Source organism: Desulfospira joergensenii DSM 10085 (assembly GCF_000420085.1).
GTDB lineage: Bacteria > Desulfobacterota > Desulfobacteria > Desulfobacterales > Desulfobacteraceae > Desulfospira > Desulfospira joergensenii.
On sequence record NZ_ATUG01000002.1, the window covers coordinates 1 to 54,984 of the forward strand.

Consider the following 54,984-nt stretch of genomic DNA (forward strand, 5'->3'; position numbering starts at 1 on the left):
CGCCCCCCGTGTTACCGCGGCTGCTGGCACGGAGTTAGCCGGCGCTTCCTCCACAAGTACCGTCAATAAGATCATCTATTAAACAATCTTAACTTCTTCCTTGTTGACAGAGCTTTACGACCCAAAGGCCTTCTTCACTCACGCGGCGTTGCTGCGTCAGGGTTGCCCCCATTGCGCAAAATTCCTCACTGCTGCCTCCCGTAGGAGTCTGGACCGTGTTCCAGTTCCAGTGTGACTGATCATCCTCTCAGACCAGCTAACCATCGCAGCCTTGGTGGGCCTTTACCCCACCAACAAGCTAATGGTCCGCAAACTCATCCACAAACAATTGCTTTCAGGAAGAGGCAATCTTTCATTTGTCTACTTGTGTAAACAAACTTCATCCGGTATTAGCTATCCTTTCGAATAGTTATTCCGGGCTTGTGGGTAGATTATCTACGTGTTACTCACCCGTGCGCCACTCTACTCAGGATTGCAAGCAATCCCTTTCTCGTTCGACTTGCATGTGTTAAGCACGCCGCCAGCGTTCATTCTGAGCCAGGATCAAACTCTCCAGTTATAATCCTTTAACTAAAACTTTAAGGTCTTTTCAAGACCCGCTTCAAAACTTCTTCACTGACCAATTTTCAAAGATCAAAAAAAAACTTCCAGGGCTGAACAACTTTTGTTGGCCCCGAAAGACCGGCGTAATATGCATGAAAACCAAATCAATGTCAAACGTTTTTTTTAGATTTTATTTTCTTTTTTCTATCCTCTTGATTTGGTTGATAAATTTTTTCCATATTTTCAAACTTCTCCCCTGGTTTTTCGGATATGGGAAAAAGTTCATTCCCCTGAATACAAGAGTTATGGTATTCCTGAATCTGTTTTATATCAGGCGAACCCGAATATTTTATCCAAAAGGACAACCGAATGCAACCCGATGTTTTCACGGACGCCTCCTCAGCCATTCTCCTGTTTAAGGCCGGATTGATTTCCCCTTTTTTACAAAATTTCAATATGGTGCTGGCCCGGTCTGTTTTCCAGGAACTCACCCGGAAGGGATATCCAGGATCTGAATCCTTTCTGGGCCAGGAGGAGCGGGTAAGGGATCCGGCAGGAACGGTTCGCTCTTTTGCCTGGGCACAGCAGGCCAATGGCCTGGACAGGGGGGAAAAAGAGACTATCTTGCTTTATGCTGAATCCGGACAGATTCAATCCCCGGACAGGGCCGGGGGGTTTATCCTTGTGGATGACGGCCGGGCTGCCCGTTTCTGCAGGGCCCAGGGCTTTGAGTTTATCAATGCCCTTCTGGTTCCCAAGGTCCTGCACTTTTCCGGGGTGATGAGGAATACGGACTGTGATGAGTCCATGGACCGGCTCAGGCGGCTTGGACGGTATTCAGACCGGATTATTTCCCGGGCCTATGCGTTCACCCGTGCAGACCTGGACTATTTTATAAAGGAAAACTCTGATGACTGATCTCTCCAATGGTTTTCACATATCTGACCCGGACACCTGGCGGAGAAAGGCCACGGCCTTTGTGACCCGGACCCATCAGCATTTGTGGGGAAAGAACAACGAAGATCCCATGGTCTTTCTCTTCCGCCGGGGACTGACCCACGATTTTATCCGGGCCATGCACCTGGGATGGAACAAATTCGGACAGAAAAGAAGCCCGGCCAGCTGGGGAATCCAGCACCGTTCTGCTTCTGAAGAGGACAAGCTCTTTCTTCCGGCCGGAATCGTGGTTCCTCATATTGTGGAAAAAGAATTGAAGGCCGTCTTTATCCTTTCCATGGACCAAGAGAACCGCTGCTGGCTGGTGCCGGGCAGCCCCGAGAACCGACTGGTCCTGGGAACCCCCGGAGACAGGCCTGAAACCAGCAATGATCTGGCCATCGGCCTGAAAAAATGGCAGGATTCCGGTCAAACCGGGGGAATCGTGATTGAGCCCCGGATCAATCCGTTTTAGGAACCCGGTGCCGGAACGGATTGTGGGATAAAAACATTGTAAAAAAATTTTCATGGGCAGAGCATAACATCAAGAAAAATAAGGTATTGATCTTTAGATTGACATTGCCTAAGATTCCCGGATTAAAAGCGGTATCATTTAAATGAATTTTAATTGAACTAGCTGGGGGAAAACCCGCAAAAGGATACAGACAAATGGATATCAAGGTTGAAGACAAAGATCATGTAACCCTTGTCGATATTTCAGGAAGGCTGGATGCGTCCACCGCATCAAAGCTGGAAGCTGCCCTGGACCAGGTGGCAGAAAATCCGCCGGGCCAGACCGTCATCTCGCTACAAGAGCTGATCTATATCAGCAGTGCAGGCTTAAGGGTTCTTCTCTCCTTTGCGAAAAAACTGCAGCCCAAGGGAGCCGGACTCTCCTTTGCCGGGCTGGAGGGCAGTGTAAAAGGGGTGTTTGAAATTTCAGGCTTTTATTCCCTTTTCAAGGTGTATCCCACCGTCGACGAAGCGGTTTCCGCGGCCGGATAAATCCTGGAATCCGGCTTTCCCGGCCGGCTGCCGGGGGATGATTTCATCCGGATATCTGAAAATCCCCAATTCCTTTGAAAGGATCTTGATCCATGCTTTCCAAATCCTGGCCGGCAGACCTTTCATCCCTTGAGCGGCTCCAAGCCTTTATTGAAGAATGGGGCTCCGGGGAAGGCTTGTCTTCTGAAACAAAAAACCAGCTCAACCTGCTGCTGGAAGAAATCGTTGTCAATATCGTCAACTACGCTTATCAGGATCCTTCCGGACAGGTTTTCAACATTGATATCAAAACCACACCCGAGGAAATCCAAATCTGCATATCGGATTCCGGCCTTCCTTTCAATCCCCTGGAGGCAGAAGATCCGGATCTTTCGTCCGGGGTGGAGGACCGTCCTGTGGGCGGCCTCGGCATCTTTTTTGTCAAGCAGTTTACCACCCATGCCGCCTATGAACGGCGGGACAATAAAAATTATCTGACCCTGACGGTGGCCAAAGGAAAGTAACCATGTTCTCTTCCATGAAGTTCAAGATTCTCTTTTTTATTTCCATTGTGATGATTGCCACAGCCGGGTTCAATATTTATTTTTCCGGTGCCCGGGTGGGCGATGCCATGGTTGAGACCCAAAAAGCCTCCATGGCAAAAATCCTGGAGTTTGTCGGCCTCAACACCAAGGCGGAGTACCGGCGGCTCCTATCTGAAAAAACCCAAATGACCCTTCACAAGAAAAGACGGCTCAAAGAAACGGCCCAGGTGATCCTGTCGGTATTTGAATCCTACCAGAGCATCTCCCGGCAGGTGACGGCCTCCAAAAAACGGGTATCCGGCTGGATCGAAAAATGGGTATCCTTGGCGGCTTTTGATACCTTTGACTACCTGGTTCTCGATAAGCAGGCCCAGGTGATCTATTCATCCACTCCGGATTTTACCCAGGAACATATCGATACCTTAACAGATATCAAAGGCCGGGAGCTGTCCACCCTGCTGCAGTTCCAGAACCTTTCCAAAGAAGGGGAATATGCACTGATTAATCCCGGCGGGCAGGGACGGCTGATTTTTTTACTCCCCTATCCCGACTGGGAGATCACCATCGCGACCACCATTGATACCAGTGACATTGAGTCCGAGGCCCAGGAAAAACTGGACAATATTGTCGTGGCGTTGAACGGCATCTCAAAAAACCTGGTTGAATTCAAGGACGGCTTTTCCTTTATGTTTGACCAGGACCGCCAATTCCTGATCTCGCCCGGTCAGGAGCGGGAGAAGCGTCTGGGGCAAAGCATCAACCTGATCACCGGGAACCCGGTGATGGAGGATATGATGGCCGCAGCCAAATCCGATGATCCCAAATTGCTCTACATTGACTCAAAGGATGTGAAAAAAAGAGAAATCTCCATCAATGTAAGTTACTTCAAGAATCTGGACTGGTATATCGGGGTGGCCGTACCCCTGGATGAAATCAAACGTCCGGCAAGGGAACTTGTTTTCCAGCAGAGCCTGATCATTTTTGCCATTCTTCTGGTTACCCTGATGGTGATCCGGTTCATTGTGGGAAAAATTGCCTCCCCGTTAAAGCGGCTGACCCTTCATGCCAAACAGCTTCCCAGCCAGGATTTTACCCGGGCCTCAGAGGAGGACAGTCCCATCCGGGATCTTCCGGAAAAATACCGCGACGAAATCGGGGAACTGGCCTCCTCATTCATTTTTATGGAAAAAGAACTCAAGGCCAATATTTCCAATTTGATCCGGGCCACCGAGGCCAGACAGAAGATCCAGAGCGAACTGAACGTGGCCCAGGAAATCCAGATGGGAATCCTACCCAAAACCTTTCCCACCTTTCCCGAATTCAAAGAATTTGACCTTCACGCCACCCTGAAACCGGCCAGGGAAGTGGGGGGCGATCTGTATGACTTTTTTCAAATCGACAATGACCATATCTGCTTCACCCTGGGCGATGTTTCCGATAAAGGGGTTCCGGCCGCCCTTTTCATGGTCATCACCCGGACCCTGATCAAAACGACTTCAGAACAGGAAGCCTCTCCTGGGGCCATCATGACCCGAGTGAATGCCATCCTGGCGGCAGATAACCCGCGATCCATGTTTGTGACCCTGATCATCGGCATTTTCAATTTCAGGACTGGCAAAATTGTCTATGCCAACGGCGGCCACAATCCCCCGGTGCTGATCCCAAAAAACGGACCGGCTGTTTATGAGGAAGGCAAAAAAGAACCCATTGTCGGGGTGATGGAGATGGGGTCCTATACCGATATCGAACTGGATCTGGAAGCCGGGGACTGCATTCTCCTGTACACGGACGGTGTCACCGAAGCCATGAACCGGGATAATGTCTGCTTTTCAGAGGAAACACTGCTTCGCTCTGCCGAAGCCGGCAAGGGCAGCGGCACGGAAACCCTGATCAAGCGGGTCATGGCCGATGTGGAATCCCATGCCGGTGGAGCGCCCCAGTCCGATGACATCGCCATGCTGGGCATCCTTTATAATGGATAGGGGTTATCCCGGATATGTCACGAAAGAAAAAAGTCGAATTTCAGGTTAGACCCTGAGAGCGTAATCCGGCAAGGCCTGGTCCTGCCATTTGTTCCCGGTTTCATCCGGCAAGGGGGAGGAAAGCTGTTTCTTTAAGGCCACTGCCGCCTGTAAATAATTTTCCGTCAGGTTTCCAAACCCCAGGTGGTCGCACTGGGAAAAAGGATAGACCAGCACATAGGAGAGAACCCCTGGATTGGGCCCGATATTTACGCTTCCCCCCAGGGTTTCCTGCTGGAAATAGTTCAGAGCCATGGCCTTTTTCATCAATTGATGGTCAAAGGCGGGATTTCCGCTCAGACTGGCAAGAACCGCCTGAAGCACAAAATGATCCGGCTGCTTCTCCGAAACCATGATCGAAAATGGAATCTCCTCCTTTAAAACAAGAGTGCAGACCCCCTGGTCGTCAAACTCGGGGGTAAATTCCGATCCGGCTGCCATATGATTGAGCCAGTTGTATAACAATTCCTGAGTCATCTCATCCTTCCTTTATTTAAAAAATGCTTGAATGATCCGGGCTGAGTTCCGGGATTTCCTTCATGGACCGTTCTGCAAATTTGTTCCAGATATCGTGCGCATGGTTGTGAATCTTCATGGTCTGGTCGCTTTTTTTACCGATGCCGCCAAGTTTTCCCAACCCCATTACATTGAGGACCACATGGATCCCCTTTCCTTTGTATTGGTAGCCGGCAGACTCTTCGTTGATCCGGTACCCGGATCCGATAATATGGGATGTGTTTTTCCCGGTCAGGTATTCAAACCCTTTGGCCATTCCCCGGGAAAACCGACTGTTATCCGTAAGCCAATCGCCTTTGACGCTTAAATGGGTGATCCGGTCCTTAGTCACGGCCTTGTGCATGGCTTCAACCCCCAGATCCTTCTGCAGCTGGGGAGACAGGGGAGCGGTATGGGTTGTGGTGACCCTCAGATCATTTTTAATGCCGATATAGGTGGCCAGAGCCCCGCCCATGGAGTGTCCTTTGCACTCGATATTGAAATCTTCCCCGAATTTTTCCTTAAACAGGGCGGCGATTTCACTACCCTGTTTAAAGTTCGGAGGCATGCCATAGGTCAGACCGCTCATGGCCAGATCCGTGGAAAAGTGTTCAGCGCCGACCCAAGGCCCTTCCTGGTCTGTTCCCGATCCAGTGCCGAGAAACTGAAGATGAATGGTCGGCTTACCCCCCTCTCCCGGAAAGGCGTTCACGGCAAACATCATGGCCAGCCCGGTGTTTTTGTCGATAAACATGCCGTCATGGGACTTGATGTTGGACTTCAGCTTCAGGGGCAGGTTGTCTGAAATGGACTTGGCCATTTTATATGAGTCCTGCTGCTGGATAAAATCGGTGAAATCCTGGGCCTTTTTGGCATGGCCCCCCTTATAGTGTTTATACATGGCGGACAGCTGCTCCTCTTTGGGCATCGCGGAAGGATCCGGGCATTTGCTCCGGACATCCTTGACATACTCTTCAAAGGAGAGAGGGTCTCCCGGATCTTTTTTCACAAACTGATCAAAGGCCTCTGTCTTTTTGACGTGATCTTTTGCATAATCCTTATAATATTGCGCCACGGATTCATCACTGAAAAGCAGTCTCCCGTTCGGAGATTTACTTTTCATATCTTGGATATACTCTTCCTTGCTGAGAAGCGGTCCCGGATCTTCCGGGAGATCAACTCCCAGGTGAACGCCGGTGCCGGCCAGTCCGCCGCCGCATATTTCCGACTCTCTGGCCAGGGTCTGCAATTTAACAAGGCCTTCTCCGGTGTTGAGAAGTTCCCGGGCATCTTTGAACGGCGGTGATAATTCCTTCCGGGCAGACGCTTCTGCCAAGTTGAAGATGTGCTTGATCAGGGAGCCCACCGGATCCATGGCCAGTTTGGCCAGGGACTGAAAGGGCTTTGTCAGCCGGTCGACCAGATTATGTACGTTCTTACCAAACCCGAGGCACTGTTGAAGGGCATTGCCCCGATAATTATCCAGACCCAGGATCTGGCCGAGCCCCTTGTCACGGACGTCTGTCGGGTTGATATCGCCGTTCTGGACAAATTGCTTTTGCGGGATGACGGAAGATGGATCTATGGGCATTTTTCCCTCCTTGATCAAGATGGCCGGTTATGCCATTCCTATGGTTCCTAAAACGGTTTTTGTCCCTTCGCAGATATCGAAAAAGTGCAGGAAGGTATGGACGAAACGGTTGGCGTCATAGCTGTCCACCGGCCGTCCAAAGGTCAGCAGCACGGACCGGTTGTCCTCTGACAGGCAGAAACTGCCCTGGAGAGTCTCTGCCTGCTCCAGGTTGAGGCGAAGAAGATGATGCATCATCTGCAGCTGGACTGCCGGATTTTCGGGAAAAGGACAGATCACCGAATACATGTAAAATCCCCGGGTCTCCGGGTTTACTGCCATCTCCAAGGTGATATTGTCCTTAAATTCCACTGCACAGGATGCATCCTCATTCATGACCAGTTCTTTTCCAAGGACATTACTGAGTTGATGAAGCCAGTTTACATAGGTTTCGAGAATCTGAGCCATGGGCTTTTCCTCCGGGTTAGAATCGTTCAAAGGGAAAACATGTTTCCGGGTTGGTCCTGTAACAACTCCTTTATTTTTCAATATGACTCGTTTGCAACAATCGCGCCAGAACAAAAATAAGGATTTATATCCGGAATCCGAATAGAGCCGCAAACTAAGTTGGCAGCCTTTCCAGGCCTTGGGCAAAGATGCCAATTTTCTTGCCGGCTGAATCGACTCCATGCCGGAATCCATTTCCCAGATGCGGGCTCGGGGTCACGGCCGGCGGAAAAACCGCTTTTGCCGGACCGGGCAGCGGCCGGATTTTCAAAGGATCTGCCTGGACAAATGCACCGCTGGAGCGGCCGGCGACATCCAAACGAACCAATCCTTGTCATCCGAGTAAAAGTTCGGTATGGTCCTTGCATTCTTGCAACAGAGTAAACCACAGCCGGAAAGATCGGGTCTGTTCTATAAAAAACTTCAGGGCGGGCCGGACCGGATAAACCTTCATCAGGAGTGGATCTATGAACGACAAACAGCAATTTGACCGGATAATGAGTCAGTTGGGCCAGGCCATGGGCATTGAAGAGCTTGGCCTGAATGAGGAAAACGGCTGCACCTTGCGCTTTGATGACCAGGTCATCAACCTGCAGTTTGAACCGGATGACTGCAGTTTTATCCTGTTCAGCGATCTGGGCCAGGTTGCCCAGGAAAAAAAAGAGTCGCTTTATGAACAATTTTTGTCTGCCAATTTTTACAGAAAGCAGATGGTAAACAGCAGCATCAGCTATTGCGAACCCACCCGGAGTATCGTGCTGATCCTGCACCAAAGCACCCACGGCCTGGATTTTGTCCAATTTGAAAGCATCCTCCAGTCATTTATCGATCTGGCCGAGGCCTGGTCGAAAAAAATCGCAGAAACAGATCTTCCCCGGGATGCCGGAAATGATACAGAGTCCCAGTCCCTTAATCCCATGACCCATCCGGTACAATTTGTTTAAACCGCGTCGATTGATCTAAGCCGCAGGCGATTGCCGGATCCGCCGCCCACAGGAGGGAACCATGAACGTCAGCACAGAAATGAATCTAAATCAGCTGGGAAGCACGGCCAGCAATGTTACCGATAACACCCGGTTGATCTTGAATGACTCAGGTCAGGTTGTCAAAGGGAAAAGCTACAAGGGGCGCCTTGCCGCAGCCCTGTTAAAAGCCCCGGAAACCAACCGGCAAATCTGGGATCATTTAAAAACAGCACTGGGAACAAAATATAATACCCGGATCGTATCCAAAGTGCTGCCGGAGTCAACCGATACAAGCAAACCCCTGACAGCGCGCACGGCCAAACAGATCTTAAGGAATGCAAGGGATCTTCAAATTTTCAGTGAATTTAACCAGTCTGCCAAGGAAATGGGGAAGATAATAGAGACGGAAGCCAGACTCAAGGATCTGCCGGAATTTAAGCAGCAGCTGGAAACCCTGAAGCAGGAGCATGAATCCGTTACAAAGCAGTTCAATGAAGTGCAGGAGTCCATGGCCAAGAACCAGGATACCAACCTTGATATCCTGGATGTGCTGGTACCCAAAGGAGCCAGGCTGAGCCATGAAATCAAGGCGCTGGAACAAAAAATTGAGGGCCTGGATAGGGAGAAACGGGGCCTGGGAGATAAATCAGCCATTGCCATGAAACAGCAGATATTGGGAATTAAATCTGAAATGCTGAATCTGGCCGGAGCCAAGGCAGGTACCATCAACCGTGAAAAAGTGCTGCAAATAGGCAGTACGCTCGCCAAGATGGCCGATCAGTGTCTTACTGAGGCACGGTCTCTCCATCAGGCCAATGACCTTGAAGGTCTTCAAAAGCTGACAAATACCTACAAAAAGGCTTTTGGAGAACTCAGTTCGTCTTTTAATGATATAAAGAAAAACCTGGTGGGTTCAAAAATGATCAAATCGCCGGCAACCCACGCTTTTTTGACCGCTTTGGGCCAAAGGATCACCCGGTTTAACATGCCCTTGATCGAACTGGGAGGAAAAATTAAAAAAGGCCGGGATCCGCTGCAGGATGACGCGGACAGACAGGGAGCCCTAAAGAAAATTCCCCATGCCATCGATGAGCTGGCCCATCAGGTAAAGGGGACCAGAGTCGGCGGCCCCGGTCAGGTCTGTGTCATGCTGGCCAACCTGGACGATCTTGCAAACAAACAAAAAGAGGGATCGAAAAGATTCACCGCCTTAAAAGAGATAAAAGATGCAGTGGCCTGCCACCGGTTCGAACAGGCACTGGAACAGATGAGTGATTACAATGACAGGTATAAAGACGCCAACCTGGGAAAACAGAATGCCAACCTTGTGAATCTGTGTATGCTCCAAAAGGCAAACCCGGAGATCTTTCCGGATCGGACAACGGATTATCACGGCAGCTATGAACGGAAAGGATCAAAAATCAGTATCGATGGCGAGGACTTTACCATTAAAAAGACACTGGGTACGGGCAGTAAAAGCGAATCCAGGATCATGCTGGTAAAAAGGGACAGGGATGACCAAAGTTTTGTGGTCAGGATCGGCCCTCAAATTTTGGGCAAAGATGGCATTGGTGAAGAAAGCAACCGGGGTGCCAAATTGGAAATGAACGCTTTTCAACGGATCGGGCAGCACAAAAACATTGTGGGTTTTGAACGGTATGGAGTAGATGCCGCCGATGAAAAGGGGCTGGTGATGACCGAGGCCCTTTCAGGCAAAGAACTAAAAAGCGTTTACAATAAAATTAAAGCACCATTATCTGACCAGGATGTCCTGCTGGTTAAAAAATATATCGCCAGGGAGGCGTATAACGGATTAAAGCATATTCAGGACTGCCGCATGGCTTCGGGTGATTTTGACGATACCAACCTGAGGATCACTGATGACGGAGAGATTAAAATATTTGATTTTGATATGGCCAAGGACATCAATACGGATCAAAAATCCAAAAACTTCGATGTAATACGGTTTGTCACAATGCTTCAGAAAAGTCAATTTTTCGCCAAGGATTCCGCATTGAGCCGCTACCAGAAAATCCCGGAGGATGTTAACGAGAAGAGGCAGACTTTTCCCGAATTTTTCTCCCAGCCCAAGTACAAAGACAGTTTTGGCCCTGCAATCAATTTGGGATCAAAAAAGCTGTTGGAAGAAGCGTTTCAGGAAAAGAAAGCCGAATTTTACACCTGGCTGAAAGATAAGGATATCCAGCCGATCCCTTCTAATTTCGGTGACTTGCTGCCCAGAAATCCGGAAGATCCTGGATACCCGGGGCTTAGAGATCTGTTAACCCTTTCCGATACTGAGGCAGATAACGCAAAAACTCTTTTAGGCAGCCTCATGAAAGAAGAGTAAGGTTTTTTATTCCAGGGACTTGACCCACAACAGGACATCGGCCACCTGCCGGACCAGGTCCCCCGGGATATATTCGTTTTCCCGGGCGTCTGCCAGCAGGGCCCGGGCCAGGGGGACGTTCTGCATGATGGGGATGCCCTCTTCCCTGGCTGCGGCCACCATTCTCTGGGCCAGGGCTCCTTCTCCCTTGGCAAGGACCACGGGCAGGGGAGTTTCCCCCTCTTCATAAAAGAGGGCAACGGCGATCCGCGTGGGATTGGTCACAAGAACCGTGGCCTTTCGCGTGGCCTGGGTAGATCCCTCGGCAAGAAGTTCCTGGTGAAGTTGTTTGCGTTTGCTTTTGATCTGGGCGTCGCCTTCCATTTCTTTATACTCCCGTTTGACTTCGTCCTTTGACATCCTCAGTTTTTTGATGTGCTGCCAGTGCTGGAACAGATAGTCCAGGGCGGCCAGGAGCACCATAACCCCGGCCACGCAGGCGGCCAGCTCGAAGAGGATCGTCCCCAGCGAAGAATATACCGCGCCAATGCCGACCCTGGGAATGAGCTGCAGGGACATGATATGTTTTTTAACCACCCAAACGGCCACATACCCGATGACGAGCACCTTGATGGTGCTTTTGATAAACTCCACCAGATTTTTGATGGAAAAGGTTTTCTGGAACCATTGCTTGGGATTCATGTTGGACAATTTGGGCATGGCCGCTTTCATGGAAAATAAAAATCCCACCTGGATGAGGTTGGCAATGGTTCCCAGAAGCATGACCGTCAGGATCACCGGTAAAACGATTTTGGCGATGCAGGCCAGAACGCTGAAGAGGGTGGGATAAAAGACATCCTCAAAGGGCTGGTTCATGACCGACAGGGGCAGGTGAAAGAGTTCGTTGAGTACATTGAAAAAATATCCCCAGCCCAGAAAGATGACGGCAAACAGGGCAATGGTCGTTGCCGTGGCCGGCAGTTCCTGGCTTTTGGCGATCTGGCCCTCTTTTCGGGCATCCCGAAGTTTTTTCGGGGTGGGCTGTTCGGTCTTGTCGCCGCTCATAACGCGTTCCCCAGCATCAGGTGCACCCGGGACAGATCGGCCATGAGATCAATGAAAATATGGCATAGCGGATAGAGGTAAAGAAAGATTAAAAACGCGGTGGCACCGCTTTTCACCCCCATGGACAGAATAAAAACGTTGAGCTGCTGGGCGAAACGGTTGATCAGACCCAGACAGAAATCACTTAAAAAACAGGCAATCACCACAGGGGCGGACAGCAGAAGCATATACAGGGCCAGCCAGGATACCTGCTCGGCAAACAGAATGGGCAGCCGGATCCCCGAGGGCCAGGGGAGCAGCTTTCCCACCGGCCACAGCATGTAACTGGTAAAGCACATGTTCAGAAATCCCATGAACGCGGCACTGGAAAAAAACATATAGACCAGGACCTGAAACAAAAAAGAGCCCAGGGGTGATGTGCTTTCCTGGGAAATGGGATCAGAGGTCTGAGACTGGGAAGAACCCCGCTGGTTGTCTATTAAAAAACCCGCACTCTGAACGGTCCAGAACAGAATACTCACCAGAAACCCCAGGACAAAACCGATGAAAAGCTCCTTGAGCATCAGGGCAAGGATGAACATGGTGGCCTGGGTCGAGTTCATGCCCTGGGTTAAGAGGGCGGAATCCGGCAGGGTGGGATAGATAAAGAGCATCAATGGCAGAACGATGGCCATGCGCAAGGAACCGGTCAAAATCCCTCCGCCGAGAAAAGGCGTGACCGTAAAAACGGCAAACAGCCGGGGCATCCCAAGGGAAAGCGCCAGGATCAGCCGTTCGATTCCCAGTTCTTTGAGCCATTCAAGGGTCTGCATGCCGGCGGCCTAGTTCAGGATCTGGTTGAAATTGACAAAAATCTCTTCCCCATAGGTCAGCAGCATGCCGCCGAGCCACCCGGCCGTGGCCAGGATGGTCAGGGAAACGGCAATCAGCTTGACCCCGAAGCTTAATGTCTGCTCCTGGAGCTGGGTAATGGCCTGGAAAAGACTGAACAAAAGCCCGACAATGGAACCGACGATAATGGGCGGCATGGACAGCAGCAAGACCAAATACATGGCCTTGGATGCGTAACTGATGGCGGCCTGCTCTACCATTTTTTCTCCTTACATTCTGATCCTGCCGATGGGGTGGACCGAGACTTCCGGTGTCAGCTCCTGGTAGGAGACCACGGCGATATCATAGAACTCTTTTTCAAACAGCTTGCGGACATACCGCCGGATATCCATGGAAGTCATCACCACGGGCAGTTGTTTTTTCTTTTTATAGTCTCCCAGGGCCTTTCTCAGTTCCTCCACGATTTTCTTGGCCCCTTCCGGACTCAGGGCCAGAAAAGCCCCGGAGGATGTCTGACGGATGGATTTTCTGATCTCTTCTTCGGTTTCCGGATCGACCAGAACCGCGGCCAGAACATTGAGCCCGCCGGTGTATTTAAAACTGATCTGGCGGCGCAGTGCAGACCGGACGTACTCGGTGAGCTGGACCGTATCCTTTTCCTTGGGCGCCCACTCGACAATGGCTTCAAAAATGGCCCGCAGATTCCGGATGGACACCCTTTCCTGGACCAGCCGCTGGAGCACTTCGCCTACCTTTTGCACCGGCAGCAGCCGGGCGGCCTCTTTGATCAGTTCCGGGAACCGTTCTTCCATTTTATCCATCAGGTATTTGGTTTCCTGCAACCCTAAAAATTCCGAGGCACTTCTGGCCAGGATAATCGATGCATGGTAGGTCAGGATCCGGGCGTGGGTCATATAGCCGAAACCGGCCTGTTCAAGCCTGGAAACGTCTTTTTCGCTGACCCAGGTCGAGGGGTATTCAGGCAGGAAATCCTCTCTTTTTTCCGATTCGATGTTCAGCATCCTCAGGGTGCTTTCCTTTTCCTTGACCAGGACTTTGCCGGGGACCAGGGTACCGGTGGTCACCGGGATTTCGTGGAGCAGAAGCGTATAGGAAAAACTGGGCAGGGCGTCTGTGGGACGGATGGTAATCCCGGGAAACGGGACTCCCAGCTCATAATAAAGGACGCGCCTAAGGGTGATGATTTCATTGTTGAGCGTGTCAAAGGTCAGGGAGGTGCCCAGATCGGCTGAAATGTCCAGGAGCAGAGGAACGGTGGGGGCGAACTCTTCCTTTTGTTTTACCGCTTTTTTCCGCCGGGCTTTTACCGTGGGGGCCAGGGTTTTCTGCAGCTCTTCTCCCTGGTCCAGCAGGACGGGCTGATTCTGGGCCCGGAGCAGGACCAGCCCGATTCCGGAGAGAACCACGGAGATGACAACGATCTGGGGCCAGGGAAATCCGGGGATCCCGGCCGTTAACAACAGGAGCCCTCCGGCCATGAGCAGGGCCTTGGGCCGGTCCAGAATCTGGTCACCCATCTGGCCGCCCAAATGATCCGTGTCTTCATCCGAGGTCCGGGTAATCAGGATGCCGGCGCCGATGGAGATTAAAAGGGAGGGGATCTGGGAGACCAGACCGTCGCCGATGGTCAGGATACCGTACTTCTGGATGGCGGCCCCGGCGCTCAAGTCGTGCTGGAGCGTACCGATGATGATACCGCCCACGATGTTGACCACCGTGATGATCATGCCGGCGATGCTGTCTCCCTTGACAAATTTCATGGCGCCGTCCATGTTCCCGTACATCTGGCTTTCCCTGGTAATCCGGTTCCTCCGGTCCTGGGCGTCTTTCTGGTCAATGGCACCGGCCCGAAGGTCGGCATCAATACTCATCTGTTTGCCGGGCATGGCATCCAGGGTAAACCGGGCCCCGACCTCTGCCACACGCTCCGATCCCTTGGCAATGACCAGGAACTGGACAATGGTCAGGATCAGAAAGACAACCGCACCCACCACAAAGTTGCCCGCCACCACGAAATTGCCAAAGGTATAAACGATCTGGCCGGCATCCCCTTCCAGGAGAATCAGGCGGGTGGTGGTGATGTTCAAGGCCAGGCGGTAAAGGGTCGTGAAAAGCAGGACCGTCGGAAAAACACTGAAATCAAGGGCCGTGGCAACGTACATGGACATCATGAGCACCACAAGGGAGATCCCCAGGTTGAGCCCGATCAGGGTGTCCACCAGGGGGGTGGGCAAAGGAATGATCATCAAACCGATGATGGCCACTAAAAACAGGGCAAGGGTGATATCATTATGGCGGCTGAGCCGGTTGACCGCATTGTTGGCCATCGAGTTTAGGGACATCGGTTTTCTCCCGTCATGATCAGGTATTCGGAAATAATCTGGCGGCTTTCATCTTCCTGGCCCTTCATCCAGAGGCATTTGGCCTGCATCAGCAGCAGGGGGGCATCCAGGCTCTTGATCTCACTTCGATCCAGATAGGGTTTTAACTGCGCAAGGGCTGCATCTGCATCTTCGTTTTCAAGGGCAATGGCGGCCAGGTATTTCCCGGTCCGCAGTTCATCCGGGCATGCCTTTTTCAGGCTTTTCAGAATCACTTTGGCCTCATTGATTTTTCCGATCCGCATGTATAAATAGACCAAAAAGAACAGGGCATCCCTTTCATTCTTTGTCAGTTGATATTTGCTCGTTGTCTGATTCAATGCTCTTTTCCTGTCTTTTCCGGCAAGCGGTCAAGACTGAATGGTTAAAACCGTTATAATAGCAGACTTTTCCCTTTGTTGTCTGATTCAGGCCCAAAAAAGAGAAGCCCGCTGCTAACCGGGGATCACCAGGGAGGTAAACATCCTGACAATCTCGTTATTCTGGGCGATATCCGAGCCCAGGGCCGATACCGGGTTGTCCGAATCCATGGCCCCCAGCTTTTCAAGGGCGCCCTGCACCGTATGCTGAAAAACATGGGGGCTCATCAGGTCCGGGTCATCGGCCCTGGGACAGAGATATCTGTCCACGATGGAGTCCATGTTTTTTTCATTGTAAACCTCAAACCCCTGCTCATTCCCGGACACGGACAGGGCGGGAGAAACGCCCTTCTTGTGCCCGGCAATGGACATGTTTTCCTGCTGGGGTGTGGTGATCTTATTGATTCCCAGGCCCGGATTGAGCATGGATATGCCGCCGTTGGACATAGTTTTTCCCCCTTAAATAATTTTATCCATGGTTTCAAATAGATAGGGCAGGATCTGATCGGTCATCCCTGCGTTGATATGGTGTTTTTCCAGCTTGCAGACCACCACGATGGTGTCGTCCCTGAAAAGACCGACACGAAGCCCCAGCCGGGGTTCGTTTTTCAGGCGGCACAGCTCAAGCCCCCTCTCCAGACAGGGCAGAACATCAATGTCCAGTTTTCTGGCAAAACTGATGGCCATGGTGTCCTGGGAGCGTTCAATAAAAAGCGATCCCTGATCACCGACATTTAAGGATGCGCATCCGTCATCGTTGAGTTTGAGCTGGATTCCCATCTGGTTTCCCAGATTTTCCACGGCTTTAATAATATGCATAGAGCGCTACCTATCCATCCAATTTTTCATTCTTCATACATCTGATCTTCAATATCAATGGCGTCGTCCAATGCCGCCTGGGTGGCCTCAATAATATTGAGCCTTCCCTGGGGCTCGATAAAAAGGTGTTCGCTGAAATCCTGGGCAGCCGCACTTAAGCTCTGCATGAACACAATTTTATCTTCAATCTTTTTGACGCCCACCTTACCGGCCATCTCCTCGATGTCAAAGGGGCCGATAAAATTGGTATTGCCGAGTTTTAAAATTTCCCTGACAAACTGGGTGCTGGTCATCCCGGCTTTACCGGTCAGGTCCTTGACCTGGGTGTTGAGGGTTTTGCACTGGGAATCCAGACTATTGAGCAGTTGAAGGCTGCCCAGGTCGTCATTTAAGGCGTTGAGCAGGGTTTTGTCGGTTTCACTGCTCGTGGCGCTGAGCATGTTGCTCCGGCTTTTTCTTAAAAAGGCAATGGCTTCCTCCAGCCGTTCTTCCCCGTATTCGGTAACAATTCTTTCATAGATATCCATGGGGGAGCCCAGGTTGCCGATGGTTTCCTCAAACAGGTCTGTGAGCTGCTTTGCCTCCCCCAGGGTTCCGTGCTCCATCGCGGCAACCCCTGCGGCAAGCTGGGTTTTGATGGAGTCCCCGGCCAGGTCTTCCAGCTGGTCCATGGCCTCCAGGAAAAGATCCTCCCCAAAGGTGTCGGATAATTTTTTCCTGGCATATCCAAGGGCCGTATAGGCACCGGCATTGTCCTTGAAAAAGGTTAAGGCTTCTTCGGCAGCCGCCCTGGGATCCAGATTCGATTTTTTGGCCAGGGAAGAAACAAAAGACTCCAGATCTTTTTTCTGTCCCTGCCTGTCCATGAGCTCGGTATATTTTTCGACCTGCTCAAGCCGCTGGGTGTTCGGCCCCTTGGGCTTTAGCTTGCGCTCTTCGATCCGGGCCTCTTCCCTTTCCGACATGGCAAAGCTGGCCTCTTCGGCCGAGTTCATAATCAGGGAAGTGGGATCACTCACCGAGATCTTCATACCGGCAAAGCTGCCCTGGGCCTCCGGCCGGGCTGCCTGGGAGTCGATCATCTGCTGGTACTGCTGGGTTATTCCGCCGATATCCATAATTTACTCACTTGTCAGTCGATCCTTTTCAAGTCATTCTTTCCCCATGCTTAGGTATAACTGAGCATCAATCCCTGGCTGATTTTCAGCCACCCGTCCAGGGTCACGAACAGCAAAAGCTTAAAGGGCAGAGAAATGGTCATGGGAGAGACCATCATCATACCCATGGCCAGCAGGATATTGGATATGATCAAATCAATGGCCACAAAGGGCAGATAGAGCAGAAAGCCGATCTGGAAGGCTTTGGTCAGCTCGGAGATGGTAAAGGACGGGATCAGAATCATGAGATTGTTTCCCGATATTTTGTCGTGCTGGCTTTCGGGCCAGATCCGGCGGGCCGTCCTCTCAAACAAGACTTTGATTCTTTTTTCCGAATTATTATCCAAAAAACGGATCAGCGGGCCCGATGAATTTTTCACGATGGTCATCAGTTGAGCGGGGCTGGCATTTTCCTGGATGGTCTGGGCGCCGAGCAGTTCGGTTGTCTGCATCACTGTCGGGGCCATGATAAACAGGCTTAGGACAATGGCAAGCCCGTTCAGAACCGTGGACGGCGGCACCTGTTGAACCCCCAGGGCATTGCGCACAAGGGAAACCACCACTACGATCTTGACGTAGGAGGTGACCATCATCAGGGCAAACGGGGCAATGCCCACGGACACCATTAAAAAAATGAGGGTGGCAGGACTTAAATCAAACATGATTCAATCATTTATCCCCTGCTGTTCTTGTGATCTGCACACCGATTTCCTCTCCGATGGCAACGATTTTTCCCCTGGCGATCTTCTGTCCCATGACCTTGACCTCCACGGGCACTCCCTGATCGATCTTCCTGGACAGGGGGATCACGGCCCCTTCTGCCAGGATCTCGATCTCCTCCACCCTCATCACGGCCTGTCCCACCTCAAAGACCAGTTCAAGATCAAGGTCCCGGGTCTGGGTCAGACTCGGGGTTCCGCTGTCTGACACTTCTCCTGCTTCATTGACTGCATCATCTATATTTTCCATGGCCCTACCCGTTTTAGAAGCTTTTCTTTGTCTGAGCACCGCTGTCATCTCATCCCCGTGATATTCACAAAAATATGCATGGGGGTTCATCCGCATGACAAGCTGTCCCTCTTTTAGATACCAGTTGTCCGGGACAAGGATATCCCCGGTTTCAATCGCTTTAACCTGATGAAGCGGCAGAACAAGGCTGCCGGCCTCGAAAAAAATGATTTTTTCCATATTCCGGGTGATGGAGGATTCCATCTGCCGGGGCCTGCAAGGTTCAACCGCTGCCTTTAGCAGGGACATGGCCCTCTCTTTTAAAGGAAGATAGAGCAGGCCCAGGACTTTTTTCTCAACCTCCCCTTGATCCATAAAGGCCAGCTCAAAATCAAGGGGTGCAGAGGAAAAAATTGGATCGGAAACCGGGGAGACAATGGTTATGGGGGTATTGACCAGGGACTCCATTCTGCCCAGGCTTTCCGATAAAAGGGATTCCACCACAGCCCAGACCACCTCTTCGGGCAGGCTCTCCGGCTGGATTTGCCCAAGCAGCCCCTCTGAATCCACGGTTTCCAAAAAATCAAAAAGAAAGCGTGTCTTTAGAAAACTGACCTGGAACAGCAGATCTTCCGCCTCAAACGCCAGGTGGACGGGAAGGGAAGACTCTTCTGTGTCCCGGTCGGTCTCCTTAGGTTTAAAACCGGCGGTAACCCTGACCGGACGGCTGCCCATCATCATTTCAAACTCGATCTGCTTTGAGCTGACCAGGTTAAAGAATTCCAGTTCAAGGCTGCTGTACTTTTCCGGCATCAACGGCAATGTTTCCTTTTTTTCATTCATGGCGGACCGATTCGCTGCCTCCTTGTGGTGTCAGATGAATAATGTCAATTTCGATTTTCCCCTTGAAATTTTTTTTCAACTGGTCCTCCAGCCGGCCGCTGGCCTCTGTCAGGGTCTGGATAGCATACTTGTCCGAACTGATCAATTTTACCTTCAGGCCATCTTTTTCCCGGCCCAGGTGAACATGGGTATCCTTTAAAATGGACCCATTGATTTTTATCCGGACCTCGCTCTGGGCGGCCGCGTCCATGTACTCCTTGTCCGATACCAGGATCTGTTCCGCCACATCCCGTACCAGATCCTCATCAAAAGGCTCCTCCGGTTCCGGTTCCCTTTTGTTCCCCTCTCTGTCTTCCCTCTTTTTTTCCTGATATCTGGCCAGCCGCTGTTCCAGGTCGTCGGCATCTGCTTTCTTTTGTTCCCCGGTCTGGATCTGTTTGGCCTGGCTGGAAAAGATAGCAGAAAGTCCTTCGCTGCCGGAGGTTTGCTTTAAGTGGCTTTGCAGGGCATGGGCATCTGCCGTGTCAACCGGTTTGGGGCCTGTCTTTTGGGACTGCTTTTCCGGGTCCCCTGCCTCAATTTTAGTGTTTTCAATCATATGCCTGCCTGACCCGGCCTTTATGCGGCCAGCCCCTCATCAAAGAGATCCAGCTTCAGGGGGCTAAAGTCTTCCAGTTCCCGTTCCTCTGTCAACAGTTCTTCCTTTTTTACCTCTTCCAGCCATCTTTCCCTGTGCACTTCGATTTTCATGGTGGCTTTTTGGGCTGCCAGCAGGGCTGCTTTGGCTGCCGTGACATTTTCCTCACAGATCTGCACCCGGTTTTTGGCTTTAAGGATATTTTCCAGGTACATGCTCTCCTGGCTGCGGGCAGCCAGAAGCCCGGCCTTGAAATCATCCACCTCATCAATGGTCATATCCCGGCCCATGATGCTCTCATAACGGCGCTCTTCCTCTTTTTCCAGCCAGACCATGAAATCCATGTGGGTCTGGACGGCCGTTTTTACCCCTTTTCTGGCACTTGCCAGTTCCCGCTCGCATTTCTGCAGTCCATGCATGGCCTTGTCCTGTCGGAAAATACGCAGTTTCAGCAAGGCCGCCAAGGGATATACCTTCATGAAACCACCCCTTTGAGCGCTTCAAGGGTCTGGTCAAAGGTGGCGTACTCGTCCAGGCCCTGGCAGAGAAATTGGTTGATCTGATCGATCCGGCCGAGGGCATCGTCTGCTTCCGCATCCGCGCCTTTTTCATACTCTCCGATCTGGACCAGGATCTCAAGCTCGGCATACTTGGCCAGCACCTTTCGAAGCCGCTGGGCCGCCTCTTTGTGGGCATCGTCCACAATACTGTTCATCACCCGGCTCACCGATGCCTGGACGTCAATGGCCGGATAGTGGTTGGCCGCGGCAAGCTTTCTGGATAAAATGATATGACCGTCCAGGATGGACCGGGTTTCATCGGCAATGGGCTCGGTCATGTCATCCCCTTCCACCAGCACAGTGTAAAGGGCGGTAATGGAGCCCTTGCCGGAATTTCCCGCCCGTTCCATCAGCTTGGGCAGGCTGGAGAAGACCGAGGGGGGAAACCCTCTTCTTGTGGGCGGTTCCCCGGCGGCCAGCCCGATTTCTCTCAATGCCCGGCCAAAACGGGTGACCGAGTCCATCATGAGCAGGACCTGTTTTCCCTGGTCCCTGAAATATTCGGCAACGGCCGTGGCCACATAGGCGGCCTTGAGCCGTTCCATGGAAGGCCGGTCCGAGGTGGAACAGACAATCACCGCTTTTTTCATGCCTTCCTCACCCAGGTCGTTTTCCAAAAACTCCTTGACCTCACGCCCGCGCTCCCCGATGAGGGCCAGCACACAGACATCGGCTTCCGATCCCTTGATCAGGCAGGACAAAAGGGTACTTTTCCCGCCGCCGGCCGCGGCAAAGATCCCCATACGCTGGCCTTCTCCACAGGTTAGAACCCCGTCGATCACCCGAAGCCCCAAAGAGATGGGCTTGTCAATGATCCTTCTTTCCATGGGGTTTGGCGGGTCTGCATAGACCGGATAAAACCCCTTGGGTTTCAGGGCCGGCCCCTTGTCAATGGGCTCGCCAAGCCCGTTCAGAACCCGGCCCAAAAGGTCGTCTCCCACGGGAACGGAATGAATTTCTCCGGTGGGGATCACTTCCGTGGCATGGGAGATGCCCTGCAGGTCTCCCAGCGGGGTCAACAGGGCCACCCGTTTGGCAAACCCCACCACCTCGGCCTTCAGCTCCCAGTCCTCCCAGGGGTTTTGCAAAACACAGAGTTCACCGACTTTCACACCGGGTACAACGGCGTGAATTATGGTGCCCACGACCTTTTCCACCCTTCCGCGGATTTCAATGGTTTTGATGCCCTTGATGGCATCTTCAATGATGTTGACCATGTAATCAAAGGTCATTTGGCTCATATCCTCTTGTCAATGGCCCGTTTAATGGCTTTGAGCTGGGTCTCAATGCCGGCGTCCACAACCCCCAGTTCACTTTCGATCAGGCAGGCCCCTTTTGAGAGGCGGTCATCGGTCACAATATCCAGGATACTGATGCCGGGATAGGCCTGGAGAAATTTGGATATCGATTTTTCCACGGTCTTGGCATCCTCCGCACTGACCCGGACCACCACTTTTTTTTCATTTCTTGCCACGGCCAGACCCGACCGGACGATTTTCAAAATCAGTTCATCATCGTCAACCTCTCCGATGATCCGTTCCAGACACTGAAGAACCAGACCGGCAATGGCTTTTTCCATGGACTCAAAATAATCCACCGTCCGCAGGGCCGTATCCATGATCTTTTCGGCATGCTCCTGCCGTCCCTCTTCCAGTCCGTCTTCATATCCCTGCTTTTTCTTTGCCTCGTAAATCTCATAGGCCTTTGCCATGGTTTCACCGGCCTTTTTATGGGCCTCTTCCAGGACCTGGTTGGCCTGAATCAGGTGGCCGTATTCTTCCTGTTTCAGAATCTGCCGGCCTGCGGGCGGTTCAACATACTGTTTTTTCAGAAAAAGCATGGAGTCCATTCTGGCGCCACCTCCTTGAGTAAAATCTTTTTAAAACTGAACCAGACCGCCCTTGGATGGGAAGGATGGGGCCGGTCCATTTCCGGCTTTCTTTCAAACCAGTCGGGCAAATCGAGTTTTATCTTTTCCGCCTGAAGCTCCCTGAGCGGTTCCGGCCAGTACCTAAGGCAGATTTCATGGGCGCGCATGCTGTGCTTCATGATCAGATCCGGCATTTGTTCGGCTTTTGCGCCTGCCTCGTCCAGCCGGATGATGCCGTCAAAGTCTCCCAGAAAAAACCGTCCGCGCTTCAATGCAAAATCAGTGTATCCCGGTTCCATGTCCCGGTGGAGAATCTCCAGATCCTGTTTTTGGACAAAACGGCAAAGAAGCGGCGCACAAAACGCCGCTCCCCAGGTAAAAAGAAGGGTTTTCAGGGTCTTTGAATCGAGAAGGGCCATCCGCCTGGACTCCTCTTCAAAATCCCAGAACCCCCGGGTAAATTTTCCGTTCAGCCGGGCGGCAGCCCGTTTCGACCCGTTGATCACTGCGTTGACCGCAGAGCCGTCAGCCTCTTTGGAAACAGAATTTTTCCGGTTGACAGAGGCGTTGAACCGGACAACGGCCTTAAACAACTCAGGGTGATCCGCTGCCAGGCTCCGAAGAAAAATGCGGCTTCCATCCGGAAAAGCGACAGCATCATCTGTCATCTTCATCTTCCTTTTCCGCTGCCCTTTTTTTGTACGCATCATATTTCTGATACCCGACGGCACAGCCGGCCCCGGTCAGGACACCGAGGGAGATAAACACCACCAGTGCGGTAATAAAGGTCCGGACGGCATAGGGGGCCATGTCCACCCCGAACAATTGTTTGTATTCGGGGGGCGGCGGCATGATAATGGTATCAGAGGCCGGGAATAGAAAAACATAGGTGTTGTCGTATTTAAGGTTGGGAACCGCGTTGGCCGCCAGATTTCTGATGTGCGGCACGTACTGCTCAACCGAAGAACCGGGCAGGTACCGGAGAAAAACAGAGGTCGTGGCCGGGGTGATCGCTTCGGTGACCGGGTCCTGCTCCTGCAGCACCACGTGGACCCTTGCATTGAGAACCCCGTCCAGTTCCGCACAGGTGCCGGCCAGTTCCTGGGAAATGGCAAAGCCGAGCCGGGCTTCTTCCTCCAGGGGAGAACTCATCATGCCCTCCTTTGGAAAAGTGGAACCCAGGGAGGCAAACTCCTGGGGCGGCAGACTCTGGCGCCGCAATATCTCAAGAGAGCCCACGACCTGGGATTCATCTACGAACAAGGTGAAAAGCCCCTTGCCCTGATCGTCTTTGGTGGCGTAAATTCCCCTTTTCATCAGGGCGGCCATCATTTCATTGGTATCCCGTTCTGAAAGATCCTTGTACAGCTCCTGCTGACATCCGGCCAGCAGGAATAGAACCGCAGCCATCAGGAAGAATATCCATATCCTTCGAAAAGAAATTGGTCTTGTCATTATGATATCCAGATAATTTTAAGTATTTTTCAGCAATGATTTCAGCCCGTCGTCAATGCCCTTTGTCACGTTGCTGTTCCGGGTCACTTCAATATGGGTCAGTTCGGCCAGGACCTGGACCCGGTAAAGGTCTGAGTGGGAAATCGCATCCTTGCCGAGAATATCGGTCACCGAATTGAGCCATTCTTTGGCATAGCCTGGTTCCTGGGGTTCGGGGAGCCTGTCCGGTTCCTGTACCTGCATGGAGGCCTGGGCAGGCTGCTCAACTTCTTTGCCCGGATCGGCCGCAGCTTCAAGGCCTTTGGAATCGGAGGCCATGATCCGGGAAAATTCATCGGCAGCGGCAGGATCGGCCTTGCCCTTGGGAAGCGGCACATTGCCGTCCTGGGGAACTTCAAGGGCCTGGGCCCGGGACAGATTCATCATTGATTGCAGCAAAGTCTCTATACCCATAATTTGGATTTCCCTTTTGGCACTCTCCGGTTTTAAAAATGTTCGGCGACAAGGCTGGAAGCCAGTTGAACCGCTTCAGCATCCTTGTTCTGGGCAATGACTCCATCCAGCCTTTCCCTGGCTTTGGCAGTTTCCCCTTCCAGGATGTCCACCAGTGCCAGGTGGGTGATGCACATGGGATCATGGGCAAACTTGTCTGCGGCCGTTTCCAGAATCTCACGGGCTCTGCCAAAGTCGTTCACCGTGTAAAAGCTCATGGCCCGGCAGATTTCAAGTTCCAGGCTGTCTTCCAGCAGAAGATCCAGCCCATCGATCACCCGCCTGGCAAGGCCGGTCCGGCCCTGCTGGCATCCCACAAAGGCGATGTCAAGCAGTCGTTGTATCTGGTGTTGTTCAAGCATGGGTGTTTTCCTTTGGGCTGTCTTTAACCCGGGTTAAAGACAGCCGTGTGGTTGAAAGATAAAGTCAGCTTTTCCCAAAGAACTTCAGGATCATCCGCCGGCACGCTGGGCCAGTGTTTTTGCGGTATCGGTCAGTCCTTTGGTGACGGAAGACGCGGCCTCGACCATGGCATTGAAGCGGCCCATCTTGAACTGAAGGTCAAGCATCTGCATGGGATCAAGATCTTCACCCTCCAATGCTTTGGTGATGTCTCCCTGAAGATCCTCACCGGCGGAACTCACCTTTCCCTGCAGTTCCTCAAATGCGGTTTTAATGGTTGGTGTGGAAACGCCTGTAGTTGAAGTGGACATGATAAACCTCCTTTTTTTAAGTTGAGCAATCTGTTTTTCTCCGGGATTTCCAGCGGATCAGTTGTATTTGGACTCCCAGATGGTATCAACGGTTTTTTTAGCGGCATCAATTGCCTGGCGGATGACCTCTGCCTTCCTGGCTTCATCCGGGGTGACACCGGCATCCATTTTTCGTTTCAGCAGAGTTTCCATGTCGGTCAGCTCCTGGATCAGGGTTGACCGGCCGGAAGCATTGGCGTCATTCTCCAGAAAATCTGCGGTGAATCGGGTCAGTGATTGTGAAGTTGTGTTCATTATCTCAGCCTTATCTTATAGGTTTTTATGCTCTCGCCTCTTTCGAGCACCAGGCGGTCGGTTCCGATCTTTTTGATAATATAGCCGCTTGGCAGCTTGCCTCCGGTAAAAAATTTCTGCCCATCTTTCATGCTGATGAAGGGGATAGGCTCAAGGGTGATACTGAGAATTTCAAGCCCTCCCAGCGGATCCTCCGGTGCTTCCTGATCTGCCTTATTAGAATCTGCAATCACCGTACCAGACCCAAAAAGTTTTTTGTCGGAATCAAGCAAAGCCTGGTCAAAGTAGGAATCCTGTCCGGTTTCCCGGCCGGCCGCGGATGGCTGCCCATCCTCTTTTGTTTGCGGTGTCAACCGGTCAATGAGAATTTTGTTGGCGTTTTGATCGGGAATGAGATTGCCTTCCTTATCCAAAACGGCTCTTTTTTTCACGCCGGTAATCACCCTCGGAGCAACCGGCTTGCCTCCCCTGTCCCTTAAGACTCTTCCATGTTTGTCAAGGAGCGACGGAACCAGGACGGGATTGCCTTTTTTGTCCCGGACAATGCGGCCTTCGGCATCCCTGGCCACGGTCAGCGGAATGGGAACATTGTCCGCATCTCTTAGGATATTCCCTTGTTCATCCTTTGCCGTGCCCAGGATAATGGGATTGCCCTCACTGTCTGTAAGAAACTTGCCCTCGTCATCACGGGCATAGCGGACCTTTTCTCCATCCGAGCCTCCGGCCTGATCTTCAGCCCCTTTTTCTGTCTGGCCGGCCATGCCGCTTTGTTTCTGAGTCTGAAGCGGTGCCGGCCGTAGCGGTAAGATCTCTGATTTCTGTTCCGGCTCATCCAGGGCTTTTTTTGAAGGAGCAGCCGCTGAAAATGCCGGAAGTCCTTTGGATGTCTGGGAGTCCAGATAGAGCTGGGAGAGCCCTGAATCCGGAGCGTATTTGGAACGCCCCCCCTCATTAAGGCTGGCGTTCCACTCGGCTGAAAATCCCGGGGCCGTCAGCGTATCCCAAAAGGCAATGGGAGAGTTCAGCTCCTCGCAGACTTCGCCTTTGATCGTTTCCAGGACCTGGCGCTGGTCAAAGTCAAGCTCGCCTTCGACCTGGACAAGCCCCGGGTGAAACCGGATGATGACCAGATCTTCCAGGTGGTATTTAATAATCCGGTCCTTTAAGAGCGGCCAGACCTGAAATGCATAAACCATGGAGGATGTAATGTTTTCAACTTGGGTAATATCCTTTTTGATCCAGACTTTGGCGGCGCCTTCGATGAGTTTGTCACGCATGTATCCCGTCATCAGGATATCATTCCCATCCAGTTCTATCTCCGGAAAAAGCCCGCGCACCGACAGGGCGACCTTCACGGCATAGGACCGTTCCTCCCTCACCTTGACATCAATGAAAACCGGGTAATCCACCTTGCCGGCGATTTGCCACAGACTTCTTCTGTCCTTTTGGGTATCCACGGTGCCCAGCACGGTCACTCCGATATTGGTCTGGGTCACGGTCAGGTACTCGAACCCTGCCTTTTCAAGGAGTTTGTGCATGTTTCTGGCCAGCTTGACACTTTTGAAATCAAGGCAGGGTCCAAAGATGAAGAGAAAAATCAAAATCAGCCCCAGGGCCTTTAGCCCCCGGGACAGCCAGACCGGCAGGACAATGGTCTTTTTGGTCTCTTCCTTTGAATCCCCTTTCCCGTCACCTGCCTCTTTGCCCGGCTTTTCCTCCAGCGCCGAAGACTGTAAAAAAGAAGGGCCGTCCAGGATGCCCGTGGCCTGGATATCTTTCCAGGCATCTTCTTCATGCTTCCAGACCAGACAGGTGGTTCCCAGCATAAGGGGAGTCAACGCCGGCCATTCCGAAGTTTCCAATTGCGATGCATCCCTGGGCGCTTCTTTTTCACCGGACCCGGGTTCGATCTCTTGATCCGCTGGCTGGGATACCATGGTAAAGGGGGCGTCAATGCTGTCTATCTTCAGCACCTGCCGTGCTGAGATGTCTTCAGAAACCAGGATGCGGAGATGACGTTCGGCAACGGTGCTGTCCTGTAAGATGATGTCACAGCTGTTGTTGCGGCCGACAGTGGTGGTTCCCGTGTAGAGCACAATTTCAGCGCCCATGTGCGGGCCTGAAAAAATTTTAAGAAGAATATGGGCCGGTTGTGTCATTATGTAAGTCTTATCCCATGCAATTCATTTGGAGGTTGTTGTCCATATTAATCAAAGCCTATGGCTGTGTTTCGGGCAAAGGGGCGCTCCTTCGGGCTGAACAGCCACCCGCCGGTTTCGGTCTCACAGATGTGACACCGCCGGACTCGGTTGAATAGGGTGACCGGAAAAATTTTGTTTCATCGAGATCCAGAGTCTGGGGATCTATCGCCTGGGGTTTGATGATTTTCGGTGTAATCAGCACCATCCTTTCCATTCTCTGCACACTTTTGGTGGCTTTTTTAAACAGGTTTCCAATGCCCGGAAGATCCATTAAAACCGGAACCCCGGAATCTGTCGTGCTGATAGTTTCATAGTAGTACCCGCCGATCAGAAGGCTCTGTCCAGGAGAAATATACCCCTGGGTTTCGATATTGGTTTTTTTTGTCACGGCGGGAATGTCGCTCTCCACAGATCCTGTGGACGGCTCCTGCCCGTCTTCGATACTGACGGTCATTTTGATGGTGGCTGATCCGTCTTCATATTTGATGATGTGGGGCGTCACTGTGAGGTTGGTCCCGGACGAGACCTCTTTGAGCTCCACCACGTTCTCGCCCACAATACGGATATAAAAGGTGGTTGATGTCTCCAGGGAGGCAGAGGTGTTGTCAATGGTCAGGACCGACGGCCGTCCCAGGACCCGGGCATCCCCCTGATCTTCAAGGGCGCTGACCTTGGCCAGAAAATAATCGGACCCCATTTTATAGACCGTGGAAAAATTGAATCCGTCGCCGATAATGGAAGCGCCATTGGAAGCCTGGCCGATAATGTCCTCGGGACTGATAATGCTTGAAATATTGCTTCCGGCCCCCACCCCGGCATTGTCACCGACATTGGAGGCACCTCCGAAATCCACGCCCAGGGTCCGGGTGTAATTGGTGTCCACATCCACAATGGCGGCATGGATCTCGACAAGGTCAAGGGCTTTGTCCAGCTCCTTGATGGCCTTTTCATAGTAGGGCATCCGAAAGGAGGCATCCCGGACAATAACGGAGTTGCTTCGGGAGTCGGCCAGAATTCTGGGCTCAATCACTTGCTTGGGAAGAACCGGCAGGCCCCTGGCCGTGGTATGCATGGGAGAGGCCACTTTCCGGTCCAGTTCCATCTGTTCTTTGGCCTCCTGCCTCAGTTCTTCCAGGGTCACTTCATCGGCATTCCGGTCTATTCCCAGTTCAGGCGGGATGGTCTGCCGGACCGCAGCTCCTATTCCCGTTCCCACAGCCAGCTGACTGCTCTGCTCCCGGGCGGCAAGGACCATGTCCCTTAAAATCGAGGCCACGCCGGGGATGGTCTTTTTGGCTTTGCCCGACCCGATGGAGGTGTCGTCTGCCCAGGCATGTTTTAAAAAGAAGACCTTGATCTCCTGCTCGTTCCGGTAGGCATCTTCATAGGACTGGATGGCAATGGCCACACCGTCGGCATAATCCCCGGGCCCGGAAAAAACAAGTACTTTCTTTGCGTCATTGGCCGTACAGGACAATTGTTCAGAGATGAGGCCTGCCTCGGTTAAAATCTGCTTCATTTCAGAGGGCCGGGATGCGGACAGGTAAACCAGGCGCCGTTCAAGGTCCCGTTTGACATAAAAATGGAGGATATCGTCCAGAGCATACCATTCCACCCCAAAGGCCGTGTAAATCCCGGCCAGAAAATCTTCCGGCGTCATGCCGTTGAACCGGCCGCTGACCTCCCCTTTGACATTCTCCGTAAATGCGGCGCGCATGCCCTGGCTGCGGGCAAAGGTTTCCAAAAGGTTGACCAGGGGTTCTGCTTCCGAATAATGGGAAAACCGATGATGGAAAACATCGGAGATTTTGGGATTATGTTTTCCCATCACCCGATTGGCAAAGGATGCCTCTTCACCCAGGGCGAGACCGTCCATGCTACAGACAAAAAAGATCAGAATAGAGATTAGAATTCCGGAAGGTTTACGCATATGACTGCCACCTGAGTTTTGATAATAGTGATTTGATCTTCCTTATTAATTTTTTCAGCACCTTAACGGACACAGGCTAAAATACCGACAAACCTTTCACAAAGACCTATAAAACGCAAGGTCATTTAAAAAATCTTCCATAACCCCGGGAAACTCCGAAGCCCGCAGGGCTCCCAGCGCGACTACCCTGTGAAGATACAGGGTTTTACTGCCGCTGTCATAGCTTATCGTAGCGCTGTCCTTGAAGGTTCTCGGAACAACGGCACCGGCCGTCTTTTTCAACAGAAAGTCACTGTCGTGGGGCGCCAGGGTTCTGACTTTTGCCTCCAGCACCAGGGTTCGGTCATCCGCTCCCGGGGAGGCATCCACCACCCAGCCCGATTCCAGACGGAACCGGTACCGGCTGTCACGGCTTTTAAAGGGCCGGTCCCAGCCGGCACCGGAGCATACGCTTTCTATCCACTGGTCGATCATGGGCTATACCTTGATGCTGGTCAGGACGCCGTGTTTGGCCTGGGCAATGGTCTGCAGCAGATTGATCATCGTTTTGATCAGTTCTTCCGCCTTGGCCTTGAGCTTGTCTGCCGTGTCCTTATTAATGCTGGCGACCTGACTTTTACCTTCGATTTCGGCAATATCCGCATCAATGAGCCCGGTCCATAAACCGGCGATGGCGTTACACGTGGTTGAGCCGGCCTGCCCCAAAGAGCCGGCACCCTGTCCCAGACCGGCCCAGGATTTGGCTGCCTTCTCACTGACGCCGCCGAGCCCGACCCCGGAGCCTATCATTTGAGAAAGACCACCCAGGGCCTGAGAACCGGCAGCAGCCAGACCAAAGCCAAAATTTACCCAGGCCTTTTCCCTGAGCTTTGCTGCCTTCTCCTTGGCAAGTGCCATGATGGTATCCTTCTGGTCAAAGCCCTCCAAGAGCTGATTGGCCGATTCTTCCCCGGCAATTTCAATCATCAAAAGCACCAGGAGTGCCAAGGTGTTTTGAATCGTGGCCACGGATGCATCCTCATCCGTGGCCACAAAGGAAAACGGGGATACCAGGATCTGGCCGATATCGTCCTGGTTCAGATTGTTTATGCCTGTGAATTCCTGCCAGGCGTTTTTAATATTGGTGACGGCTTCATCCGTACACTCGGAATTCAGGCTTTTTACGGCAGTTTCAAAAATCTCCTCCATGTTGACGGGGGAATCCGGATTTTCAGCTTTGGCCTGGGCAATGGCATCGTCTATGGCCTGGCCCACCTGTTCCGGGGTCGCATCCGGCGCCGCAGCCAGGATCATGTTTTGCAGGGCTTCCAGTTTCTCGTTATCCTGGGCATCGTCCGTAAGGTCCGCATATAAACTCAGGCTGTTAAACGTATTTCCGTCTATGTTCATGTTCATGATTGCTTCCTTTCTCTTTTGATCCGGTTTACCCTTTGAGGTCTGCTGTAAACTGGAGAATATCAATACTCGATTGGGTAGAACTCTGGACATCTCCCCGCATGGCTTCAAAAATTTTCTTGAGCAGGGCGGACAGCAGCTCTTCACTCAATTCCCTTGTATCGGAGATGCTTTCCAGCAGGGCCTGGATTTCCATCAGATCTGCCTGGGTTAAGGAATAATCAAAGTTTATCCCCGCGGTTACCGCCTGCGTCCCGGCCTGGGCCACCTGGATCCCACCGTTGATCACGTTGAGCAGCCTTGAAAAGGACTCCATGGTATCACCCATGGTTTTCAGGCTCATTTTTAAAGCTTGTTTCAGCGCATTGATCATGGCCGTAATCACCGCTTTAATCGCCGCTTTGACCCCTTCCCCGGCGGCCTGGGCCGCGGCTTTGCCAATGGAGGAGATAAGGTTGACAGCCCCGACACCCAGGGTCAAGGCGGCAGCCACCAGCGACAGACCGATTTGAATGACCATGTCAGTGACCATGGCAAAGGTATCTTCATCCAATTCAACCCCGGGAATGAGATTAACCAGTTTTGCCACGCCCACTCCCACAGAAATTTCCTCTCCGCATGCATCGGAGACAGCTGCCACCGTAGCCGCAACCGCAAGCGTCCCCATGATCCCGGCAGCTGTGAACAGGGCGACTGCGGCTGGGACCCCGACCCCGGTTACACAAGCAATACATGCAACAGCGGTAGCAATGGCTGTTCCTATCCAGGCAACGGCAAATCCAGCCCATTTGGCAATTTTGCCCCAGGTTTTTGCCGCAGCAGCTTTTTCTTTTGCTTCGGCCTTTTTTTCTTTGTATTCTTCAAGGTTTTTTTCCTGGATGGCCCTGTTGGTTTCGGAGGTAACGGTTCCCTCCTCTCCAATGGCATCTTCCATTTCTTTCTGAAGCATCTGCCAGAGCAGGATCAGGTACTGCCGGTCACTTTTGTCGATGCCGTCGGAAGAATAATCGGTCAGAATAGAGGCCAGGTTGGATACATCAATATCAAAGTCCTGGGTGATATCTTCCCATTCGCTGATGATCTTGCTGGCTTCCTGGGCGGACAACTCAACATTGAATGTCTGGGAAATGGACTCAAGCATTTTCTGGGTGTCCATTTGACTGATATCCTTATTGTCAAGGGTCCCCAGGTGCTCCCTGACGGCAAGATGCAGTTCCTGTTCGGTCTTGTCCGGAAACGCCTCCTTCAACGCCTCGATCACCTCGCCGTATTCCGAGTACAGCTCAGATTGCCGGGCGGATGACAGATTGTTGCTGACAGATTCAACCATGGTTCCTTCCTTTCCTTAATTGTTAATCAGCGAAAGCATATTTTTTGATTTTTCAATGGCACCGAGGGCTTTCAGATGGAGCTGGGGCAGGTTGTCTTCCGACTCTGCGGCCAGTTCAAACAGGATGGCGGCTTCAGCTTTCTGATCCAGGGCCAGCAGGCATTTTCCCGATCGGAAAAGAAGTTCGGGATCCTGCCCGCCGGAGAGCATGGCCAGTACATACATGTTCAAGGCTGCCTCAAATTTTTCCTGGGCCTCAAACGTGGCGCCCAGGCCCACCTGATAGGCCCGGTCCTGAAAATCCCAGAGCAGCAGGCAGGAAAAAAGGTTTTCCGCCTCCCTGTAGTCTTCCACCTGAAAGGCATCAAAGGCTTTCTGATAAATAATCGTCAGATCCTGTTTTGAGATTCCCAGGATACCCATAAGCTCATTTTTGCCCTTTACTGCCTTGGCAAATGCCTTGCTGTTTTCTTCCCACTGATGGATCAATTTTTCCTTTGTTACATCCTGCACCATTTTCATCTCCTCCGGAAACCGGTTTCCACAATCGCACTTTTCCTTCTGGTTTTATGCGTTCCGCAACACCTTGAGCATTCCCTTTGCCTTCTGGACGTAAACCAACTTTTTGGGATCCTTGACCGTATCCTCGCAATCGGCTGCCAGATCAAACAATTTGACGGCTTCTTCTTTTTTCCCTAGCCGCATCATACAGATACCGGCCCGGAAAGGGGCCACCGGATCAAACAAAGCCATGGCAATCACCAGGGAATAGATGGCTGAAGCGTATTCAAATTTCTCCTGTCCTTCCAGGGCTCCGCCCAGGCCAAGCAATACCCTTACATCCTGATTGCTCAGGGCCAGCAGCACGGTAAACAGTTCTTCCGCCCTTGGAAAATCCTCCATCATCAAGGCGTTCCGGGCCTGGGTAAAACACTTCTCCACATTTTCCGGGGGAACCTTTGCCGCCTTGGCAATGGTGGTCTTTCCCCTTAAGATATCTTCCACATATTTTGCGGAATTCTTAAAAATTTGAGCCACCTGCTCGTCCATGGCCGGTTCTGTCATTTTAACCTCCTGAGGTTTTTCCCTGGGTTGACATCAGATCATTTGCTTTTTTAATAGCATTGGCCGCCATCTCCTGGGCACTGTCGGAATCCTTGACCGCCAGATCCATCTCCGTGGACAGCTTGTTCAGGGTGGTGGATTCCATGTCCTTTTTCTGGTCGATCTGTTCACAAAAGCCTTCCCAGTCTTCCTTGCTATGCAGGTTGTCGTTGCTGCTGTCCACACCGCCGCCCAGCCTGTAACCTAAGTGGACGAGACGGTTGGACCTGTCATCGTCAGAGAGGGTCACGACATTAGAGTTCATGAACTTATTGAAGCTCCGCATATCGTCTTCCTCCTCAATTCCTACATCCGTGTCTGCCTCAGCCGCTTTTAACTTATACTGATGGGCAATGGTGGAATTCTCCAGAACCTCCTGGTAAAACTCATGCTGCTCCTCATATTCCTTCAGCTTGAGTTCCATTGCAAAGGACTGCTGACCGGCAAAAAAAGCGGCCAGCCGGGCAAAGGCGACAATGGGATTGGCCGCATCTGTCAGATCTCCTTCCATGTCTGTCCTGGCGCTTTGTTTCACATTGTAAAACGCGGTGGTGTCATTCCCCTCATCATCGTAGGCGGCTGTGGTGCCGTCCAGCAGGTTTTCCCTTTCAGCGTTGTCTGTCAGTGCGCCTATTTTATATGAGCCTAAAATCGAAGTATCACTCATCTTTGTCTCCCCTGGTTTTTCCCTCTATAATTTGAATCGAACCCTTTTCTTGACCGGCTTTTTTTCCGATGGGATATCAGCGGCTTCTTTCTTCTTTGCCAGCGGCAGGTCTTTCATGAAATCCGGGGGCTTTTGCCCATGCTCTTCCAGAAACTGCTCAAACATGGCAACCCCTTCCGGATGAAAAGTCAGGCTTTGAAACACATCTTTGAGTTCTTCATGGGATGAAATCCCAAGGGATTTCATTAATTTCCGATTATTTTCACTCAGTACACCCGCAGCCTTGCGGAACCGCTCCAGCCGTTTTTCGGTCACGGCCTTTTCCTGCTCGATTTCCTTGATCTTCTGTTGAATGGCGGCCTGTTTGCTTGGATCCATTATCGTTCCGGTCCCTCCTGTTCTGGTGGATTGTCAAAGGCAGCCAAAAGGCTGATATGATGGTCGGTGACGCCCAGGAGATAGGTTTTTTCCCTAAACCGAACAACACAGGCATCCCGTTTCTGGCCCAGGGAGATCCGGTCTTCAAGAACCAGAGTCCTGTTTTGCCGCAGTTGTTTCATTCCCAGGCGGGTGCCGTATTTTTTAATGGCGAAAAGGATGAGAATGAGAAATCCCAGGATGGCAAAAATGGCGGCCAGGGAAGAGTATATGCTGTCCGGTGTCATCATGTCCTGCCCTAAGCCCGGATAAAACCCGAAACTTCCGGGGTGTATGTTTTATGAACTCCTGACAGGATCGGTTTGCCTCCAGGGGATTTTTCAGCCGGGACGCCAATACCTGTTTTTGGGGAGAAAACCGGGTTGTCCAGAAAAAGGGACGTGCCGGAACCGGTTTGAAAGAAACTTTTTCTGCCTTGATCATTCACGATAATCATCCTCAGGTTCTGTTTGCGCTTCTGTAAAATCTGCTTCTATCTTATGATCATGCTGACGACTGATCGCTGTATCTGGTAACAGGTCATGAGCAAATGGTGTGCCAATGTTCAATTTATTGCCAAGATCATTGAAAATCTGCTTCTCCCATCGACCAAAATCCTTTCATATGGCTTTTTTTAAGGTTTTCACCATTTTTGGCCCCCATGGCAGGTTCGTCATTGGTCCAATTCCCTGCGCCGGCCAAATTCTGTTGCGCGCCTGGCAATTCAGCGCCAATTTTTTTGGCAACACTGCAAAAAAAGGTTTCACCAAACCCTCCTACAGATCAGTTTTCCGGACTTTCTTCCCAGCGGATCATTTTTTTTCTCAGCCCTTCCCGGGTGATCCCCAGCATGGCAGCGGCCCTGGTTTTATTGTTTTTGCACCGGGCAAGGGCGGTTTGAACAATGGTTTTTTCCGCATCGGCCAGGGTCAGGCCGCCGGTCAAATCCAGCATGCCGTCCTTTTTTTCCGGAACAGCTCCCCCCTTGTCTTTCCTGTGAAGCCGGCTGACTTTTTCAGACAGATCCGAGACCTCTACCCGATCGGTCAGGGCAAGGGCCGCAGCCCGTTCCATCTCATTGTTCAATTCCCGGACATTGCCGGGCCAGTCATAGGCGGCCAGGCATTTTCTGGCTCTGTCACTTAAAAAGATCGGTGTCCGGCCCAGGTCTGCGCAGTTTTTGGCCAGCAGCTTTTCCGCCAGTATGATGATGTCCTCCTGGCGTTCCTTTAACGGGGGAAGGCAAAGCTCCACCACGTTGAGACGGTAATAGAGATCCTCCCTGAACTTGCCCTGTTCAACCGCTTTTTTTACATCGGCGTTGGTGGCAGTGATGATCTTGACATCAATTTTTACAGGCTTGGTGCCGCCGACCCGCATCACCTCCCGTTCTTCCAGCACCCGCAGCAGCTTGGCCTGGTTGGACAAGCTCATATCCCCGATTTCATCCAGGAAAATCGTGCCGGTGTGGGCCTGTTCAAAAAAACCGGTCCGCTTTGAAACTCCGGTGGCCACACCTTTTTCAATGCCGAACATTTCACTTTCAAAAAGGGTTTCGGCAATGGCGGTACAATTAATGGCCACAAAGGGCTTGTCTGCCCGGGGGGAATTAAAATGAATGATTTTGGCAAAGACTTCCTTGCCGGTTCCGCTGGCGCCCAGAATCAACGTGTTAATGGGGCGGTTGGCGATATTCAGGGCCAGTTCCTTGACTTTTTGCATTTCAGGGCACTGGCCCACGAACCGGGCCGGGCTGTATTTTTCTCTGAGTGAGCCCATAAGGGAACGGTTCTGCTCTCCCAGCCGTTGTTTGGCCAGTTCCAGAGCCTTGTTCTTCTTTTTGAGTTCATTGATCAGCCGGTCCAGTTTCATCTGATGGACATCGATCTTAACCAGCATCAGACCGAAGGATTCGGCCAGGCTTGCAATTTCCCGGGAAGTGGTGCCCTGGTCTGTCAGCGCATAGAGCTTGTCAATGATGGTTTCCTTATCTGCATCGTCCAGGTTTAATTTTTCCTGATCCATGCCATGGGGCAGGGAAAGGCTTTTTCCCGTGCGGGCCTCGGTTTCAAAGGCAATGAGGTGGCACAGCCTGACCATGAGATTAAGAAGTTCGGTATCGACGGTACTTTTTTTCATTGATAACGGATACTCTGTCTTTTGATGTATATTTTATAGTCAATCCGCCTTTGCGTCGCAATAACAAACCAAAAATTTCGCGATCGTTACATTTCTTGAGTAAAAAGACAACAAAAAAGGCAGGTCTTCAGGTATTAAGTCATATATCCGGGCAGTTGCCAAAACCGGTTCCGGTATATTTTTTCCGGCCATCCGAAATAAAGAGAATGGAATCGGGTTGAATTATATTTTTTTGTAAGAACCCAAGAGCTTGCGCCTGGATCCGGGTTCCGGCCTGCCCGGGGTTTCCATCCGGCTCTGGAATACCCCTGGCTTCATGGGGGATTTAACCCAGGGCGAAAATAGAATCTGACTTTTTTTGCCCTTACCCCCTTATAAAAATTGAATCTTGGTATGAATTGTGCTAGCTATAGCTTAACAAATTGAGAAATATCGCCCGGCACTCCGGATGGCAATCGGAAAAAAGGGCATTTTTTCAGGCCTGAATCATTATGAAAGGGATCCGATTATGGAAAAAGAACGATTATCACAGATGCTTGAAACCTTCGGCAATCTGGTCGGCATTACAGGCATTGGTCTGGATGAAGACAATGCCTGTACCATCTCATTTGACGGACAGGTCGTCTTGAACCTGCAATTTGAAGAGGAAAATCACACCCTGCTGATGTTCAGCAACCTGGGAAGAATTGAAAAAGACCGCCAGCTGGAACTGTTTTCGGAAATGCTGGAAGCCGGCTTTTACGAAAGGGCCAGGGGCGGGCCATCCCTGGGATTTATCCGGGAAACCCAGACCGCCATGCTCATCGCCCAGGCAGATACCCGCCAGCTTGACTTCCAGGCCTTTGAAGCCCTGGTTGAGCAGTATGTCAACTGCGCGGAAGCATGGATCGCCCGGATTGGATCTTTATCCGATGACTCCGTCAGTAAAGAGCAGGGGTTGGATAAGGGACTGGACCCTTTATTTTCTTTTGACATGAAAGCCTAAAAAAGGAGAGCTCATGGGAGAGTTCAGCATAGATTCCTTAAAAACAATGGATACAAACTGCCTGGTCCTCTCGGATAACACCCCCCAGACCCAGGAAATCGTGAAAGGCAAGACCGGCTGGAAAGGAAGGGTGGTCTCCTTTTTTAAGGGCAGCTCAGTTAAGGAGGAAAACAAGGCGGTCTGGTCCAAACTCATGGACACCATACAAAACAAATACCAGAAGACCGGATCTGAAATCACCAAAAAGCTGATGGAAAAATATGAAACGGAAAAGCCCCTTTCCAGCCGCCAGGCCCTGCAGATCCTTTACGAAGCCAAAGGTATGGACCGGAAAAATTTCCTGATTTCCCTGGGAGAAGATGAGAAGGTCATGCGGATCGCCCTTAACAAGGTGTTGGGATCGGATGACCCGGTTCTTCTGGGAAAACTGGATGACCCCTTCAGCAGTAAAGATATCGAGACCGACAAGTACAGAAAAGTCTTTCATGAAATGCTCGATTTAAAGGGGTTAAAAGATGCGGGCTTAGGTGATGAACAGGTCGAGCTGGCGGCCAAACTCAACATTTCACCCCAGAAGATCCTGGATGACCTGGAAAATAAAATATCTTTTGAGGAGAGTCTGAACCGGCACGGCGGGGGGATTGGATCCCTGGCCAAAAATATGATGGCAGGGCCCGGCGGCATAAAGCAGAAAACCGCCTATCTTCTGGCCGCCAAAATCAAGACCGGGAGTAACGAGGAAAGCCGGCAGGCGGCCCTGGCGTATTTAAAGGTCACAAGCCGCCAGTGCCGGGAGTTGACCCGGCTTTTAAACGGGGAAATCAAGGACGGCCCAAAAAAAGAGCTGGCCGATACGCTTTTCAAACTTTTGCCGAGAACCCAGGAATTCTCTAAAAAAAACAGCGAAATTTTCAATGATTACAAGGCCATGCTGACGGGAGCCAAAAAACAGGGTCTGATGGACAAAGAAATGATCAAAGGACTGATGGACAAAGGATCATTGTCTCCGGAAGAAACCCTTTGCGCGCTAAAGGCGGGCAATGAAAGCATCCAGACCCGTGACCCGCAAGAGATGGAGCAGCAGAAAAACGACCTGCTTACCCCTTTAAAAGAGAAGTGGAAACAAATCCTGGAAACAGATTCAGATTCCCAGAAAAAGAAAGAGCTGTTTATAAAGGCGCTGGGAGACGGCGAGGATTTTAAAATGCTCAAAGAGCAGCTCCCCGGACTTGACGAAAAACTGATGGACGTTTTTCTGGAAGTTTTTGCCGAAACCCGGACAGACCAGAAAAACCTGATCAGGGAAGTTGGAGAGCAAAATGATCTGCTCAAGCAGGTCAAGGGATCGCTGCTGGAACAGATAAAAGACATTCCCGGACTTGCCAAGGAATTTTCAGCCTATCAGAAGGCACCGGAGAATTTAAAAGATGAAAAGCTCGGGATATTGATCAGAAAATACAGCGACAGTGTAGTTAAAGGACTGCAACAAGATCTGGAAAACAGCAAGCCGGCAAATCCAAAGGATGCGGATTTAAAAAAGCAGTTGCTGAAAAAATATGCAACCCAGGGTCCGGAAAGGATCACGGAAAGAGACCTGGCAAAAATGGGACAGCTTCTGGGCGATACCAAAAAAACGGACCTGAACCGGGCCATCCTGGCTAAATACGCCCTGAAAGAGGGAAATATCCGGATGACCGATTTTGTTTCCCCGGATGACAAGGCAGGGGTCAAACAGGGGCTGGGCGGCAAAATAAACACCCTTGAGGATGTGAAAAAGGTGATCTCCGATGCAACCTACCGGCAGGTGGAGACCCCCGGACAGCTCAGATATCTGAGGGATAAACTAAAAGGAAAGCTTTTTGATCTCCTGCCGGTTTCAGGCAGTGACGCCCGGGTCAATGCCTTGAACAAAGAGATCATCAATGCCCAGAAAAGAAATATCTTCATGGCCCCGGAAAGCCTGGGATATGACATGGTAACCATAAAAAGGAAGATCGGCAAAGGAGGCAGTGATGCGGTCCTTTTTGATGCCGGGACCCGGCTGGAAATGATGGCCAAACTCAGAGTAAAGCTTCAAAAGGGAGATATCAGTGAATCCCGGTACCAGATGCTGACCGCCGAGCTGGGTGAACTGACCCGTAAGATCAACCAGAGCCAGAGCTTTGTGTTCAAGTGTTTTAAGACCGAAAATCTTGGCGATCAGGAAGACAGGAGCGATTTTGAAAAGGAGTATAATGTATCCAGGCAACTGAATCATCCCCATATTGTCAATACCTACGGTGCCTTTTTCGACAAGCCCCGGATCGGGATCTGCATGGATTATTGTCAGAAAGGCGATCTTCTTCATGTCATTCAAGGCAATGAAAAGGATAAATTTGATGCCACCAAAAAAGAAGGGGTAGACAATATTATCGATTATGTTCTCCAGCCGGCATTGGGGCTGGAATATATGCATGGACAAGGCCTTATCCACCGGGACATCAAACCGGAGAATTTCTTTGTTACCCGGGACAACACGGTCAAAATAGGAGATTTCGGAATTTCCAAAAAGAGAAATACCGAGGTTGACGGAATGACCATGAAAGATATGGAAGAAAGCTTTCGCGAAATGGATACGGCACGCGTCGGGACCTCCATTTATATGCCGCCGGAAGTGACCTTGAAAAAATACAAGGCCTCCCCAAAACAGGATGTGTACAGTTTTGGAATGTCGCTGCTGGTGATTGCGCTGGGAGATCCGAAAAAAGTTATAGGAAAGGCTTTCAATTTTGAACTGCTCATGATCGAGCCGGATAAGGCAAAGACAAAAATAGACACCTGGCTCAGCAACCCTGTTTTTCAGAAAGGGGCGCCGGGCGAAGCACTGGCACCGCTGATCCGGCAGTGCCTGTCCTATGAACCCAAGGACCGGCCGACCATGCACGATGTTATTGAACAGATGCGGCAGATCCGCGGTCATTGATAAAAACCGGCAGGTAGAACATCTCGGGATTTCCTTTGCATTACATATTAGGTCAGGATATATTAACCCGGCATTTTTACGGAGGGAAGGAAAGACAATAACCGTTTGAATACAAAAGCAGGCCGATTTTGACGGCAAAACCGGGAAGAACAGATCACAGCCATGGCTCAACTTTTAATAGACACGCATAAACTCAGACACAATATCAAATACGTCCTTGAAATCGCCGATCAGGCGCAGACGGAACTTGTGGGAGTACTCAAAGGGGTGAATTCCTTTCCAACCCTGTTTGAATTGTTCAAGGAAAACGGGATCCGCCGGATCGGGGTGTCCCGCATGGAAACCGCGAGAAAAATCAAAGAAAAGACCGGTATAAAGCCCATCAGCATTGCTCTGCCCCAGATATCCATGGCAGATGAGATCGTGGCCCTTTTCTCGTCCAGCCTGAATTCGGAAATCGATACCATTTTTGCCCTGGGTGAAGCGGCAAGCCGGCAGTCCATTGTCCATGATATCATTCTCATGGTGGATGTGGGGGACCTACGGGAAGGGGTTCTGCCGGATGATGTCCTCAAGACCGTCGGCCAAATCCTTGACCGGAACCACCCGGGACTGGCGTTAAAGGGAATCGGCGCCAACTGGGGGTGCGGGTGCGGTCTCATCCCGGACGGGAAAAATATCCAGGTCCTGGCAGGGCTGGCCAATGATATCGAAAACCGGTTTGGCCTCCCTGCTCAAACTGTATCCATAGGGGGATCCCTTTTGCTGGACTGGATGGAAAACAACCGGCTGCCCCGGCGGATCAACCAGATCCGGGTGGGGGAGGCCATTCTCCTGGGAAACATTCCGACCATCAACAAACCCCATCCCGGGCTTTTTCAGGATGTTTTCAGACTGCGCGGTGAACTTCTTGAAATCAAGGAAAAACCATCCTGCCCTTCGGGCCGGGCCGGTTTCAATGCCCTTGGCAAAAAAACACCCATCAAGGATATCGGGATCCGGCAGCGGGCCATTGTCAATATCGGGGTTACAGACACCGATGTCAGCGAGATCCAGCCGCTCAAACGCGGTGTCCAGGTGGTCTGTTCCAACTCAGACTGTGCCATCCTTGACGTGACCGATGAAATGGCCGGATACAAACCAGGGGATGTTCTCGAATTTTCGCTCAACTACAGCTCTCTAAGCCTCTGCCTGATGTCCCCGTTTATCCGGATCAAACTGACCAATGATCATGTTTAGGAAAAATAAATCCACCCCCATCCGGTCCAAACTGGTCATGGGCGCCCTGCTGCTGATGACCACGGCACTGGCCTTCAATGCCATGCTATCCCTCAACGCCCTTGAAAAGTTGTATGAGGCCTCCATCATATCCAAATATACGGTTGTAGGGACGGATTTAAAGCGGTCCATTGAGCGGTCTTTGCGGTTCGGCAAAGAGCTTGGTACCTATTTCGGAATGGAAGATATCCTCGCCAAGACCCTGGGTGCCCTGGAAAAGGACTCTGAACCCTCTGAACGGGGAACCTTTTTCTGGCGCTACTCCGATCAACTCTCCGTTTCCATTGTTAACAGGGATTTGACCGTGCTCTACACCACGGATGCGGCCTTGGAAAATCAACCGCTGCCGGAGAAATTATTTGCCAAGGCAATGGAAACTCCGGACAAAAATAAAGAAGAAACTTCATCCCTGTATAAAAAGGTCAAGGACCGGTATTTTCTTTTGATTCCCATTTCCCAGGGCCTTTTGGACAAAGAGATTGTCGGCGTGATCTCCATTGTTTTCGGGGAACAAAAGGTCAAGGCCAGCCTGGCAAAGCTGATGGAGCAAAGCACGCTTCTGATTGTGGTCATCCTGGCTGTGGCCTGCCTGCTTTTAATTGCCGTTTTGAACCTGATCCCGTTTTCCGATTCCCCGGAACGTCCCCTGCCCCGCAAAAAAGTCGCCCTGTTCCTGTTTCTCATGATCGTCCTGTCCCAGGCCGTGTTCATCGGTATCCATACGGCCAAGTTCAAGTCCTATTATCTGAAAATCAACAAGGAAAAGATCCGTGTCATTGTGGGGCTGCTCAAAGAGGATATTGAGTTTTTTTTACAAAAAGGCCTGCCCATCAACAAATTAAAGAAAATGGATGTGATGCTGGCCAAGGTAATCGCTTCCTCGCCCGAACTCGACCGGATCGCGATCACCGGAAATACGGGAAGGCCCCTGTATGCAGCCGACCAAAAGGGACGCATCGATTTTCAGGAAAACACGGAACTGGCCCGGTATCATTTGTCCGGACCTGATTTGGACAAGGTTTACGGAACAGGGGTTGTCATTGAAAAAGACGGGGAACCCCAGGGAAAAATCATTGCCAGCCTTTCCAAGCAGGCGTTGAACAAAAAAGTATGGGCCACCCTTGTTGACTCCATCACGGTTCTGATTATTTCCATCCTCTTTTTTGTCGAAATGATGATCCTTTTGTTCCAGTATATCCGGGGTCAGATTTTGAAAGGAGCCCAGAAGCAGATAAAGGCGGTCAGCTACATCGCCATCCGGCCGGTCATGTTTCTCTTTCTTTTCGGGATGGATGCTTCCATCTCTTTTATCCCCCTTCACATGGAAAATCTGTACACTCCCATCCCGGGGTTTTCCAAAGACCTGGTCATGGGGCTTCCCATCAGTGTAAAGTTTTTCTTCACGGCCATCTGTGTGTTTATCGGCGGGATATGGGTCGATAGAAAAGGATGGCATCCGCCTTTCCGGGCAGGCATCGGCCTGGCCGGGACAGGATTTATCTATGCGTTTCTGGTCCCCGGCGCGGTCCACTTTATCACTGCCATGGCCATGGTGGGGGCCGGGTTCGGGTTAACCATGATCTCTTCCCAGGGTTTTGTGGTCAATCATGTGGATTCAAGCAGAAATACCCAGGGGATTTCCCTGCTCTTTGCCGGCGCCTATGCCGGCAATATCTGCGGCAGCGCAACCGGGGCCATTTTGGCGGACCGGCTGGGATTTCCCCCGGTTTTTGCCTTCAGCTGCATGATCATGGTCATTACTTTTTTACTGGCCCTAATCACCCTGAAAGAGTCTGCCGGTTCCCCCGGACCCCAGAACAGGGATGATGTAATCCCCTCCAAGGCATCCCGGGACGGGCAGGACGGTTTAAAAATCAGGCAGACCATCCGGTTTCTCTTTGACAAGGATGTGCTCTGCCTGGTCATTTTCTGCAGTTTCCCGGCTGCCATATCCATTATCGGGTTTATGAATTATCTGTGTCCGATCTATCTGAACCGGATCGGTACCAGCCAGTCGACCATTGGCCGGGTATTCATGATTTACGGATTGTGCCTGGTCTACCTGGCCCCATACATCGGAAAATTTGTGGACAGGTCCGGAAATTCGAAAAAGTATCTTGTGATCAGCGGCCTTTTCGGGGCCGTGGCCTTTTTAATCTATCAATACCTGGGCCATGTGCCGGCCGTGGCCGTGACCATCTTTTTGCTGGGGCTTTCCGCCAGCTACGGGGGGGCACCCAGAAGAAGCTACGTTCTCAAACTGCCGGTTTCAAAGGCCTTGGGTGCGGGAAAAGCCATGGGCATTTTTAACTCCATGACAAGGATCGGCCAGATCCTGGGGCCCTTTGTTTTCGGCTGGCTTATTCTTACCTTTGGAATCGACAAGGGCTTGCCCCTGTTTGGCGGCGGGTATCTGATCATGGTTGTTTTATTCTATTTCATTGCCCGGCAGGATCACAATGCCAAACCATCCGAGGGATAAAAAAGCAGGGTACGGGTCCAGGCAAAAAGGGAAAGGGAAGAAAAAATTATGAAACACAAGGCGTTGGTCATCGGAGAAAGCGTGCAAAGCTTTTTATGCGTGATCCGGTCCCTGGGCCGCAGGGGAATCCGGGTGGATACGGCTTCCAACCGTCTGGACCACCCCGCCCTTTTCTCCCGGTACATTCAAAACCGCTTTATGTTGAACCCTTATTCATCGGGCAGGGATGAATGGGTGAAGAGGCTGAACCTTCTGCTGAAATCCGGGGACTACGACCTTGTGATTCCCTGCCACGATTCAACCATTGTGCCCATGCAGGCCAACCGGGAATCCTTGGCGCATCTCTCCCGGATCACCATCCTGGAACCCGGATGTTTTGACCTGATCTCCAGCAAGCTCAAGACCTGGGAGCTGGCGAAAAACGCCGGGGTGAATGTCCCGGAACAGATGCAGGTATTCTCCATCCAGGATCTGGCAGAGGCAAGGCAGCGGTTTTCACTGCCCCTTGTCCTGAAGCCTGAGACTTCCGTGACCGTTGAGAATATCCACACCCGGCATGTGGTGAGAAAAATTCATTCCAGGGATCAACTGGATGAGGTGGGCCGATCCATGCTGGCCACAGGCCCCTTTCTGGTCCAGAAACCATTTTACGGCACCGGCACCGGCGTGGAGTTCCTGGCCAGGCACGGAAAAATTTTGACGGCGTTTCAACATCTCCGCATCCATGAAAAAATCGGCGGCGGACCCAGCTGCTATCGAAAAAGCATTCCGCTGATGCCCCATCTGCTCCATGCCACCCGGAAAATCATTGAACGACTGGATTATACCGGGGTCGGCATGGCCGAGTTTAAAATCCATCCAGATACCGGGGACTGGGTGTTCCTGGAAATCAACGGACGGTTCTGGGGATCCCTGCCCCTGGCCGTGGCGTCCGGAGCCGACTTTCCCTTTGACCTGTTCCAGATGATGATTCTGGATAAAACCGATTTTTCGAGCCAAACCTATAAAAAAGGCATCTTTTGCCGGAACCTTCTGCTGGACGGAGCATGGTTTGTTGAAAGCTTCCGGCAAAATCATTTCGGAACCCGGTTTAACCATTTTTCCCTCCCGCGCTTTTTAAAGGAGGCTGCCAACATTTTCAAAGGATGCGAGCGGTGGGATGCCATTACCCTGGATGATCCTCTGCCCGGCATCATGCAGATGAAAAATGTCGGGGCGGACCTGATCAAAGGAACCCCCCTGCATATCCCCTGGACCTAAAAAAGGAGAGGTGTAAAATCGAATGGAATGTGAAGTGATCCGCTTTGTCCCGGCCTATCTGGACGAAATTGCATCAATGGACCTGGAAATTTTCGGTAAAAAAGAGGCGTATCCCAGAGCTTTTTTCAGACAGGCCCACGATATCCTGGGCAATCTTTTTTATCTGGCAAAAACAGAAGACGGGAAGATTGCCGGCTACATTCTGGGAGGGGTCAACCCGGAAACCGGCCAAGGCTGGGTCATCGTTTTGGGGGTCTTGCCCGGGCAGCGGAGAAAAGGCCTTGCAAAAAAATTATTGTCTTTCCTGCTGAAGGATTTTGAAAAGAAAAGCATTTCACGAGTCCGGCTCAGCGTCTCTCCTGAAAACAGTGCTGCATGCGGTCTTTACAAAAACACGGGCTTTGACGGCAGCCATATTATTCCCGATTACTTTGGGCCGGGGGAATCGAGGATCATCTATGAAAAATCTCTTTCCCCCTCCCGGTAACCGGTGCCGCCCTAGCCGGGTTATTTTTTCTTTTTTTTGTAAACCTCTATCTTTTCAAAAATCTGGTCAGCCGCGCCAATAACATCCACCGGGGGATCATACCCGATCAATTCCGCGGTCTTCAGATTAATGGCAATGGAGAGCGGTTCTTTAAACACCTGGTTGAGTTCACCTGGTTTGGCGCCGTTAAACACCTTGGCCATGGTCTCGGCGTGGAAATCCCCGATGTACTTCACCCCGGCCTGGGAAATACTCATTAAAAGGCCGTATTTTACAAATTTAATCCCGGGCTGGGAAAAGGAGGGAATGCCCTTGGCAATGAAAACGCCGCTGATGTCTTTGATGGAGCGTTTATTGACCCCGGTCTGGGTCGTCACATACACGGCGTCTACCTGCTCGGACAGTTTTTTATAACAGTCCAGCAGTTTCTGTCCTTCCGCCTCTCTGGCGGCATCTTCGGGAATCAGGCATGTTTTCACTTCAAACCCCATTTCCTTGGCCATTCTTTCAACATCGGCGATGGCGGAGTAGCTGTGTCCGCTGACCGTGTCCCTGAAAGCAACCCCCAGGGTTTTAAACCCGATGATATCGTGAAACACCTTGATCTGCCTCTGGTAGAGTGTGGGATCCACCTTTGCATGAAGATGGGAAAAGCCGGAATCTGCTTCACTTTTTATAATTTCCGCCCGGATGGGATCGCTGGTGGAGCAGACAATGGTCGGGGTGATATGCTGATCATTGGCCAGGTCCTGGCCGGCCCAGGTTCCCATGGCAATGATCAGGTCAATATCCTTCCTGGTTTTCAGCCGGTTGATCACCTTCTGGGTTGTTTTTTTCCTGGCTTCTTTATCGTTTTTATTCCAGTTGGCGGTATAATGGCCGTCTTTTACAAATTCCAGGTAATCGCTTTTCAGATTGTCCCTCATCCACTGCCACAATTTGATCGTGTCCGTGTCTTTGGGCTCGGGGATCTTTGCCTTTTCAATCCAGCCCTTTTTCATCAGGCCGTTGACTGTGCTGACAAGGGTGAGGGGATAATTGACAAACGGGCCGCCTTCATAGTAGGCAATCCGCCATTTTTTTCCGTTGTTCAGCTTCGGTTTGGTGGCAAAATTTTTCTTTTCTGCCGCAAAACCCAGCCCGTAAAGGGCAAAAAAACATAAGAGCAAAATACAACCGGTTCTCTTCAGGACCTTCATCGTTCGTCCTCCAGAATGCTTATTGTGCCTTCTCCTTTGTGCTCATAAAGATCAGAGCCTGGCAGTTATCCTTCAAAATGGCACAAGAAATACCATTTTTTTCAGGCCAGGAAAATGTTTTTATCCATTTGTTTCCATTTAGGGGATCTGGATCAGCGGCGGCGGCTTTCTCTTTCTCAGATTCACCACAATGATCCCGCTCACAATGAAAGCAATGGATCCCAGAAGATGGGGAGTGACCGGCTCATCCAGAATCATTACCCCGAAAAAGACCCCGGCAAGGGGAATGATGAAGAGAAATGAATGCTGGGCCGTGGCTCCGAATTCCCTGAGCATGGCGTTCCATGCCAGAAATCCGAAGGCTGTGGTGACCAGGGACTGAAACACCAGGGCATGGATGACCAGGGGGGTGACAGAGAAAACCATGGGGTCGTCCCAGGCAAGGCCCCCCAGAAAAAAGATGGGAATTCCCATGGCCATGGGGTAGAGGGTCACCTGGATGGCATTGAACTGCCCGATGATCCGCTTGAGATAGATCACGGAAACAGACCAGGCCACCACTGCCCCCAGCATGATCAGATCTCCCAGGTGAAGGTCGGCATTCAGGTCGGGCCGGTCAAAAAAGAGCTGAACCACCCCCAGGAATCCCAGGGCTATTCCCAGGCCTTTTTTCAGGGTGATCCGGTCCCCGGGAATAAAATAATGGGCCAGGATCAAGACCAGGAATGGAACCACATTGACGATGAGGGCTCCGTGGGAGGCGGTTGTCCGTTTCAGCCCCAGGTAAAAGCAGGAAAGCTGCAGGGAAAACAGGCATCCCTGGACCAGGATCAGGCCTAGCTGCTTCCGGGTCAGACCGATGGGAACGTTTTTATATCTGGCCCAGAGGTAAAGGGCCAGGCTGGCCATGGAAAAGCGGACAGCCGCCGCGGTAAAAGGCCCGAGTCCGGTCAGGCTGAACTTTATGGCCACTGCGTTGCCCCCGAAAATGATACATAAAAATACCATGAACAGGGCGGCCTTCAGGGTCATATCTTGGTTTTTCACCATTGCAGGGTCTGTCTCCCTTTTATCTCCAGGATTCTAATCCGAAAGAACCGGATTCCGGGCGGTCTTCTGCCTGAATCCGACAAAGATACAGGAAGGACCGCGCCGGGTAAAGATTTTTTATCGTTTTGGTTTGACCTGTACTGGCCGGCTGATGTATATTCTGAATTCTGCTCCGGGGCAGCCAAATCATAAATTTTATAGATGCGGAAATCATGAGCCTGAAAAGATCGTTCACCCATTCCCTGTTGATTTTGATGCCGGTCCTGCTAATCGGTCTCAACATGGTCTTCCAGGTTCCGGCCCGGTCTCTTCATCGGGTGCATGCCCATCATCATCACGGCTCCCATACCGGGAATCCGGCCTTCCATACCCGGGGCTGTGACTTTCCATCCCATTGCCATATGGAGGCGGACAGGACCTGTTCCATCTGCGATGCCTTTGACCTCTTTCACACGGTCTTTTTTTCCAAAACCCTTCACTTTCCCGGATATTTTACAAAAGCGGTCGGGCCGGCCTGCTTTCATGTTCCCGGATTCATTCAGGCCTTTTATCTCTTCTGTTATGCCAGGGCTCCTCCCGGACGGATCTTTCCGGATCAGACGGTGTAAACCAACAATATCTTACAGGAGAATAAAATGAACGCTTTGATTCGCTTTGCAGCCGGTTTGATTCTGATACTCGGGCTGCCGGGGATGGGTTTTGCCAAATCCCCTTTACAGGTCCATGTCAGTATCCTGCCCCAAAAGTACTTTGTCGAAAGAATTGCCGGAGATCTCGCCCAGGTGGATGTTCTGGTCAAACCCGGGAAAAGCCCGGCCACCTATTCGCCCTCACCCGACCAGATCAAAAAGCTGGCCGGATCTGATGTCTACTTCAGGATCGGGGTGCCCTTTGAAAACGGCTTTCTGCATAAAATAGAGGATATCGCCGGAAACATCCTTGTAAAGGATACCCGCCAGGGGATACGGCTCAGGGACATGGAAGCCGATCACGAGGGAGAAGAACATGAAGCCGAAGAAGACCATGATCATGGGGAAGAAGGCCACGAACACGGGGAAGATCATCACCACGAGGGAAAAGATCCCCATATCTGGATGAGTCCGGTCCTGGTCAAGAAACAGGCCGACATGATCTTTCAGACCCTGGCAGACCTGGACCCGGAACACCGGGACATATATGAAAAAAACCATAATGCCTTTTCCCAAGACCTGGATGGTCTCCATCAGGAGCTGACCCGGGTGCTGGCCCCCATGAAAGGTGAAAATCTTTTTGTATTTCACCCGGCTTTTGGGTATTTTACAGATGCATACGGTTTGCATCAGATCGCCGTTGAAAATATGGGCAAGTCCCCCAAGGGAAAAGAACTGTCCCGGATCATCAAGCTGGCCCGGACGGAAAAGGCAAGGGTGATCTTTGTTCAGCCCCAGTTTGACCGGAACGCCGCCCAGAAGATCGCTTCGGCCATCAACGGGGCCGTGGTCTCCATCGACCCCCTGGCCCGGGACTACCTGGCCAACATGAGAAAAATCGGAGCCACCGTGGCTGCCCAAATCAAATAACAACGCCCGGCTGCCCCGGGAATAGTTCCCGGGGCAGCCGGAACCGGACCGGAGAATATGAAACCTGAATTTGACATCCGCCTGAACCAGGTGTCCTTTGCCTATAACCAGAGGAACATCCTTGAAGATGTGACTCTGGTCATTTACAAAAATGATTTTTCCAGCATTGTAGGACCCAACGGGGGAGGAAAGACCACCCTTCTTAAACTCATTCTGGGTCTGATTACGCCGGACAAGGGAGAGGTCCGGGTCTTTGGAAAGCCTCCGGAACAGGTCAGGGATAAAATCGGATACATGCCCCAGTACGCTCACCTGGACATGGATTTTCCGGCCACGGTCCTGGATGTGGTCCTCATGGGGCGGCTTTGCAAGAGCCGGTTCTGGTTTTCCAGAAAGGACAAGGCCCGGGCCGCGGAAGCCATTGAAAAGGTGGATCTGAGCGATTTCATCCGAACCGGGTTCAACGAACTTTCCGGGGGACAGAAACAAAGGGCCCTCATTGCCAGGGCCCTTTGCAGCGATCCTTCCATCCTTCTTCTGGATGAGCCCACGGCCAATGTGGACAACAAAACCGAGGAATCTTTATTCCTGCTCTTAAAAGAGCTGAACCAAGACATGACCATTCTCCTGGTCTCCCACGACCTGGGGTTTGTCTCCAAGTACGTCAGGAGCGTGATCTGCGTGAACAAGCAGGTGCTCATCCATCCCACCTCCCGCCTGGAAGGGAGCATGATCAAGGATATTTACCACGGGGACCTGAAAATGGTCCGCCACGATCACCGGTGCAGCCATGACGGCCACCAGGAAGGATCTTTCCATGATTGAATTTTTCCAGGCCCTGACCGACCCGGACAATAGTTTCCTGATCTATGCCATGATCATGGGGGGACTGGCTTCCATCTCCTTTGGAATCATCGGCACCTTTGTCACCATCAAGCGCATCGGATACCTGGCCGGGGCCATTTCCCATTCCGTATTCGGGGGCATCGGCCTGGCCATATTTCTCCAGGTCAACATGGGATGGACCTGGATGGATCCGGTCATGGGTGCTGTCCTGGCCGCCCTGCTATCTGCCCTGATCGTGGGGATGGTTTCCATCAAGGCCAAGGAAAGGGAAGACACCATTATCGGCACCCTGTGGGCCGTGGGTATGGCTTCGGGCATCCTGCTCATTGACAAAACCCAGGGCTATTTCAACCTGAGCTCCTATCTCTTCGGGGATATCCTGCTCATCTCCCAAAAAGACCTGTTGTACGTCATGGCCCTGGATCTGGTGGTCCTGACCCTGTGTATCCTGTTTTTCAACCGGTTTTTCGGGGTCTGTTTTGATACGGAATTCACCCTGCTCAGGGGAATCAACACCACATTTTTCTATCTTTGTCTTTTGCTGCTCACGGCTCTCACCGTTGTGCTGCTGGTCAGGATCGTGGGCATCGTTCTGGTCATTGCTCTTTTGACCATCCCGTCAGCCATCGCTTCTTTGTATGCCCGCCGCCTGTGGCAGATGATGGTGGTCTCGGTGCTGCTCTGCGCCGGATTTACATGGACGGGCCTGGGCCTGAGTTATACCCTGAGTCTCTCCTCGGGCCCCTGCATTATCTTACTCTCAGGCAGTGTTTATCTTGCCCTGCTGATCCTCCACCATACCTTTTTTCGCGGAAACGAATCTTGAACACCATAAAAAAACCGAACTCAGCCCCTTTTCCCATTGATTCCGGAACCGGCTGCTGTCATGACCATACAGAATCGACCCAAAGTCCCATGGCCTCCCTGGGCAGGGCCGTCCAGATCTTTATCCTGGTTTCGGCCATCCTGGCGGCCATGTTCCATGCGAGGTCCGAAGCCTTTACCACCTTCTGCATCATCTTCAGCTCCATTGTTTTGGAAGCCTTTCCCTTCATGCTGCTGGGAACTCTTGTGGGAGGTTTTGTGGAGGTCTTTTTGTCCCGGGAGCAACTGGTCTCTTTTCTGCCCCGGAACCAAAAGGCCGCCATTTTCAGCGCCGCCTTTCTGGGAATTCTCTTCCCGGTATGCGAATGCGCCATCGTACCGGTGGTCCGGAAATTCATCCAAAAGGGCATGCCTTTGGGGTCTGCCGTGGCCTTTCTCCTGGCCGGCCCCATCGTGAACCCCCTGGTCTTTGCCTCCACCCTGGTGGCCTACTCCTTTGACTGGGAGGTTGCCCTGCTGAGGACCTTTTCAGGACTTGCCATTGCCGTTGCCGCAGGCCTGTTCATCGATTCCCTCCTCCAGGGGAAAACCGCCCTGAAATCCGACGGCATAACCCATTGCGGCTGCGGGCATGATCATGATTTCAACACTCCCATGTCTTTCCCGAAAAAAATCAAGGCCGCCCTGTTCCACGGAGCAGCGGATTTTTACGATATCGGCCGGTTCCTGATCATGGGAGCCCTGATTGCCGCCCTTCTCCAGACCCTGGCCGACCGCCAGGACTTTCTGGTTTCAGCCGCATCCCCCTTTGCCGCCATTCCGGTCATGATGCTCCTGGCCTTTGTGCTCAACCTCTGCAGCGAGGCTGACGCCTTTATCGCGGCTTCCTTCCGGCCCATGGGAATCCCCCTGTCGGCCCAGCTGGCCTTTCTGGTCCTGGGCCCCATGCTGGATATCAAACTCATCCTCATGTACCTGGGGGTTTTCACCCGGAAGATGATCATACTGCTCTCCCTGTTCGTGGTCCTGTCCGTATTCCTGGTCATGACCTGTATGGAGGCGACAAAATGGATGTAAAAAAAAAACAGGTTCACAGCAGGATTCTGCCGCCCCTGGTCATGGCTGCCTGGGCAGGGATGTTTATCTTTCTCCTGATCGGGGGAAGATACCAGCTTTTTCTAAAGCCGGAGTTCGGATTCCTCGTCATCGGGGGGCTGGTTATATCGGGCCTCTTCCTTTTCGGGATTCTGGACAGGGGAATTCCCGGGGGCCGGGACACGGGGATCAAGGCCCTGTTTCTTCTTCTGCCCATCCTGTTTATCTTTTCGGCCGGGGAGAGCACCCTGGGCAGCTATGCCCTTTCCAAGAGAACCCTGGTGGCCCCGGATTCCGGAACCCCAGCCTCTGTGGAACCGGTTTCCCGGGAAGAGGAACCAAATCCCCTGAAAACACCGGACACCGGCCCTGAACTGACGCCCATTTCCCAGCTCATCTTTAACTGGGACAAATACAAAGGCAAATCCGTTGTCCTGGAAGGGCTGTTTTCCGGCAATATTGAGGGTGCTCCGGATTTAGCGGCCGTATACCGGTACTTTGTCTCCTGCTGTGCGGCCGATGCCATGCCTGTGGGAGTTTTCCTGGCCCGGCCCGGTGAAATCGATATTGAGGAGAATCAATGGGTCCGGGTGGCCGGTCAGGTAACCCTGAAGCAGCTGGACGGATACGAGATGATCTTCATGACTCTGGAAAATATCGAGATCCGGGAAAAACCGTCTAAAAATGCAGCCTATCTCTACAATTAACTAACCTGATTCCATTTCCCGGTAGAGGGCTGCAAACCGGTTCAGCTTTTCAGCCTTGTCTTCCATGAACCGGATCCAGAAGGTCAGCACCTCCCGCCCCTCTTCGGTAATGGTATAGATCCGTTTGGCGGCTCCGGCATCCTTGGTCTCCCACTGGGACAGGACCAGGTTGTCTTCTTCCATCTGGCGCAAATGGCGGTAGATCATGCCCGGCGGGGCCGAACCCTCGATAAACCCGTAGGTCTGGATGGTGGAGATGAGTTCATATCCATAGGAAGCCCCCCGGCAAAGCCCCATGAGGATGGACGCCTGGATATATCTTTCCTGCCGGCCCGAACCGGGATGGGCACTCTTTTTATTTGTCATATATCACTCCTTGACATATATCCTTCAAGGATATATATTTAGTATCAACAGATATCTGTTTTATATCTGTTTTGCATTAACAAATCAAATGCCAGGGGGAATCATGAGTAAAATTTTTGTCCGCGAAAGACGGAAAATGGAAAAAGGGGAAAAAAAACCCCGTCTCAGGGTGGTGGGGATCAGTGGAAAAGAGGTGAAAATCTACACCGACCACATCCGGAAAATAGAACTGGAGGCCATTGCCAAGGAAACCGGGGCCCAGATCATCTACCTGCCTGTCCACGGAACCGGGAACCGGGACGGATCAGGCAAGTAATTCTTTGTTGAGACACCCCCCGGATGGACAATCCTCCGGGGGTTTTTTTATTTATGGATAATCGTGCCCACGTGCTCGCCTTCCAGGGCCTTCCGGATGAGTTCTGGTTTGTTCAGGGCATCGATGATCTGAAGCTCTTTCAGGCATTTGGCGTTTTTGAGCATGTGGAGGATGGGGCGCTCAATGATGAGATCGTCCAGATCCAGGGCGATGAGATCGTCCACGGAGATCTTATCGTAAAATTTGATCTCCCCGGCCTTGTCCCCGGCTTTTTTGGGATCTTTTTCAAAGAGACCGGTTTCATCTTTCAGATAGATCAGGGATTTGGCACCGATATTCTCGGCCAGAAGAAAGGCCCCGCAGTCGGTCCTATGGGGAGGGATGGAGCCGTGTTCAGCCGGATGCTCGAAAAACCCGTAGGGCGGGATGCCGAAGGTGATGGGCAGATACCCTTCCTTGCAGTACATGTTCAACTGCTCCAGATGATCGCCGTGGCCGATTTTCACTCCCCCGTGCTTGGCCAGGAGAACCGAGAGCATCTCTGCATTCTGCCAGGAGACCTTGTCTCCCAGTTTGGACAGGACCCCCGTGGGCATGCCCAGTTCCACCCCGATATTGTATACATGGCGGGCCCTTGTTCCCCCGCCGGTCATGAGCAGCAGCTTGTGGTCGTCCTTGACCTTGATGAGTTCGTCCAGGATGGGCAGGATGGCCCTGGCCCCCCGGTCCATGATGGACTGCCCCCCGATTTTCAGGATGTTGACGTCCGGATGCATCCTGAAGTACTCTTTGGATTCGGTGCTCTTGAGAAGCTCCTTGCTCACCAGGGATTCCCCCATGAGGGGAGTATCAATGTGAAGCCTTCCCCTGTCCCCATCTTCCCGAATTAATTTTCCCATGAATTCCCCTCCTGTTATTTCAGCTAAAAGGCCAAAGTCTAAATCCAGAGGCCATGATTCCGGAGTTTTTTGTTTTATGATTGCTTTTCAATGAACCGGTCATCGGATTTCATTGAAACAGAGTCATCCTGGGTTTGTTCCAGCC

61 protein-coding genes and 1 rRNA gene (1 of these 62 only partly in view) are annotated in these 54,984 nt (G+C 51.7%); 20 read left to right on the forward strand and 42 right to left on the reverse strand.

Going from position 1 to position 54,984, the window contains the following annotated elements; genetic code table 11:
- Both F608_RS0112230 and F608_RS0112235 read right to left on the reverse strand, forming a co-directional pair.
- Positions 1 to 559: ribosomal RNA gene (locus F608_RS0112230) — 16S ribosomal RNA — on the reverse strand; the annotation flags it as partial.
- A gap of 154 nt (positions 560 to 713) precedes the next feature.
- Positions 714 to 932, reverse strand: a complete 219-nt coding sequence (locus tag F608_RS0112235; RefSeq protein WP_153307497.1) for a hypothetical protein — start codon at positions 930 to 932, stop codon at positions 714 to 716.
- Here F608_RS0112235 and F608_RS0112240 point away from each other — a divergent pair.
- The 5 genes from F608_RS0112240 (at position 913) to F608_RS0112260 (ending at position 4,990) form a co-directional block, all read left to right on the forward strand.
- Positions 913 to 1,461: a hypothetical protein gene (locus F608_RS0112240; RefSeq protein WP_022665930.1), complete on the forward strand. Its 549-nt coding sequence runs from the start codon at positions 913 to 915 to the stop codon at positions 1,459 to 1,461. The genes F608_RS0112235 and F608_RS0112240 overlap by 20 nt on opposite strands.
- Positions 1,454 to 1,954, forward strand: a complete 501-nt coding sequence (locus tag F608_RS0112245; protein ID WP_022665931.1) for a hypothetical protein — start codon at positions 1,454 to 1,456, stop codon at positions 1,952 to 1,954. Before F608_RS0112240 ends, F608_RS0112245 begins: the two co-directional genes overlap by 8 nt.
- A 194-nt stretch (positions 1,955 to 2,148) precedes the next feature.
- Positions 2,149 to 2,484, forward strand: a complete 336-nt coding sequence (locus F608_RS0112250; protein WP_022665932.1) for an STAS domain-containing protein — start codon at positions 2,149 to 2,151, stop codon at positions 2,482 to 2,484.
- A gap of 92 nt (positions 2,485 to 2,576) precedes the next feature.
- Positions 2,577 to 2,987 carry an ATP-binding protein gene (locus tag F608_RS0112255; RefSeq protein ID WP_022665933.1) on the forward strand — a complete coding sequence of 137 codons (411 nt, stop codon included), beginning with the start codon at positions 2,577 to 2,579 and terminating at the stop codon, positions 2,985 to 2,987.
- 2 nt (positions 2,988 to 2,989) lie between these two features.
- A complete protein-coding gene (locus F608_RS0112260) occupies positions 2,990 to 4,990 on the forward strand; it encodes a SpoIIE family protein phosphatase (RefSeq protein WP_022665934.1) in 2,001 nt (666 codons plus the stop codon).
- A gap of 45 nt (positions 4,991 to 5,035) precedes the next feature.
- On the opposite strand, the gene F608_RS0112265 is transcribed toward F608_RS0112260, so the two are convergent.
- Genes F608_RS0112265 through F608_RS36480 form a run of 3 tightly spaced genes read right to left on the reverse strand, consistent with a single transcriptional unit; the run spans position 5,036 to position 7,562 of the window.
- Positions 5,036 to 5,506, reverse strand: coding sequence for a CesT family type III secretion system chaperone (locus F608_RS0112265; RefSeq protein ID WP_022665935.1), 471 nt, complete (start codon positions 5,504 to 5,506; stop codon positions 5,036 to 5,038).
- 16 nt (positions 5,507 to 5,522) lie between these two features.
- Entirely contained in the window at positions 5,523 to 7,115 is a 1,593-nt protein-coding gene (locus F608_RS0112270; protein ID WP_022665936.1) for a hypothetical protein, read from the reverse strand.
- Between the two features lie 27 nt (positions 7,116 to 7,142).
- Positions 7,143 to 7,562, reverse strand: a complete 420-nt coding sequence (locus F608_RS36480; protein ID WP_022665937.1) for a type III secretion system chaperone — start codon at positions 7,560 to 7,562, stop codon at positions 7,143 to 7,145.
- A 506-nt stretch (positions 7,563 to 8,068) separates the two neighbouring features.
- Here F608_RS36480 and F608_RS0112285 point away from each other — a divergent pair.
- Positions 8,069 to 8,545 (forward strand): type III secretion system chaperone, encoded by a 477-nt coding sequence (locus F608_RS0112285; protein ID WP_022665940.1) that lies wholly within the window; start codon positions 8,069 to 8,071, stop codon positions 8,543 to 8,545.
- 61 nt (positions 8,546 to 8,606) lie between these two features.
- A complete protein-coding gene (locus F608_RS0112290; RefSeq protein ID WP_022665941.1) occupies positions 8,607 to 10,916 on the forward strand; it encodes a protein kinase domain-containing protein in 2,310 nt (769 codons plus the stop codon).
- Between the two features lie 6 nt (positions 10,917 to 10,922).
- Here the strand turns inward: F608_RS0112290 and sctU are convergent, their stop codons facing one another.
- From sctU to F608_RS0112455, 32 genes are all read right to left on the reverse strand, one after another.
- Positions 10,923 to 11,960 carry a type III secretion system export apparatus subunit SctU gene (gene sctU / locus F608_RS0112295; RefSeq protein ID WP_027362698.1) on the reverse strand — a complete coding sequence of 346 codons (1,038 nt, stop codon included), beginning with the start codon at positions 11,958 to 11,960 and terminating at the stop codon, positions 10,923 to 10,925.
- Complete coding sequence (gene sctT / locus F608_RS0112300) at positions 11,957 to 12,772, reverse strand: type III secretion system export apparatus subunit SctT (RefSeq protein ID WP_022665942.1); 816 nt, start codon at positions 12,770 to 12,772, stop codon at positions 11,957 to 11,959. Before sctT ends, sctU begins: the two co-directional genes overlap by 4 nt.
- A gap of 9 nt (positions 12,773 to 12,781) precedes the next feature.
- Positions 12,782 to 13,051: a type III secretion system export apparatus subunit SctS gene (sctS, locus tag F608_RS0112305; RefSeq protein ID WP_022665943.1), complete on the reverse strand. Its 270-nt coding sequence runs from the start codon at positions 13,049 to 13,051 to the stop codon at positions 12,782 to 12,784.
- 9 nt (positions 13,052 to 13,060) lie between these two features.
- A complete protein-coding gene (sctV, locus tag F608_RS0112310; protein ID WP_022665944.1) occupies positions 13,061 to 15,154 on the reverse strand; it encodes a type III secretion system export apparatus subunit SctV in 2,094 nt (697 codons plus the stop codon).
- Entirely contained in the window at positions 15,145 to 15,513 is a 369-nt protein-coding gene (gene sctY / locus F608_RS0112315) for a type III secretion apparatus assembly chaperone SctY (protein WP_022665945.1), read from the reverse strand. The genes sctV and sctY overlap by 10 nt, the downstream gene beginning before the upstream one ends.
- Positions 15,514 to 15,627: 114 nt before the next feature.
- The gene (gene sctX, locus F608_RS0112320; protein ID WP_022665946.1) at positions 15,628 to 15,999 is read right to left on the reverse strand and encodes a type III secretion apparatus assembly protein SctX; all 372 of its coding nucleotides are present in this window, start codon (positions 15,997 to 15,999) and stop codon (positions 15,628 to 15,630) included.
- A gap of 12 nt (positions 16,000 to 16,011) precedes the next feature.
- Entirely contained in the window at positions 16,012 to 16,371 is a 360-nt protein-coding gene (locus tag F608_RS0112325; protein ID WP_022665947.1) for a type III secretion system chaperone family protein, read from the reverse strand.
- 26 nt (positions 16,372 to 16,397) lie between these two features.
- A complete protein-coding gene (locus F608_RS0112330; protein WP_022665948.1) occupies positions 16,398 to 17,489 on the reverse strand; it encodes a TyeA family type III secretion system gatekeeper subunit in 1,092 nt (363 codons plus the stop codon).
- 50 nt (positions 17,490 to 17,539) lie between these two features.
- The gene (sctR, locus tag F608_RS0112335) at positions 17,540 to 18,190 is read right to left on the reverse strand and encodes a type III secretion system export apparatus subunit SctR (RefSeq protein WP_022665949.1); all 651 of its coding nucleotides are present in this window, start codon (positions 18,188 to 18,190) and stop codon (positions 17,540 to 17,542) included.
- A gap of 7 nt (positions 18,191 to 18,197) precedes the next feature.
- Complete coding sequence (locus F608_RS0112340) at positions 18,198 to 19,289, reverse strand: FliM/FliN family flagellar motor switch protein (protein ID WP_161626855.1); 1,092 nt, start codon at positions 19,287 to 19,289, stop codon at positions 18,198 to 18,200.
- Between the two features lie 22 nt (positions 19,290 to 19,311).
- Positions 19,312 to 19,917 (reverse strand): type III secretion HpaP family protein, encoded by a 606-nt coding sequence (locus tag F608_RS0112345; protein ID WP_022665951.1) that lies wholly within the window; start codon positions 19,915 to 19,917, stop codon positions 19,312 to 19,314.
- Positions 19,918 to 19,937: 20 nt separating this feature from the next.
- Positions 19,938 to 20,435, reverse strand: coding sequence for a type III secretion system stalk subunit SctO (gene sctO / locus F608_RS0112350; RefSeq protein WP_022665952.1), 498 nt, complete (start codon positions 20,433 to 20,435; stop codon positions 19,938 to 19,940).
- Complete coding sequence (gene sctN / locus F608_RS0112355) at positions 20,432 to 21,748, reverse strand: type III secretion system ATPase SctN (RefSeq protein ID WP_022665953.1); 1,317 nt, start codon at positions 21,746 to 21,748, stop codon at positions 20,432 to 20,434. Before sctN ends, sctO begins: the two co-directional genes overlap by 4 nt.
- 5 nt (positions 21,749 to 21,753) lie before the next feature.
- A complete protein-coding gene (locus F608_RS0112360; protein ID WP_022665954.1) occupies positions 21,754 to 22,365 on the reverse strand; it encodes an HrpE/YscL family type III secretion apparatus protein in 612 nt (203 codons plus the stop codon).
- The gene (locus F608_RS0112365) at positions 22,344 to 23,054 is read right to left on the reverse strand and encodes a hypothetical protein (RefSeq protein ID WP_022665955.1); all 711 of its coding nucleotides are present in this window, start codon (positions 23,052 to 23,054) and stop codon (positions 22,344 to 22,346) included. The genes F608_RS0112360 and F608_RS0112365 overlap by 22 nt, the downstream gene beginning before the upstream one ends.
- Positions 23,044 to 23,796, reverse strand: a complete 753-nt coding sequence (gene sctJ / locus F608_RS0112370; RefSeq protein ID WP_051148569.1) for a type III secretion system inner membrane ring lipoprotein SctJ — start codon at positions 23,794 to 23,796, stop codon at positions 23,044 to 23,046. The genes F608_RS0112365 and sctJ overlap by 11 nt, the downstream gene beginning before the upstream one ends.
- Before the next feature lie 63 nt (positions 23,797 to 23,859).
- Positions 23,860 to 24,294, reverse strand: a complete 435-nt coding sequence (locus tag F608_RS0112375) for a hypothetical protein (protein WP_153307498.1) — start codon at positions 24,292 to 24,294, stop codon at positions 23,860 to 23,862.
- Between the two features lie 32 nt (positions 24,295 to 24,326).
- Positions 24,327 to 24,695 (reverse strand): tetratricopeptide repeat protein, encoded by a 369-nt coding sequence (locus F608_RS0112380; protein ID WP_022665958.1) that lies wholly within the window; start codon positions 24,693 to 24,695, stop codon positions 24,327 to 24,329.
- A 90-nt stretch (positions 24,696 to 24,785) separates the two neighbouring features.
- A complete protein-coding gene (locus tag F608_RS31700) occupies positions 24,786 to 25,046 on the reverse strand; it encodes an EscF/YscF/HrpA family type III secretion system needle major subunit (RefSeq protein ID WP_022665959.1) in 261 nt (86 codons plus the stop codon).
- Positions 25,047 to 25,103: 57 nt separating this feature from the next.
- The gene (locus F608_RS31705) at positions 25,104 to 25,340 is read right to left on the reverse strand and encodes a hypothetical protein (RefSeq protein WP_022665960.1); all 237 of its coding nucleotides are present in this window, start codon (positions 25,338 to 25,340) and stop codon (positions 25,104 to 25,106) included.
- Entirely contained in the window at positions 25,340 to 27,499 is a 2,160-nt protein-coding gene (gene sctD, locus F608_RS0112395) for a type III secretion system inner membrane ring subunit SctD (RefSeq protein ID WP_022665961.1), read from the reverse strand. Before sctD ends, F608_RS31705 begins: the two co-directional genes overlap by 1 nt.
- 58 nt (positions 27,500 to 27,557) lie before the next feature.
- A complete protein-coding gene (sctC, locus tag F608_RS31710) occupies positions 27,558 to 29,471 on the reverse strand; it encodes a type III secretion system outer membrane ring subunit SctC (protein WP_022665962.1) in 1,914 nt (637 codons plus the stop codon).
- Positions 29,472 to 29,567: 96 nt separating this feature from the next.
- Positions 29,568 to 29,945, reverse strand: coding sequence for a type III secretion system chaperone family protein (locus tag F608_RS0112405; protein ID WP_022665963.1), 378 nt, complete (start codon positions 29,943 to 29,945; stop codon positions 29,568 to 29,570).
- 3 nt (positions 29,946 to 29,948) lie between these two features.
- Positions 29,949 to 30,866, reverse strand: coding sequence for a hypothetical protein (locus F608_RS0112410; RefSeq protein WP_022665964.1), 918 nt, complete (start codon positions 30,864 to 30,866; stop codon positions 29,949 to 29,951).
- A gap of 28 nt (positions 30,867 to 30,894) precedes the next feature.
- The gene (sctE, locus tag F608_RS0112415; protein WP_022665965.1) at positions 30,895 to 32,196 is read right to left on the reverse strand and encodes a type III secretion system translocon subunit SseC family protein; all 1,302 of its coding nucleotides are present in this window, start codon (positions 32,194 to 32,196) and stop codon (positions 30,895 to 30,897) included.
- A gap of 15 nt (positions 32,197 to 32,211) precedes the next feature.
- Positions 32,212 to 32,712, reverse strand: coding sequence for a hypothetical protein (locus F608_RS0112420; RefSeq protein WP_027362701.1), 501 nt, complete (start codon positions 32,710 to 32,712; stop codon positions 32,212 to 32,214).
- A gap of 51 nt (positions 32,713 to 32,763) precedes the next feature.
- Positions 32,764 to 33,261 (reverse strand): hypothetical protein, encoded by a 498-nt coding sequence (locus F608_RS0112425; protein WP_022665967.1) that lies wholly within the window; start codon positions 33,259 to 33,261, stop codon positions 32,764 to 32,766.
- A gap of 1 nt (position 33,262) precedes the next feature.
- Complete coding sequence (locus F608_RS0112430) at positions 33,263 to 33,967, reverse strand: hypothetical protein (protein ID WP_022665968.1); 705 nt, start codon at positions 33,965 to 33,967, stop codon at positions 33,263 to 33,265.
- A gap of 24 nt (positions 33,968 to 33,991) precedes the next feature.
- Positions 33,992 to 34,345: a hypothetical protein gene (locus tag F608_RS0112435; RefSeq protein ID WP_022665969.1), complete on the reverse strand. Its 354-nt coding sequence runs from the start codon at positions 34,343 to 34,345 to the stop codon at positions 33,992 to 33,994.
- A complete protein-coding gene (locus F608_RS0112440) occupies positions 34,345 to 34,635 on the reverse strand; it encodes a FliO/MopB family protein (RefSeq protein WP_022665970.1) in 291 nt (96 codons plus the stop codon). The genes F608_RS0112435 and F608_RS0112440 overlap by 1 nt, the downstream gene beginning before the upstream one ends.
- A gap of 369 nt (positions 34,636 to 35,004) precedes the next feature.
- Entirely contained in the window at positions 35,005 to 35,151 is a 147-nt protein-coding gene (locus F608_RS36185; RefSeq protein WP_153307499.1) for a hypothetical protein, read from the reverse strand.
- Between the two features lie 16 nt (positions 35,152 to 35,167).
- Positions 35,168 to 36,523 (reverse strand): sigma-54 interaction domain-containing protein, encoded by a 1,356-nt coding sequence (locus tag F608_RS0112455; protein WP_022665973.1) that lies wholly within the window; start codon positions 36,521 to 36,523, stop codon positions 35,168 to 35,170.
- Between the two features lie 508 nt (positions 36,524 to 37,031).
- Between F608_RS0112455 and F608_RS0112465 the strand changes: the two genes are divergently transcribed.
- The 6 genes from F608_RS0112465 (at position 37,032) to F608_RS0112490 (ending at position 45,977) form a co-directional block, all read left to right on the forward strand.
- Entirely contained in the window at positions 37,032 to 37,508 is a 477-nt protein-coding gene (locus tag F608_RS0112465; protein ID WP_161626857.1) for a type III secretion system chaperone, read from the forward strand.
- A gap of 13 nt (positions 37,509 to 37,521) precedes the next feature.
- Positions 37,522 to 40,470 carry a protein kinase family protein gene (locus F608_RS0112470; protein WP_022665976.1) on the forward strand — a complete coding sequence of 983 codons (2,949 nt, stop codon included), beginning with the start codon at positions 37,522 to 37,524 and terminating at the stop codon, positions 40,468 to 40,470.
- A gap of 162 nt (positions 40,471 to 40,632) precedes the next feature.
- Positions 40,633 to 41,709 carry an alanine racemase gene (locus tag F608_RS0112475; protein ID WP_022665977.1) on the forward strand — a complete coding sequence of 359 codons (1,077 nt, stop codon included), beginning with the start codon at positions 40,633 to 40,635 and terminating at the stop codon, positions 41,707 to 41,709.
- Complete coding sequence (locus F608_RS34755) at positions 41,696 to 44,230, forward strand: MFS transporter (RefSeq protein WP_022665978.1); 2,535 nt, start codon at positions 41,696 to 41,698, stop codon at positions 44,228 to 44,230. Before F608_RS0112475 ends, F608_RS34755 begins: the two co-directional genes overlap by 14 nt.
- Positions 44,231 to 44,278: 48 nt before the next feature.
- The gene (locus F608_RS0112485; protein WP_022665979.1) at positions 44,279 to 45,490 is read left to right on the forward strand and encodes a carboxylate--amine ligase; all 1,212 of its coding nucleotides are present in this window, start codon (positions 44,279 to 44,281) and stop codon (positions 45,488 to 45,490) included.
- Between the two features lie 22 nt (positions 45,491 to 45,512).
- Positions 45,513 to 45,977: a GNAT family N-acetyltransferase gene (locus F608_RS0112490; protein WP_022665980.1), complete on the forward strand. Its 465-nt coding sequence runs from the start codon at positions 45,513 to 45,515 to the stop codon at positions 45,975 to 45,977.
- A gap of 20 nt (positions 45,978 to 45,997) precedes the next feature.
- On the opposite strand, the gene F608_RS0112495 is transcribed toward F608_RS0112490, so the two are convergent.
- On the reverse strand, positions 45,998 to 47,176 hold the full coding sequence (locus tag F608_RS0112495) for an ABC transporter substrate-binding protein (protein ID WP_022665981.1): 1,179 nt from the start codon (positions 47,174 to 47,176) through the stop codon (positions 45,998 to 46,000).
- 138 nt (positions 47,177 to 47,314) lie between these two features.
- Positions 47,315 to 48,226 carry a DMT family transporter gene (locus tag F608_RS0112500; protein WP_033398482.1) on the reverse strand — a complete coding sequence of 304 codons (912 nt, stop codon included), beginning with the start codon at positions 48,224 to 48,226 and terminating at the stop codon, positions 47,315 to 47,317.
- A gap of 212 nt (positions 48,227 to 48,438) precedes the next feature.
- Between F608_RS0112500 and F608_RS0112510 the strand changes: the two genes are divergently transcribed.
- From F608_RS0112510 to F608_RS0112535, 6 genes are read left to right on the forward strand one after another with little or no spacing between them, the layout of a single operon-like run.
- Positions 48,439 to 48,834 carry a hypothetical protein gene (locus F608_RS0112510; protein WP_022665984.1) on the forward strand — a complete coding sequence of 132 codons (396 nt, stop codon included), beginning with the start codon at positions 48,439 to 48,441 and terminating at the stop codon, positions 48,832 to 48,834.
- Positions 48,835 to 48,861: 27 nt separating this feature from the next.
- On the forward strand, positions 48,862 to 49,785 hold the full coding sequence (locus F608_RS0112515) for a metal ABC transporter solute-binding protein, Zn/Mn family (RefSeq protein ID WP_022665985.1): 924 nt from the start codon (positions 48,862 to 48,864) through the stop codon (positions 49,783 to 49,785).
- 57 nt (positions 49,786 to 49,842) lie between these two features.
- Entirely contained in the window at positions 49,843 to 50,610 is a 768-nt protein-coding gene (locus F608_RS0112520) for a metal ABC transporter ATP-binding protein (protein WP_022665986.1), read from the forward strand.
- Entirely contained in the window at positions 50,576 to 51,457 is an 882-nt protein-coding gene (locus F608_RS31720) for a metal ABC transporter permease (RefSeq protein WP_279615088.1), read from the forward strand. Before F608_RS0112520 ends, F608_RS31720 begins: the two co-directional genes overlap by 35 nt.
- The gene (locus F608_RS31725; protein WP_022665988.1) at positions 51,454 to 52,533 is read left to right on the forward strand and encodes a permease; all 1,080 of its coding nucleotides are present in this window, start codon (positions 51,454 to 51,456) and stop codon (positions 52,531 to 52,533) included. Before F608_RS31720 ends, F608_RS31725 begins: the two co-directional genes overlap by 4 nt.
- Positions 52,524 to 53,258: a TIGR03943 family putative permease subunit gene (locus tag F608_RS0112535; protein ID WP_022665989.1), complete on the forward strand. Its 735-nt coding sequence runs from the start codon at positions 52,524 to 52,526 to the stop codon at positions 53,256 to 53,258. Before F608_RS31725 ends, F608_RS0112535 begins: the two co-directional genes overlap by 10 nt.
- Here the strand turns inward: F608_RS0112535 and F608_RS0112540 are convergent, their stop codons facing one another.
- Positions 53,259 to 53,624, reverse strand: a complete 366-nt coding sequence (locus F608_RS0112540) for a helix-turn-helix transcriptional regulator (RefSeq protein ID WP_022665990.1) — start codon at positions 53,622 to 53,624, stop codon at positions 53,259 to 53,261.
- A 103-nt stretch (positions 53,625 to 53,727) separates the two neighbouring features.
- Between F608_RS0112540 and F608_RS0112545 the strand changes: the two genes are divergently transcribed.
- Positions 53,728 to 53,940, forward strand: a complete 213-nt coding sequence (locus F608_RS0112545; RefSeq protein ID WP_022665991.1) for a hypothetical protein — start codon at positions 53,728 to 53,730, stop codon at positions 53,938 to 53,940.
- 47 nt (positions 53,941 to 53,987) lie between these two features.
- On the opposite strand, the gene F608_RS0112550 is transcribed toward F608_RS0112545, so the two are convergent.
- Together F608_RS0112550 and tsaA are read right to left on the reverse strand one after the other, a co-directional pair.
- Positions 53,988 to 54,839: an amino acid kinase family protein gene (locus F608_RS0112550; protein ID WP_022665992.1), complete on the reverse strand. Its 852-nt coding sequence runs from the start codon at positions 54,837 to 54,839 to the stop codon at positions 53,988 to 53,990.
- Between the two features lie 74 nt (positions 54,840 to 54,913).
- Positions 54,914 to 54,984, reverse strand: the 3' end of a protein-coding gene (gene tsaA, locus F608_RS0112555; protein WP_022665993.1) for a tRNA (N6-threonylcarbamoyladenosine(37)-N6)-methyltransferase TrmO. Its footprint extends 421 nt past the window's final position; only the last 71 of its 492 coding nucleotides appear in the window; the start codon falls outside the window, past its right edge; the stop codon is at positions 54,914 to 54,916.

What these genes read in the sequence shown, in the direction of transcription:
- F608_RS0112435 (WP_022665969.1), bottom strand. Translation starts at nt 34,345, where the DNA reads ATGGATCCAAGCAAACAGGCCGCCATTCAACAGAAGATCAAGGAAATC.
- F608_RS31720 (WP_279615088.1), top strand. Translation starts at nt 50,576, where the DNA reads ATGACGGCCACCAGGAAGGATCTTTCCATGATTGAATTTTTCCAGGCC.
- F608_RS0112495 (WP_022665981.1), bottom strand. Translation starts at nt 47,176, where the DNA reads ATGAAGGTCCTGAAGAGAACCGGTTGTATTTTGCTCTTATGTTTTTTT.
- F608_RS0112265 (WP_022665935.1), bottom strand. Translation starts at nt 5,506, where the DNA reads ATGACTCAGGAATTGTTATACAACTGGCTCAATCATATGGCAGCCGGA.
- sctU (WP_027362698.1), bottom strand. Translation starts at nt 11,960, where the DNA reads ATGAGCGGCGACAAGACCGAACAGCCCACCCCGAAAAAACTTCGGGAT.
- F608_RS0112440 (WP_022665970.1), bottom strand. Translation starts at nt 34,635, where the DNA reads ATGATGACACCGGACAGCATATACTCTTCCCTGGCCGCCATTTTTGCC.
- F608_RS0112260 (WP_022665934.1), top strand. Translation starts at nt 2,990, where the DNA reads ATGTTCTCTTCCATGAAGTTCAAGATTCTCTTTTTTATTTCCATTGTG.
- F608_RS0112540 (WP_022665990.1), bottom strand. Translation starts at nt 53,624, where the DNA reads ATGACAAATAAAAAGAGTGCCCATCCCGGTTCGGGCCGGCAGGAAAGA.
- F608_RS0112380 (WP_022665958.1), bottom strand. Translation starts at nt 24,695, where the DNA reads ATGCTTGAACAACACCAGATACAACGACTGCTTGACATCGCCTTTGTG.
- F608_RS0112240 (WP_022665930.1), top strand. Translation starts at nt 913, where the DNA reads ATGCAACCCGATGTTTTCACGGACGCCTCCTCAGCCATTCTCCTGTTT.
- sctO (WP_022665952.1), bottom strand. Translation starts at nt 20,435, where the DNA reads ATGAAGGTATATCCCTTGGCGGCCTTGCTGAAACTGCGTATTTTCCGA.
- F608_RS31705 (WP_022665960.1), bottom strand. Translation starts at nt 25,340, where the DNA reads ATGAACACAACTTCACAATCACTGACCCGATTCACCGCAGATTTTCTG.
- sctR (WP_022665949.1), bottom strand. Translation starts at nt 18,190, where the DNA reads ATGTTTGATTTAAGTCCTGCCACCCTCATTTTTTTAATGGTGTCCGTG.
- F608_RS0112325 (WP_022665947.1), bottom strand. Translation starts at nt 16,371, where the DNA reads ATGCATATTATTAAAGCCGTGGAAAATCTGGGAAACCAGATGGGAATC.
- F608_RS0112345 (WP_022665951.1), bottom strand. Translation starts at nt 19,917, where the DNA reads ATGATTGAAAACACTAAAATTGAGGCAGGGGACCCGGAAAAGCAGTCC.
- F608_RS34755 (WP_022665978.1), top strand. Translation starts at nt 41,696, where the DNA reads ATGATCATGTTTAGGAAAAATAAATCCACCCCCATCCGGTCCAAACTG.
- F608_RS0112485 (WP_022665979.1), top strand. Translation starts at nt 44,279, where the DNA reads ATGAAACACAAGGCGTTGGTCATCGGAGAAAGCGTGCAAAGCTTTTTA.
- F608_RS0112290 (WP_022665941.1), top strand. Translation starts at nt 8,607, where the DNA reads ATGAACGTCAGCACAGAAATGAATCTAAATCAGCTGGGAAGCACGGCC.
- sctJ (WP_051148569.1), bottom strand. Translation starts at nt 23,796, where the DNA reads ATGGCTGCGGTTCTATTCCTGCTGGCCGGATGTCAGCAGGAGCTGTAC.
- F608_RS0112430 (WP_022665968.1), bottom strand. Translation starts at nt 33,967, where the DNA reads ATGAGTGATACTTCGATTTTAGGCTCATATAAAATAGGCGCACTGACA.
- F608_RS0112405 (WP_022665963.1), bottom strand. Translation starts at nt 29,945, where the DNA reads ATGATCGACCAGTGGATAGAAAGCGTATGCTCCGGTGCCGGCTGGGAC.
- F608_RS0112470 (WP_022665976.1), top strand. Translation starts at nt 37,522, where the DNA reads ATGGGAGAGTTCAGCATAGATTCCTTAAAAACAATGGATACAAACTGC.
- F608_RS0112285 (WP_022665940.1), top strand. Translation starts at nt 8,069, where the DNA reads ATGAACGACAAACAGCAATTTGACCGGATAATGAGTCAGTTGGGCCAG.
- F608_RS0112425 (WP_022665967.1), bottom strand. Translation starts at nt 33,261, where the DNA reads ATGACAGAACCGGCCATGGACGAGCAGGTGGCTCAAATTTTTAAGAAT.
- F608_RS0112535 (WP_022665989.1), top strand. Translation starts at nt 52,524, where the DNA reads ATGGATGTAAAAAAAAAACAGGTTCACAGCAGGATTCTGCCGCCCCTG.
- F608_RS0112520 (WP_022665986.1), top strand. Translation starts at nt 49,843, where the DNA reads ATGAAACCTGAATTTGACATCCGCCTGAACCAGGTGTCCTTTGCCTAT.
- F608_RS0112490 (WP_022665980.1), top strand. Translation starts at nt 45,513, where the DNA reads ATGGAATGTGAAGTGATCCGCTTTGTCCCGGCCTATCTGGACGAAATT.
- sctT (WP_022665942.1), bottom strand. Translation starts at nt 12,772, where the DNA reads ATGCAGACCCTTGAATGGCTCAAAGAACTGGGAATCGAACGGCTGATC.
- F608_RS36480 (WP_022665937.1), bottom strand. Translation starts at nt 7,562, where the DNA reads ATGGCTCAGATTCTCGAAACCTATGTAAACTGGCTTCATCAACTCAGT.
- sctS (WP_022665943.1), bottom strand. Translation starts at nt 13,051, where the DNA reads ATGGTAGAGCAGGCCGCCATCAGTTACGCATCCAAGGCCATGTATTTG.
- F608_RS0112550 (WP_022665992.1), bottom strand. Translation starts at nt 54,839, where the DNA reads ATGGGAAAATTAATTCGGGAAGATGGGGACAGGGGAAGGCTTCACATT.
- sctC (WP_022665962.1), bottom strand. Translation starts at nt 29,471, where the DNA reads ATGCGTAAACCTTCCGGAATTCTAATCTCTATTCTGATCTTTTTTGTC.
- F608_RS0112410 (WP_022665964.1), bottom strand. Translation starts at nt 30,866, where the DNA reads ATGAACATGAACATAGACGGAAATACGTTTAACAGCCTGAGTTTATAT.
- sctE (WP_022665965.1), bottom strand. Translation starts at nt 32,196, where the DNA reads ATGGTTGAATCTGTCAGCAACAATCTGTCATCCGCCCGGCAATCTGAG.
- F608_RS0112270 (WP_022665936.1), bottom strand. Translation starts at nt 7,115, where the DNA reads ATGCCCATAGATCCATCTTCCGTCATCCCGCAAAAGCAATTTGTCCAG.
- F608_RS31700 (WP_022665959.1), bottom strand. Translation starts at nt 25,046, where the DNA reads ATGTCCACTTCAACTACAGGCGTTTCCACACCAACCATTAAAACCGCA.
- F608_RS0112255 (WP_022665933.1), top strand. Translation starts at nt 2,577, where the DNA reads ATGCTTTCCAAATCCTGGCCGGCAGACCTTTCATCCCTTGAGCGGCTC.
- F608_RS0112455 (WP_022665973.1), bottom strand. Translation starts at nt 36,523, where the DNA reads ATGAAAAAAAGTACCGTCGATACCGAACTTCTTAATCTCATGGTCAGG.
- F608_RS0112340 (WP_161626855.1), bottom strand. Translation starts at nt 19,289, where the DNA reads ATGCCGGAAAAGTACAGCAGCCTTGAACTGGAATTCTTTAACCTGGTC.
- F608_RS0112510 (WP_022665984.1), top strand. Translation starts at nt 48,439, where the DNA reads ATGAGCCTGAAAAGATCGTTCACCCATTCCCTGTTGATTTTGATGCCG.
- F608_RS0112515 (WP_022665985.1), top strand. Translation starts at nt 48,862, where the DNA reads ATGAACGCTTTGATTCGCTTTGCAGCCGGTTTGATTCTGATACTCGGG.
- F608_RS0112375 (WP_153307498.1), bottom strand. Translation starts at nt 24,294, where the DNA reads ATGGGTATAGAGACTTTGCTGCAATCAATGATGAATCTGTCCCGGGCC.
- F608_RS0112500 (WP_033398482.1), bottom strand. Translation starts at nt 48,226, where the DNA reads ATGGTGAAAAACCAAGATATGACCCTGAAGGCCGCCCTGTTCATGGTA.
- F608_RS0112365 (WP_022665955.1), bottom strand. Translation starts at nt 23,054, where the DNA reads ATGACAGATGATGCTGTCGCTTTTCCGGATGGAAGCCGCATTTTTCTT.
- sctN (WP_022665953.1), bottom strand. Translation starts at nt 21,748, where the DNA reads ATGACCTTTGATTACATGGTCAACATCATTGAAGATGCCATCAAGGGC.
- F608_RS0112330 (WP_022665948.1), bottom strand. Translation starts at nt 17,489, where the DNA reads ATGGATATCGGCGGAATAACCCAGCAGTACCAGCAGATGATCGACTCC.
- F608_RS0112360 (WP_022665954.1), bottom strand. Translation starts at nt 22,365, where the DNA reads ATGGACTCCATGCTTTTTCTGAAAAAACAGTATGTTGAACCGCCCGCA.
- sctV (WP_022665944.1), bottom strand. Translation starts at nt 15,154, where the DNA reads ATGTCCCTAAACTCGATGGCCAACAATGCGGTCAACCGGCTCAGCCGC.
- F608_RS0112420 (WP_027362701.1), bottom strand. Translation starts at nt 32,712, where the DNA reads ATGGTGCAGGATGTAACAAAGGAAAAATTGATCCATCAGTGGGAAGAA.
- F608_RS0112465 (WP_161626857.1), top strand. Translation starts at nt 37,032, where the DNA reads ATGGAAAAAGAACGATTATCACAGATGCTTGAAACCTTCGGCAATCTG.
- sctX (WP_022665946.1), bottom strand. Translation starts at nt 15,999, where the DNA reads ATGTCCAACGGCGGCATATCCATGCTCAATCCGGGCCTGGGAATCAAT.
- F608_RS0112475 (WP_022665977.1), top strand. Translation starts at nt 40,633, where the DNA reads ATGGCTCAACTTTTAATAGACACGCATAAACTCAGACACAATATCAAA.
- F608_RS0112245 (WP_022665931.1), top strand. Translation starts at nt 1,454, where the DNA reads ATGACTGATCTCTCCAATGGTTTTCACATATCTGACCCGGACACCTGG.
- F608_RS0112545 (WP_022665991.1), top strand. Translation starts at nt 53,728, where the DNA reads ATGAGTAAAATTTTTGTCCGCGAAAGACGGAAAATGGAAAAAGGGGAA.
- F608_RS0112250 (WP_022665932.1), top strand. Translation starts at nt 2,149, where the DNA reads ATGGATATCAAGGTTGAAGACAAAGATCATGTAACCCTTGTCGATATT.
- sctD (WP_022665961.1), bottom strand. Translation starts at nt 27,499, where the DNA reads ATGACACAACCGGCCCATATTCTTCTTAAAATTTTTTCAGGCCCGCAC.